This is a genomic window from Pseudomonas sp. GD04158, assembly GCF_029834875.1.
Taxonomy (GTDB): domain Bacteria; phylum Pseudomonadota; class Gammaproteobacteria; order Pseudomonadales; family Pseudomonadaceae; genus Aquipseudomonas; species Aquipseudomonas hydrolytica.
Map to the genome: position 1 here is coordinate 57672 of NZ_JAODYT010000003.1, position 57671 is coordinate 115342.

Consider the following 57671-nt stretch of genomic DNA (forward strand, 5'->3'; position numbering starts at 1 on the left):
CACTGCAGCACCTCCTTCACCTTGAATACGTTGATGCCGTAAAGCTGTGGGCCTTCCAGGCGAAATAGCAGCAACTCCAAGCGGTTCTGTCCCACCAGCTGGGTGCGCTGGTTAACCGAATCCATCAACCCGGCCATGCCCGGACTCCTTATCTTCTGGTAGCGCCTACCCGTAGCAGCTTAGCAGGCGGCACGGGGCTTGCTTTGTATTAGTCATGAAGCCAAGAACGTCATCATTCCGTCAGATACTGGCAAAGTGCCTTGCCCCTTTGTCCGTTTTACTCGCTTTGCCGATGCTCGGCTACAGCGGTACGGCGGCGGCGACTTTCACCAGTACTGACGAACTTATCGGCGCCACCGAGTCCTTTCTTGAGGAGGCGGTCGTCGATTATCTACAGCGTAGCGAAATCCAGGGCCGCCATGAGATTCGCGTGAACCGACTCGACCCGCGGCTGCGTCTGGCCCTGTGCGACGAGCCGCTGACCACCACGCTGGAAAGCCCGGCGCAGCCCCTGGGCCGGGTGACCACGCGCGTGCGCTGCAACGGCAGCGCTCCCTGGACGGTGTTCGTGCCGGCAGAAGTGCGCCTGTATCGCCAGGTAGCGGTGCTGACCCGCCCGCTCAAGCGCCTGAGCGTAGTCAAAGCCTCCGATCTGAGCATGGTCGAGCGTGACGTGGGCCAGCTTGCCCAGGGCTACCTGACGGATCCGACGCAGGCCATAGGCAAGAAATTGACGCGACAGCTGAATAGCGACCAGATCATCACCCCCGCCCACCTGCAGGTCGCAGAGGTGGTTCGCCGCGGCGACCAGGTGGTGATCAGCGCCAGCGGCGGCACGGTCAACGTACGTATGCCCGGCGAAGCCCTGACCGAAGGGGCTCCCGGCCAGCAGATCAATGTGCGCAACCTGCGTTCGCAACGGGTGATACGCGCACGAGTAGTGGGCCCCGGTCAGGTGGAAGTCGCCATGTAGGCATGTTTCTTGTAACGTATCGCCTTGGCGATCTCCTACACTGCATTCCGTGGCGCGAAAAAAATCCTAAAGTTTTCTCGGCAAGGGCCGAAAAGCTTGGCAAGCGTCCAACAATCGTCCGAGGTTTTGCATCATGGTCATCGACTTCAACCGGCTGAACAATGCCAATACGCCCGCCAATGCGGGGCGTACCGGCGCCACTCAGACTGGCAATCGCAACGAGGCGGCGCAGCCGACCAAGGCGCCTGTCACCGGTAGCGATGAACAAACCACCGCCAAGAGCGGCGAATCCGTGCAACTGAGCCGTGAGGCCCAGCAGTTACAGAAAATCGGCGAGAAGCTGCGTGACCAGCCGATCGTCGACAAAGAGCGCGTGGCCCAGCTGAAGCAGGCCATCGCCGACGGCAGCTACCAGGTCGACAGCAAGCGCGTCGCCCAGAAGCTGCTCGATTTCGAATCCCAGCGCTAGTCTCCGGGCTGCGCTGGGGGTGTTGGACGCCCGACCCCCAAGAGCCCGCCATGCACGACACAGCCCTGCTTGACCTGTTCACCACCGATATCGGCACCGCCGAGCAGTTGCTCGAGCTGATCGACACCGAATTCCAGGCCCTGACCGAGCGCGATCTTCCGCGTCTGGAAAGCCTGCTCAACGACAAACAACCCCTTCTCGCCCTGCTCCAGCAACATGCTGGCGAGCGCAGCCGCGTGCTGCAGAACGCCGGCCTGAATGCCGACCGAGACGGCCTCAAGGCGCTGGCAGCGGGCTCTGCCCTGGGCGAGCAGCTGCTGGCCCGTAGCGAGGAGCTGTCCAACCTGCTGCAGCGTTGCCAGGAGGCCAATCTGCGTAACGGCCGTCTGATTCGCGCCAACCAGGCTTCGGTCGGCAGCGTTCTCGGCATCCTGCGCGGCGGGGAGACGCCCGGCCTCTATGACAGCCGCGGCAGCGCCGCTAGAATCGCGCAGCAAAGGCCACTCAGCCAGGCCTGAGAACAGCCGCAAAAACAAGAAAGCACAGGGACATGCAGGCACTTAGCCAGTATGCTAGTGCCGTTGTAGTCTATGACTCGGAGAGTTCCGAACTGTGTCCAGCGCGTTCAACGACGAGAGCGGCCCCCAGCCGCCCAAGGTGCTCAAGACATCCGTCGAGATCATTGCCACCTTGCGTCAATTGCAACAGAACCATGATCCCCTCGTTATCCAATTCAAGGATCGTGGCCAGCGTTTTCAAAGCTACCTCGTCGAAATCGATAAAGACCGTGCGCGATTGGCACTGGACGAAATCATCCCCACCGACGGCGAACGCTTCTTCAAGCAGGGCGAAACCTTCAACGTCGAGGCCTACCGCGATGGCGTGCGAGTGGCCTGGACCTGCGAGCACGACGTGCAACTGGGCGAGTTCGAAGGCGCGCCGTGCTACTGGGCTCCGCTCCCCTCGGAAGTGATCTATCACCAGCGCCGCAGCGCCTTTCGCGCACCGCTCAAGCAGAGCGACTTGGTCAAGGTGGTGCTGGCTGGCGACAAGCTGCGCGAACCGCTGCAAGGTCATCTGCTGGATATTTCGGCCACCGGCTGCAAGCTGCGCTTTCCCGGCAACCTCAGCCAGCAGCTGAGCAACGGTCAGGTGCACGAACGACTCACCGCTCACCTGCCCTTCGGCGCGATGACCTGCGCGGTGGAACTGCGCCACGTGCAGTACGAAGAGAAGATCGACATGACCTTCGTCGGCACCCGCTTCTACCGCATCAACGGCCTGGAGCAACGCCAGGTCGAACGCTTCGTCTACCAGCTGCAGCGCGAGGCGCGCCGCACGGAGAGCGACGGCCTGTTCTGACAGCCCCTACTGACCTGCTCGCGGCGCCTCGGCATCCTCCTGGGCCGCAGCCGCGGCGGGCTCGTGCATCTGCTCATGCACCGTCTGCTCATCCACCCGGGGATCGAGCGCAGCCACCAGAGGCGAGCTGGCGACGTTGCCCGGCATGGCCATGTGGTGCAGCGGCGCATCCTCTACCTGATGCAGATGGGTGACCACTTCGGGCCGGATGCGCCACACCAGGATCAGCGCACAGACGCAGACGAACACGTAGAGCATGTTGGCGCCGTAGAAGCGCATCAGCACTCCTGCCAGCAGCGGCCCGACACAGGCTCCTACGCCAAAGGTCACCAGCAACATGGCGGTCAACGACACGCGCCGCTCCGGCTCGACGTGATCGTTGGCCAGAGCCACCGCCAGCGGATACAGGCTGAACTGCATCAGGCTGACCAGAAAGCCGATACCGATCAGCAAGCCGAGGAAGACTTCCGGCAGTACCGCCAGGGGCAACGCGGCCAGCAGCAGCAATACCGCACAACCGCGAATCAGGCGCACCCGGTCCTGCCGATCCGATAGCCAACCCAACGGCCACTGCACCAGCAGTCCCGCCAGAATGCAGCTGCCCATGAACAGACCGACCTGTTCGGTGGAAAGGCCCATGCGGGTGGCATAAAGCGGCGCCAAGCCGTAGAAGGAACCGATAAGCAACCCGGCCACGGCGATGGTGGTCAGCGACAACGGCACCCGGCTAAGGAAGAACCTCAGCTCCAGCGGCGCGGGGTGCAGGGGCGCCGGATGCAGTCGGCGGGTCAGCGCCACCGGCACCAGACACAGGGCGAAGCACAGGGCGACCAGCATCAGCAGCTCCAGGCCCAGGGTCGGATGCACCACCAGGGTCAGCTGGCCGAGAATCAGCCCCAGGTAGGAGGCCGCCATGTAACCGCTGAACACCAGGCCGCGCTGCCGCGCTTCGGCCTGCTCGTTGAGCCAGCTCTCGATCACCATGTACTGGCACATCATGCCCAGGCCCACCAGCATGCGCAGGAACAACCAGAACGGCAGCCACTCCACCAGGCCATGCCCCAGTACCGCCGCGGTAACCACCCCGGCGCAGGCGACATAGGCACGAATATGGCCGACCCGACCGATCAGCCGGTGCCCGAGCTTGCCGCCCAGCACCAGGCCGAAGTAATTGGCCGCCATCAGCGCACCGACCCACAGGCCGTCCACCGTATCGGCCAGGCGCAGCGCCAGGTAGGTGCTGAGCAGGCCGGAGCCGAGCAGCATCAGCAAGGTTGCGAAGTACAGCGAGCGGAACGACTTCCAGATAAGGCGCATGTGCGGGTAGAGCTCCTTGTACACGGCGCGAGCGGGTAGCTCGCACCGGGCGCGATGGTGTCAGGCCTGTGCGGCCAGCACGCGACGCTCCCAGGGGGTGATTTCGTCGTAGAAGCTGGTGAGCTCCATGGTCTTGCTGGCGATATATCCTTCGATGAACTCCGCACCGAACAGTTCGACCGCCAGTTCGCTGCGTTTCAGACGCTCGATGGCGGCATGCATGGTACAGGGTAGCGTCAATTGCTCGGGCACCTCGAACTCACCCTGGATCGGCGCGCTCGGCTGCAGCTCGTGCTCCAGTCCGTGCAGTCCTGCCGCCAGGCTGGCGGCCAGGGCCAGATAGGGGTTGGCGTCAGCGCCCGGCAGGCGGTTCTCCACCCGTCGTGCGGCAGGTGCACTGGCCGGAATACGCAGGCCGGCGGCGCGATTGTCAGCCGACCAGCAGGCGTTGTTCGGCGATGCGTAGGGATGGCACAGACGCTGATAGGAATTCACGTGCGGCGCGAACAGCAGAGTGAAGTCCGCCAGCGCCGCCTGCTGGCCGCCGATGAAATGGTGAAAGGCGGGCGTCGCCTCGCCGTCCTCGGCGCTGAAGATATTGCGACCACTGCCCTGCTCCACCACGCTCTGGTGGATGTGCATCGAGCTGCCCGGGGTGTGCGCCAGAGGTTTGGCCATGCACACCACGGCAAGGCCATGCTTGAGCCCCACCTCTTTCAGCAGGTGCTTGAACAGAAAGGTCTGATCGGCCAGCTGCAGCGCGTCACCGTGCAGCAGATTGATCTCGAACTGGCTGACGCCCATCTCGTGCATGAAGGTGTCGCGTGGCAGGCCGAGCGCCGCCATGCAGCGATAGACCTCGGCGAAGAAGGGCCGCAGGCCATTGCCCGAACTGACGCTGAAGGCCGAGCCGCCGTCTTCGCGGCGGCGATCCAGGCCGACCGGCGGCTGGAACGGCTGCTGCGGATCGGCATTCGGCGCAAACACGAAGAACTCCAGTTCGGTGGCCACCACCGGCTGCCAGCCGTGCTGCGCATAACGGGCCAGCACGCGCTTGAGCAGCGCCCGAGTGGACAGGCCGGAGCTGCGGCCATCCAGTTCCTCGGCGTCGCAGATCGCCAGGGCGCGCGGCGGCTCGCTCCAGGGCAGACGGTGGATCTGCTCCGGCGCCGCGACCAGCGCCAGATCACCGTCATCGCTGCCATAGAAACGCGCCGGCGGATAGCCGCCCATGATGCACTGCAGCAACACGCCGCGCGCCAGCTGCAAACGGCGCCCCTCGAGAAAACCCGCTGCGGTCATCACCTTGCCGCGCGGCACGCCATTGAGGTCAGGGGTCACGCAGTCGATTTCATCGATGCCACGCAGGAGGGTTTCCAATGCATGGCGGCTGGCGGTGCTCATGTGAGGCTGTCCTTGTATGACCCGAGAGCCGCTTCGGCGCGGCGAGACGTACAAAATACGCACCGGATGTTCGATATTTCAAGCAGGGCGCGCTTGCCGATATGCGACACCGGCTTGCACCCTGTCGCCCTGATGGCAGCGCCTGGCTCGATGCGTCAGGCGACTGTGCTAGAGTCGCGCGCTATTTTTTCCGCCAGCCTGTGACAGGGCTGGCCGGAAGTCCTCTCGCCCAGAGCGCAGCACGCCGTGTAAAGCGCCCCGCAACCAGAGACTCGACTGATGTCACAAGCCCTCCACCCTGCCCTGCAGCTGCTCAACCGCACCAGCCTGGTGATGCAGATCTTCATCGGCCTGCTGGCCGGTATCGCCCTTGCCCTGATCGCCCCACAGGCGGCGCTGTCGGTCGGCTTCGTCGGCAACGTGTTCGTCTCGGCCCTGAAGGCCGTGGCGCCGGTGCTGGTGTTCATCCTGGTGATGTCGTCCATCGCCAACCATCAGCACGGCCAGCAGACCCATATCCGCCCGATCCTGCTGATGTACCTGATCGGCACCTTCAGCGCCGCGCTGGTGGCGGTGGTTGCCAGCTTCGCCTTCCCGTCGTCGCTGGTGCTGAGCAGCCAGGCCGCCGAACTGACGCCCCCCGGCGGCATCGGCGAGGTGCTCAAGACCCTGCTGCTGAACATCGTCGACAACCCGGTCAACGCCCTGCTGCGCGGCAACTTCATCGGCATCCTGGCCTGGGCCATCGGCCTCGGCTTCGCCTTCCGCCACGCCAGCCCCGGCAGCAAGCAGCTGCTGGGCGATCTGGCCAACGGCGTGACCGCCATCGTCAAGCTGGTGATCCGCCTGGCGCCGCTGGGCATCTTCGGCCTGGTCGCCGCGACCCTGGCCGAGTCCGGCTTCGATGCCCTGCTCGGTTACCTGCACCTGCTGGTGGTGCTGGTCGGCTGCATGCTGCTGGTGGCCCTGGTGATCAACCCGGCGCTGGTGTACTGGAAGCTGCGCCGCAACCCCTACCCGCTGGTGCTGACCTGCCTGCGCGAGAGCGGCATCACCGCCTTCTTCACCCGCAGCTCGGCCGCCAACATCCCGGTCAACCTGCAGCTGTGCCAGCGCCTGGGCCTGCATGAGGAAACCTATTCGATCTCCATCCCGCTGGGCGCCACCATCAACATGGCCGGCGCGGCGATCACCATCACCGTGCTGACCATGGCCGCGGTGCATACCCTGGGCATCGCCGTCGACCTGCCCACCGCCCTGCTGCTGAGCGTGCTGGCCTCGATCAGCGCCTGCGGCGCCTCGGGCGTGGCCGGCGGCTCGCTGCTGCTGATCCCGCTGGCCTGCAGCCTGTTCGGCATCCCCAACGAGGTGGCCATGCAGGTGGTGGCCATCGGCTTCATCATCGGCATCGTGCAGGACTCGGCGGAAACCGCGCTGAACTCCTCCACCGACGCCCTGTTCACCGCTGCCGCGTGCATGGCGGAAGAGCAGCGTCAGGCCTGAACCTCCAGGGCTCGTCCCTCAGGCGAGCCCGCCATCCGCCAAGTGGTGCGCACGGCGCACCCTACGGATCGGGGACGCGACAGGACGCCACAAAATTGATAACGATTAGCGTTTGAATTAGATTGACGCCCTTCGCAACCCCACCGCGGACGGCTTCATGTTCGAATTGCAAAGCGTCAGTTTCAGCATTCCTGAACGCACCCTGCTGCATCCCCTGAACCTGCACATCGATGCCGGACGCATGGTCGGCCTGATCGGCCACAACGGTTCAGGCAAGTCCACCCTGATCAAACTGCTTGCCCGCCAGCAGTCGCCCAGCGGCGGCCATATCCTGCTCGACGGCAAACCGCTGCAGGCCTGGGGTCAGCGCGACTTCGCTCGGCAGGTGGCCTATCTGCCTCAGCAACTGCCGCAGACCGAAGGCCTGAGCGTACGCGAGCTGGTGGGCTTCGGCCGGTATCCCTGGCACGGCGCCCTTGGCCGCCTGGGCAGCGAAGACCGCGCGCACATCGAGCGCGCCATGGACCTGACCGACACCGGCATGTTTGCCGATCGCCTGGTCGACCAGCTCTCTGGCGGCGAGCGCCAGCGCGTCTGGCTGGCCATGCTGCTGGCGCAGAACACCCGCTACCTGCTGCTCGACGAACCCACCTCGGCGCTGGACATCGCCCACCAGGTGGAAGTCCTCTCACGGGTTCACGACCTCAGTCGCGAGCTGGGCCTCGGCGTGCTGGTGGTGCTGCACGACATCAACATGGCCGCGCGCTACTGCGACCACCTGCTGGCCCTGCACAGCGGTCGCCTGCTGGCACAGGGCAGCCCGGCCGAGCTGATGCACGGCGAAACCCTGGAGCGCATCTACGGCGTGCCCATGGGGGTGATGGCCAATCCGGTGGACGGCTCGCCGATCAGCTACCTGCACTGACCGGCACGCCTCAGGACGCCGAAGCGGACGCCTGCGCCGGGGGCTCGTCGAGCAGCGGGCAGTTCTCGCACAGTTCCAGTTCGGGCAGCAGATAACGAATGCAGCACACTCGCCGTTGCCGCCACGGCAGTGCAGCGCCCTGCAGCTCGACATAACGCACCGGCTGATACAGCGGGTTACGTCGCCCGTCAGGCTGCTGGGCCGCCTGCAGGAGGCTGAAACCGTCGGCCAGCAGTGGCGCCGGCAGTACCTTGCCCAGCGCCGTCAGAATCCACTCGAAATAGTTGCCGGCATTGCTCCAGAGCACCTTGGGCGCGATCTTCACCTGCGCGGTGAAGGCCTGGATCAGGGGCTGCAAGTGGTCATGCTGGAGATGGGCAAAACGCTCGAACGGATCGCCCGGAGCGAACGGCTGCCCCGCATCGCGCAGCTTGAACGCCTGTGGCAAGTGTTCCTCGTCGAGCACCACCTGGATGTCATCGAGGTTTAGCGGCAGGCGTCGGTTCAGCACCAGCGCGGCGGCCACCACTGGCGGGATCAGGCGCACGAAATAGTGCTTCGACCACTGCGACAGCAGCGCACGGCGGTCGCCGCCGGTGTACGACTCGCCGAAGCGCGCCAGCAGCACCGGCAGCCCCTCGTCGCTGAGCAGTTCGCGCAGCGGCACCGAGGGCCGTGGATCATCGTGCAGCACCAGGGTGTCCCGATAAGAGGAGAAGTCGCCAATGAACAGCGGCGCCAGTGCCTCAATCACCCCGAACGATTCCCGATGCGTTCAACACAGTACCCCGCTATCAAAAAATCGCTCGCGACCGATGGCCATCAGCGCCGCGCGCTTGTGAGGGAAATCGAACTCCTTTTCCCGGTAGTAACCCAGCGTTTGCATATAGCCGATCATCTTCGCGTTGTCGGCGCGCGGTTCGGCTACCACCAGGCGGGTGCGCGGATCGTCGAGAAAGGCGTAATGGGTCAGCGCCGCCAGCCAGCTGGCCACCTTGTGCGGCCCGCGATGCGCCTGCTCACCCACCAGCATGTGAATGCCGCGATCATAGTCGTCGGCGACATAGAAAGGCGCGATGCGGTCTTCCTTGGCCCAGTAGAGCTCGAAGTAGGCGAAGGGCTGATCGTCGAAGCAGCCGATCAGACTGCAGACATGCGGATCGGCAGCGATGGTCTCGAGATAGCTGCGGTGCTGGACCAGATCGCCACCCTCATGCCAGAAATGCAGAACGCGCGGCGTGTTCTGCCAGCGATTGAAGCGCTCCAGGTCCTGTTCGATGTCCAGCGTACGCAGGGATATCCAGGCGCCCAGGCGCGCATCGAAGCGCCGGTAGACCTCGCCCTGGGGCTTGGCGCGGCGCCGCGGATGACGCTTGCCGTCGCTCATCACCATTTGCTGCGGATAAGGCGGCAATGCCTGGCGCAGCCAGGGCTGCGGCAACTGCCAGAACAGGCTGCGCTCGACCTGCGCGCTGGTCGTGCCGGCATCGTCGCGCAGCCAGTCACCACAAGCCTGCAGCGCCTGCTGATCCAGCCCCTGCCAGACCAGACGTGGCGCCTGCGGATAAGCGGCGAGCCACCAGTAGCTGGCGCACCACAGCGCATCGGCCAGATCGGCCGTGGCCACTTCCTGCACCTGCACGGCGTTGGTTTCACAAATGCGCAGCTGTATCAGCGGCCGACCGTCGCAGGACAGCCAGATCGCAGAGTCGCGAGACTCGCCTTGCAGCACGCGCCCGTCAGGCAGCGGCAATGCATTCATTGGAAGCCCTCCTGGCCGTAGGCCTCGGCCATCGCCACCACCACCTTGCGCGGCCCCTTGAAGGGATCGCGGGCATGGGCCGTGAGCATGTTGTCGAGCATCAGAATATCGCCGTCGCGCCAGGGGAAGCGAATGGTGCAGGCGTCCAGCACGCCACGCACCTCATCCAGCAGACTCGCCTCGATGGGCGTACCGTCGCCGAAGTAGACATTACGCGGCAGCCCCTCAAGACCGACCGCATCGATCAGCACCTCCTGGGTATCGGCATCCAGGGCCGACAGATGGAACAGGTGCGCCTGGTTGAACCAGACCCAGTCACCGGTACGCGGATGCTGGGCGACGCCCTGGCAAAGCTGGCGCGTACGCAGCTCGTCATCGCCGAGCCATTCGAAGTCGATACGTCGCGCGCGGCAGTATTGCTCGACCAGCTGGCGATCCTCGGTGTTGAACACCTGTTGCCAGGGCAGATCCAGACCATTGCCGTAATTGCGCACGTAAAGCAGGCCGCGCTCGGCGAAGCGCTGGCGGATGGCCGGATCGATGCGCCGGAACACCTCGCGGCTGTCAGCAATCGGCGTCTCGCCGCCCTGCTCGGCTGCCTGGGCGCAATAGAACCAGATGCGCAGCGGCCATTCGGTGGTATAGGCCTGCTCGTTATGCAGCGGAATCGGGCGATGGGCGGGAAATTCGGTGGAGGTATATACCCCGCCTGCACTGACCCGGCTACGCGGCGTGGAGCCGAACTCATAACTCAGCAGCGGATGGCCGAAGGACGCGGCAAACTGCTGGAAGCTGGCCACATCGACATCGGCGAAGCCACTGAACAGCAGGCCACCGCTCAACTCCAGATGCTCGGCCACCAGCTGCTGCAGGGCCGGCAGATGGGCATGCAGGCCCTGCCCGGGCTGTAGCGGGCTGACGCGCATGGGCAGGCCGGTTTCGATACTCAGGGCGGCCTGCGCCAGATCGGTCACTTGATTCATCGTCGCGCTCCCCGCAGGTCGCTGTTCACGCCATGGCCTGGCGCAGGCTCAGCGGGCGCATGTCGGTCCAGACCTCTTCGATGTGGGCCAGGCAGGTGGCCTTGTCGCCGGACACGCCCACGGCCGACCAACCTTCGGGAATGGCCTTGTATTCGGGCCAGATGGAATACTGCTGCTCATGATTGATCACGACCAGAAAGCGCGCGTTTTCGTTGTCGAAGCTCATGCGATGACCTCTGTGAAAGTGACTTGCCCCTGGCCGGTAGCGATAGCCGCCAGGCTCCTCTTAAAGGACGAATGGCTAAGAGCAAAATTCAACGATTCATCGCCTCGATCGCCTCGCGCACCTGGGTCGCGATAGCAGCCGTCGAACGCGGGCCACCAAAGGTCCAGTACGGCGTGGGAAGAAAGGCGTAACGCTGCTGCTGGGCGACTGGCAGCGCCTTCCACAGGGGGCTGGCGAAGAACGGCGCCCGCTCCTGCCCACCGATGAACAGCACGCGCAGCCCCGGCTCGCTGGCGACGCTGCGCATATCGATGCGCCGGTGCAGGCTGTGGGTGGAGCGCAGCGTCCAGGGCGAGCGTACCTCCAGGCGATTCATCAGGCTGCCGATCAGCGTCTGCTGGTTGAGGGCGATGAAACTGCCCTGCTGCACCAGCGGATACAGCACGGCCACCGGCTCACCCTGCAGGTCTCGTTCAAGGATGGACTGACGCGCAGCTTCCAGCGCCTGCTGACCTTCGCGGATTACGGCAGCGGCCTGCGCCTGGCGCCCGGTCAGACGCCCCAGATGCGCCAGCATGGCCTCGCCGATGGCCACGCCGTCATAGCCTGCCGATGCCAGAGACACCTGATAGATGAGGGTCGGTGCCAGGCCATCGAGACGCTCGAACAACGGCAGGTGCAGGTAGGCCACACCCACGATCAGGTCCGGCTCGAGCCGGGCGATGGCCTCCAGATTGGGCTGCTGCGCGCTGCCCAATGCCACACTACGCTCGAGCAGGTCGTTGCCGATACCGATGTAACGGCGATAGCTGGCCAGGTTGGCCACGCCGACCGGCTCGATCCCCAGCGACACCAGCAGCTCGGTACTCAGCTCATCGAGGCTGACGATCCGCTGCGGCGCCTCTCCAACGCCGGCCGACTGCCGGGCCACCAGTTGTGCATCGATCGCCCAGGCGCCCTGCGCCAGACAGACCAGCAGCAGGCAACAGACAAGACGCATCGCCACCGCACTAGCTCCTTTTGTCACTGAAATAGACGCGGCTGAGCAGCAGCAGGAACAACGGAGCACCGATGGCGGCCGTGGCGATTCCCAGCGGGATGTCCAGCGGCGCCAGCAGCACGCGCCCGAGCAAGTCAGCCGAGGCCAACAGGGTCGCGCCCAGCAGCGGCGCCGCCAGCAGACGTTGACGGGCACGATGAAAGCCCAGCAGACGCACGCCATGCGGCACCAGCAAACCGATGAATGCCACCGGCCCGACCACCGCCACGGCCGCTGCGATCAGTGCGCTGGCCAGCACGATCAGCAACACCCGCCGGCTCGGCACCGATAAGCCGAGGCTGCCGGCCACGCCGTCGCCCAGCTGCAGCAGATCCATCCAGCGCGTGGTCGCCGCGCACAGCGCCAGCCCAATCGTCAGCCAGGGCAGCATGGCCTGCAAATCACTCCAGGTACGCCCGTAGCTGCTGCCCACCATCCAGATCAGCGCCTGGGCGATATTGCTGGTGAACTGCGCCATCAGCAGGCTCACCACGGCCAGCACCACGCCGCTGATGGCAAAGCCCGTGAGCGTCACGCGCAGCGGCTCCAGGCCGTGACGCAGGTTGAGGCCGATGACGATCACCAGCGCCAGGCCGGCACCCAGCCAGGCCAGCGGGAAGCGCCAGGCAACGGCCAGCTCGGGCATGAAGATCAGTGCCAGCAGCACCACCAGTGCCGCCATCTGGCTCACTCCGAGAATTTCCGGACCGGCCAGCGGGTTGCGCGTGACCGCCTGCAACAGCATGCCCGCGGTCGCCAGCAGCGCCCCGGCGGCCATGTCCACCAGCAGCCGCGGCAGGCGCAGATCGAGCAGCGTCATGGCCATGGGCTCGCCGCTCCACACCCGCTGCCAGAACGACCAGATGCCCGATTCGCCCTGCGCCGTGCCCGCTACCAGCAGCGCCAGGCAGATCAGCACCGCGAGCGCGACGAACGACCACAACGGCAGGCGCATGGCCCGCTTCTCGCCCGGCATGCTCGCCGTGACCGCCGCTACCGGCGCGCGGCGCCCGTAACGCAGCAGCAAGAGGATCGCCAGCGAACCGAGAACCGCCGACAGCACCCCCAGCGGCAACTGGAACCAGGGCTCCACCGCCGCCACCAGCGCGTCGGCGAGTACCGTCAGTAATGCGCCCCAGATCGCGCACAAGGGGATCAACCGAGACGGTCGCACCACGGCGAAAGCAAAGCGCAGCAGATTCGGCGTGATCAGCCCGATAAAGCCCAAGGGACCAGCCAGATGAATAGCCAGCGCCGCCAGCAGGCTACCCAGAGCGATGCTCAGCCCTTTCAGCCAGGCCGGCGAAAGCCCCAGCGAGCGCATCTGCCCGTCGCCCAGCACGGCCAGGTTCATCGGCCGCATCAGCACCAGCAGCGCCAGGGCAATCAGCGGCAACAGATACAGCGCCGGATGCATCGCGCCCCAGCCCAACTGCTGCAGCGAACCGGTATTCCACAGCGACACCACCATCGCAGCCTGGTCGTTGAGGCTGAGAAACAGCGCGATCAGCGCGGCAAAGGTCTGCGCCACCGCCACCCCGGCCAGGGTCAGGCGCAGCGGCGAGGTGTTCCAGCCGCCTGCCATGAGGAAGGTGAACAAGGCCGCCAGCAGCCCGCCGACGAAGACCAGCGGCAATCCCAGGACGCCAGGCAGAAGCATGCCGAGGATCACACCCAGTTGCGCTCCGGCGGTGATGCCGAGCAGATCCGGCGACACCAGCGGGTTGCGCGTGATCAGCTGCATGATCGCCCCGGAAACGCCCAGGCAGGCACCCACCAGCACTCCGGCAAAGGCGCGTGGCAGCTGGGTCCACCACAGCAGCAGGCCGTCAAGCGATGGCGTCGACGACAGCGGCGCCAACCAGGCCTCGACCGTTGGCCAGGGATGGCGCAACACGCCCTGCCACAGCAGCATGGCCAGCAGCAGCGCGAGCCCCAGCAGCGCCAGGCCAGCATGACCGAAACCACGGGCAGCGCCAGGCTGCCCGGGGCGACTCAAACTCGTCATCCGTTGTCCTTACCTATGCAAAAAGGCGAAGGGTTGCCCCCTCGCCTTGGTTTGCCCACTCGGTTGCCGCTTACCAGCGCAGCGACACGGTACCGAGGAAGGTGCGTTCATCGCCCCAGTAGCAGCGCCCGGCATTGTTGCAGCCTGCCACGTACTCCTGATCGAAGAGGTTCTTGGCGTTGAGATCGACCGACCAGTTCTCGTCGATGTCGTAGCCGATGGCGGCATCGACCAGGGTCACGTCGCCGGTGTCCAGCTTGCCGTAGAGACTTTCGGCGGTGTAGGCGAAGGTGCTGTCGAAGTGGCGCACGCCGCCGCCCAGACGCAGACCGCGCAGCGCACCATCGAGGAAGCGGTAGTTGGCCCAGATCGAGGCCTGGTTGCGTGGCACGCCGGTCATCTGGTTGCCCTCGAGCCGCGAGCCCGGCGCATCCTTGGTAATACGTGCATCGGTATAGGTATAAGCCGCGGTGACATTCAGGTTGGCACTGATATCGCTGTTGATCTCCAACTCGACACCTTTGGAGCGGCTTTCGCCGACCTGGCGGTAGTCATTGATGGCCGCTTCGAAATAGACGTCATTTTCCTTACGCAGATCGAATACGGCAGCAGTGAACATGGTGTTCCAGCCCTTGGGCTCGTACTTCAGACCCACCTCGTACTGCTCGGCGGTGATCGGATCCAGAGGACCGCTGGCGCTGGTGGTCTGCTGCACCGGAACGAAAGAGGTGGAGTAGCTGACGTAGGGCGACAGGCCATTCTCGAACTGGTACATCACACCGGTCTGCCAGGTGAAATCGCGGTCGGTGTAGTCCAGGTCGGAGGCGGCGTTGCTGACCGGGCTGGTCGCGTCGAATTTGTTGCGGTACTGGCTATCGACCCTGTCGAAACGACCGCCAAGCAGGAAGATCCAGTTCTCGTACTTGCTCTGCAACTGGCTGTAGAGGCCGGTCATCTGCTGATCGAGCTGCGAGTTCTGGATGGTGAACGGCGTGGTCGGCTCGCTGGTCCAGACCGGATTGAATACGTTGATCGACGGGCCGAACCCTGCACTCCAGTCCTGGTTGAAGGAAGTACGGTCGAAACTGGCGCCGACCAGCAGCGTGTGCTGCAGGGCACCGGTGTCGAACTTGCCTTCGAGTTGGTTATCCAGCGAATAGGTGATGGACTTGTTGTGTCGATCGTACGCCTGGGTACTGACGTTGGTGCCGAAGCCCGCGTTGTTCAGTGCCCCCGGCCAGATCTCGTTACGCTGGATGCGCGACTGCATGTAGCGCGAGTTCTGGCGGAACTGCCAGTCGTCGTTGAAGCGATGGGTGAACTCGTAACCCAGAGTCCAGACTTCACGCTCGAAGGTGTTCCAGTCCTTGTTACCGAGAAAGGTGTCCTTGTCGATCTTGCCATTGGGATTCTTCAGCAGCGTGCCCGCTGCCGGCAAGCCCAACTCAAGCTTGGTGCGATCCTTCTGGTAGGTCGACAGCAGCGTCAGGCTGTTGAAATCGTCGAAATTCAGCGTCAGCGACGGGGCGATATAGATGCGGTTGTCCTGCACGTGATCGACCTGGGTATCGGCCTCGCGGCCCACCATCACCACGCGCCCCAGCACATTGCCGCTGTCATTCAACGGCCCGGAGACATCCAGATTGAGCTGGCGACGGTCGTTGGAGCCATAGCTGAGCTGCACTTCGCCCTGCGGGGCGGCGGTCGGGCGTTTGCTGACCAGGTTGACCAGGCCGCCCGGCGCGTTCTCCCCATAGAGAATCGAGGTCGGCCCACGGAACACCTCTACCCGCTCCAGGCCATAGGGCTCGCTGGTGGTGTCGTAGCGGTTGCCCTGCACGCGCAAACCATCACGCAGCAGACCGTAGCCGTAGTCGGTGGCGTTGAAACCGCGGATGAAGAACAGGTCACCTGCCAGACCATCACCGGCAGCGAAGGGTGGCGCGAAGATACCCGGCACGTAGCCCAACACATCGGTGAGGCTCTGCGATTTCTGGTCTTCGATGCGTTTGCGGGTCACCACCGACACCGAACGAGGCGTCTCCGACAGCGGCGTGCTGGTCTTGCTGGCGGTCAGGCTTTTCTCGGCCTTGTAGCCGTAATCCGGGCCTTGCGGGCGGTCCAGCTCGCCGGTGACCGTCTGTGACGGCAGCGTCACCTGATCCTCTTGCGCCTGAACCATCCCGTGGCATGTGGCAGCAATCACCACGGCCAGGCACTTCAGTTGAAAACGTCCAGCACCCTGCACTGCTTTCGACATCATCTTCTCCCCCGATACCGCCAGCCAATCCGCTGGCCTGTCAAAAAACGCTGGCTAGCCTAACCAATATCAATGCAAAACTAAATAGTAATTTTTATCATTTAGATGGCAATTTGATACGACCTCGCCATTACCCGTTAAAGGGGTCCGCTCTGCTGTGGAACGATTAGGCAGCCGCTGAAATGGCCGGCATTCCTGGCGGCGGGAAGCCAGTCCGCATCGACTTGGCTCCCCTGACGGAGGATGATTCTTAGTGGTTCACTGCAGCGTCGAGCGCGCTGGCGAAGATATCCGCCACCTGATCCACCTGTGCCGCCGTGATGATCAGCGGCGGCAGCAGACGCAGAACGCTGGAATGGCGCCCGCCCACCTCCAGAATCAGGCCACGGCGCAGGCACTGCTGCTGCACGGCCGAGGCCAGCGCGCGGTTGTGCGGTGCGCGCCCCATGGCGTCCGCCCTGCCCTGTGGATCGACGATCTCCACCCCGAGCATCAATCCCCTGCCGCGTACTTCACCAATCTGCGGATAGCGCGCCTGCAAGGCCTGCAGGTGAGCGCAGAGGCGTTCGCCCATGGCGGCGGCGTGCTGATCCAGACGCTCCTCGCGGATCAGGCGCAAGGTGGCCGCGCCTGCCGCCATGGCCATCTGGTTACCGCGGAAGGTGCCGGCGTGCGCCCCCGGCTGCCAGCGGTCGAGATCCTTGTGGTAGACCACCACCGCCAGCGGCAGGCTGCCGCCGATGGCCTTCGACAGCACCAGCACGTCCGGCGTGATGCCGGCATGCTCGAAGGCGAACAGCCTGCCGGTGCGCCCAATGCCGCACTGCACCTCGTCGAGAATCAGCGGTACACCGGCCTCGCGGGTGATGCGCCGAATGCCGCGCAACCAGTCGGCGGACGGGGCGATCACCCCGCCCTCGCCCTGTACCGTTTCGAGAATCATGCCGGCCGCCGGCAGCACGCCGCTTTCCGGGTCGCCTAGCTGGTTCTCGATGTAATGCAGACCGACCCGTTCGCCCTCGGCACCGCCCAAGCCGAACGGGCAGCGGTAGCCGTAAGGGTACGGCAGCATCTGCACGCCACTGATCATGCCGTCCAGGTACTGCTTGGGCCCCAGGCTGCCCATCAGGCTCAGGGCACCGTGGGTCATGCCATGGTAGGCGCCATGAAAGGCCAGCATCTGGCTGCGCCCGGTGGCCGTGCGCACCAGCTTCAATGCCGCCTCCACCGCATCGGTGCCGGCCGGCCCACAGAACTGGATGCGCGCATCGCGGGCGAACTCGGTCGGCAGGCAGGCGAACAGCTCGTTGATGAAGTCGTCCTTGGCTTCGGTCATCAGGTCCAGGGTGTGCAGCGGTCGCTTGCCATCGAGCAGACCACGAATGGCTTGCAACACGACGGGATGGTTATGCCCCAGGGCCAAGGTGCCGGCACCGGCCAGACAATCGATGAACCAGCGCCCCTCACTATCCTGCACATGGATGCCCTCGGCGCGGCGCAGCTCCAGCGGGATGCGCCTGGGATAGCTGCGCGCATTGGACTCCACCTCGCTCTGGTGCTGCAGCCTGGTCGTGCTGGCGAAGCGGTAGTCGGCGCCACGCAACGTCGCTTCCGGGCCGAGATCGAGCGCGACAGGCATGGGCAGCGGATCGTAATGCGGTTCAATTTGCATAATCGTGACTCTCCAGGCCCAGCGGCCGTGACGATTGATCGAGCGCAGCCAGTTGCCGGCTCAGGTGTTCGATGAAGGACGGATCGCGGACGATGCCCAGGTGGTCGGCCTCAACCCAGCTCGACAAGTGCAACTCGCGGCCCAGCGCAGCCTGCAGCAGCGCCTCGCCATTGCGGTTGTTCTCCGGCGAATGCGCGGCCCACCAGGCCTGCACCGGGCTGCGCAGCGGCTGGATATGCCGGTGCTGCGCAGCCAGCGCGTGCATGTGCCGCTCCAGGGCAAGCAACTGTTGCCAGTCGTCGTCGCCTGTGGCCGAGGCCTCTACCACGTCAGCGCGTGGCGCACGGGCCAGACCGGCGCCGGGGACATAACCGTCGACCAGGCCGACCAAGGCCACCGTCTTGCCCAGGCGTTCCAGCAGCCGGGCCATGGCCAGCACCAGGGCGCCGCCCATCGACCAGCCAAGCAGGTGATACGGGCCCTGCGGCTGGGTTTCCAGCATCACCCTGACGTAATCGCGGGCCATCTGTTCGAGGCTCTGATCACGCCAGGACGGCTGCAGCAATTGTCGGTTCTGCAGGCCGAACACCTGCCAGTGCGGCGCCAGGGCGCGGGCCAAGGGGTAGTAGCCGACCAGCGTGCCACTGACCGGATGAACGCAGAACAGCGTGGGTCGCCCGGCATCCGCCTGGTTCAGGCGCAGCAACGGGCTGGGCGCGGCAGCCGTCGTAGCTTCCTGGCGAGGGGCAGAAGCGGCCGGCGTGCCGTCGATCAGGGCTTGCAGTGCATCGCCCACCGCCGCCAGCAACGCCTCGATACGCTGCACGCGATGGCGCTGCGCACTGAATCGACAACTGAGGCTCAGACGACCGGCGAATACCTGGCCGTTGATTTCCAGCTCGCGGGTCAGCGCCGTGGCCGGGTCGACCAGAGTGCCCGGCGACTCGCTGGCGGGCATGAAGTGACCATCGCCAAGCTGCGCATCGAACTGCCCCAGGTAGTTGAAGGCGATATCCGGCTCACCCAACTCGGCCAGGCGGCGCCGCTGTTCGGCGTTACCCAGGTAGCGCAGCAGGCCATAACCCAGGCCCTTGTTCGGTACGCTGCGCAGGCGCTGACGCACGTTGGACAGGGTCTGCGGCAAGGTCTCCTGCGCCTGCAGGCGCAGCGGGTAGAGGCTGGTGAACCAGCCCAACGTCCGGCCGATATCCTGCTCAGCCTGTTCGTCGAGCCATTCACGCCCATGGCCTTCCAGGGCGATCAGGCTGTCGTCCAGCCCACTCCAGCGACGCAAGCCCTCGGCCAGCGCGGCGAGCAGCACTTCGTCCATGCGCGCATCCTGCTGTTTCAGGGTCTCGCGTAGCAGACGCCGGGTCTGCGCTTCGCTCAGCTGCCAGGTGCAGGTCTGCACCTGGGCATGGCTGGCTTCGCCGGCCGGGTCATCTACGGGCACACGCTGGCTGGCGTGCTGCGCCTGCCAGTAGCCCATCTCGCTGGCCAGTTGGGCTCCCTGCGCATGGCGCCACAGGTGCTCGGCCCAGGTCTGGTAGCTGCCCGGCCTGTCACCGAGATCGACCGGCTGGCCGATCACAGCCTGCTGGTAGGCGCGGGCCAGATCATCCAGCAGGACGCGCCAGGAAACGCCATCGATGATCAGGTGATGAGCGGCGAGCAGCAGGCGTTGGCTGCCATCCGGCAAGTCCGCGAGCAGCACCCGCAGCAGCGGACCGTGCTGCAGATCCAGGCTGCGCTGTGCTGCCTCGCATTGCGCCTGCAGGGCTGCGTCCGAGTCGATGCGGCGCTGCCGGAACAGCCGCTCGGCCTGCTCCTCGTCCCGGTAGAAGGCCTGCCAGTTGCCCGTTTCATCCTGACGGAAGGCCAGACGCAGCGCATCGTGATGCTCGATCAGCCCCTGCAGCGCGCTCAGCAAATGGGCAGCGTGCAGTGGTCGGCGCACATCCAGCAGCAAGGCCTGGTTCCAGTGCGCACGGTTGGCCATGGGCAAGGAGAAGAAATGCGCCTGGATCGGCGTCAGCGGCAGCTCGCCACTGGCCCGCTGCACCGCCACGGCTTGAGTGCCGAGCGGCGTCATCACAGCAGCCAGATCGGCCAGGCGCGGGTGCTGGAACACCGCCTTGGGAGTCAGCTCCCAGCCGGCCTTGCGCAGCCGCGTGACCAGGCTCAGGGACTGGATCGAATCGCCACCCAGGGCGAAGAACTGGGCATCGCGGCTGATCTGGCCAATACCGAGCAGCTCGCTCCACAGCTCGGCCAGCAGTCGTTCCTGCTCGGTGCGCGGCGCCTGGTGCTCGCCCGCTTCCACCTGCGGCTCCGGCAGGCTCTGCCGATCCAGCTTGCCGTTAGGCAACAGCGGCAGGCGCTCCAGCGCCAGGATATGGCTCGGCACCATATGCGCCGGCAGGCGCTGTTTGAGCTGCATTTTCAGCTCACTCTCGCTCAGCGCCTGGCCGCTGACGTAGCCCACCAGGCGCTTGCCTGCGGCACTGTCCTTGACCACCACCAGCGCTTCACCCACACCGGCGCAGGCTTTCAGCGCCGCTTCGACTTCGCCGATTTCGATGCGGAAGCCGCGCAGCTTGATCTGCTGATCCAGCCGGCCGAGGTATTCCAGCTGGCCGTCGGCACCGAGGCGCACGCGGTCGCCAGTGCGGTACAGGCGCTCGCCGGAGCGATAGGGATTGGGCACGAAGCGCTCGGCGGTAGCACCCGGTCGATCCAGGTAACCGCGCGCCAGCAGCCCGCCCAGGTACAGCTCGCCGGCCGCGCCGACCGGCAACAGGTTGAGGTCGGCATCCAGCACGTAACCCTGGCGCGCCCCAACGCGGTCGCCAATCGGCGCATAGGCCGTGGTGAAGTCGGCCGTGGCTGCCGGCACTCGCCACAGAGTCGGGGTGACCACGGTTTCAGTCGGGCCGTAGCCGTTGATGATCCATTGCGGTTGCAGGCTGCGAATCACCTGCTGCAGCAGCTCACGGCTGAAGGCTTCACCGGCGAAGCAATAGGTCTTCACCCCAGGCGCTTTGCCGCATTGCTCGGCCCACTCGGCCAGCTGGCGCAGGTAACTCGGTGGCAAGGCCACCACGCTGATGCCTTCTTCGATCAGGCAGTCGTAGGTCTGCTGCACGCTCCACAGTTGCTGGTCGCGGATCACCACCCGCGCACCGTGGCTCAGTGGCGTGAGCCAGCGCTCGTGGGCGCCGTCGAAGCTGACCGAGAGAAAGTGCAGTTCGCGATCCTCGGCCGTCAGTTCGTAACGCTCGCCAATGGTCTGGCAATGCAGGGCAATCGCACCATGGGCCACCGCAACGCCCTTGGGCTTGCCGGTGGAGCCGGAGGTGTAGATCAGATAGGCCAGTTGCTCGGGGTGGATATCCACCTCGGGCGCCTCAAGCGGCTGATCATTCAGTGGCAGATGATCGAGGTCGAGCACCTCGATACCTGCCACTTCGGGCAGGCGCGGCAAGGCCGCCTGGTGGCTCAGCAGCAGTTTTACTCCGGCGTCTTCGAGCATGTAGCGCAGGCGCTCTTCGGGGTAATCCGGGTCCAGCGGCACGTAGGCACCGCCAGCCTTGAGCACCGCCAGCAGGGCGACGAACAGGTCGATACCGCGCTCCAGCGCCACACCGACGCGCACCTCGGCGCCGACGCCACGGGCGATCAGCTGGTGGGCCAGGCGATTAGCGCGGGCTTCCAACTCGGCGAAGCTCAGGCGCTGCTGGCCGTGTACCAGGGCAATGGCCGTTGGGCGCAGACGCGCCTGCTCGGCGATGCGCTCCGGCAAGAGTTGAATGCTGTTCGGAACGGGTGTTGGGTTGTTCCACGCCTCGACCTCTTCCACCTCCGACTCACTCAACAATGGCAGATCAGCCAGCGACGCCTGTGGCATACGGCACGCTCCATCGAGCAGACGTAGGAACCGGCCGGCCAGGCGCTCGACACTGGAGGCATCGAACATATCGGTGGCGTAATCCAGGTAGGCCTCGATGCGGCCATCGGCCTGTTCGAGGGTGCCCAGCACCAGGTCGAAGTGGGCGCTCTGCCCCTGGCAGTCGAGGTTTTCGCACTGCAGGCCGGGCAACGTCTGCAGGGCGCTCTGGTCCTGCCGTTGATGGTTGTACGCCACCTGGAACAGCGGGTTGTGGCTCAGACTGCGCTCCGGCTGCAGGGCATCGACCAGTTGCTCGAAAGGCACATCCTGATGGGCCTGGGCGCCGACCACCCGCGACTTGACCTGACGCAGCAGGTCGACGAACGAGTGCTGCGCATCCACTTCACTGCGAATCACCAGGGTGTTGACGAACAGGCCGATCAGCCCCTCGCTCTCGCCCTGGGTACGCCCGGCCACCGGCACGCCAATGCGCAGGTCGTGCTGGCCGGTCAGGCGATACAGCAGGCTCTGGTAGACCGCCAGGATCAGCATGAACGGCGTCACTTCGTACAGTTGCGCCTGCTCACGCAGTCGTTCGACCAGGCTGGCCGGCACGTTGAAGGCATGCCGCGCCCCCTGCCCCAGACGCACGGCCGGACGCGGCCGGTCTGCCGGCAGCTCCAGCAGCGGCTGTTCGCTACCGAGCTGCTCGCGCCACCACTGCACCTGTTCGGCCAGGCGACTGCCAGCAAGATGATCACGCTGCCACAGGGCGTAGTCGGCGTACTGGATCGGCAGTGCCGCCAGCTCAACCGGCTGCCCTTCGGCATGGCCACGATAGAGCGCAGCGAACTCGTCGAGCAGCACCTGGATCGACCAACCGTCGGCGATGATGTGATGCAGGCAGAGCACCAGCACATGCTGTCGTGGATCCAGTTCAATCAGCGCCACACGCCAGGGCGGGCTCTGTTCCAGATCGAAGGGGCGCCGATTGACGCCATCGATCTGCTGCTGCAACTTCGCCTCGTCCTGCGCCTGCAGGCGCTCGATGCCAACCGCAATCGGCTGCTGCACACATTGCAGGGGCTCACCCGCCTCGCCGCTGGCGAAAGTGGTGCGCAGGCTTTCATGACGCTGGGCCAGGGTGTCGAAGCTGCGTTGCAGCGCCGAGACGTCCAGCTCCCCCATCAAACGCACGGCGCAAGGCAGGTGGTAGGCCAGGCTGTCGGGCTCCAGTTGGGCGAGGAACCACAGGCGCTGCTGAGCGAAGGACTGCGGGCTACGGGCTGGACGCTGGCGAGCCTGCAGACCGAAGCCAGGCGCAGCGTCGGCGGCCGCCAGCTGCAAGGCCTGGGCACTGAGAGTGCTGGCCTCGAAAGCGGCGCGTAGCGGCAGCTCACGCTGCAGGTGACGGCGAATCTGCGATACCAGTTGCGTGGCCAGTAGCGAATGACCACCGAGGGCGAAGAAATCATCCTCACGCCCTACCCGATCCACATCCAGCAGCTCCTGCCAGATGCTTGCGAGCTGGCTTTCCAGTCCGGGGCGTGGCGCCTGGTAATCGCGCTGAACGCGCTGCGGTTCCGGCAGCGCCTTGCGCTCCAGCTTGCCATTGGGCGACAGCGGCAGACGTTCGAGCGGGACGAAGTAGCTCGGCAGCATGAACTCGGGCAGGCGCTGTTTCAGCCGCGCCCGCAGCTCGACCTCGTCGTAATCGCTGCCGACCACATAGGCAACCAGTTGCTGGTCGCGCACCAGCACCACCGCCTCACGCAGCGCAGGATGTTCCAGCAGTGCTGCCTCGATCTCGCCCAGTTCGATACGCAGGCCGCGCAACTTCACCTGATGGTCGATGCGGCCCAGGTATTCCAGCACGCCCTCTTCGGTCCAGCGCGCCAGGTCGCCGCTGCGGTACAGACGCTGACCATCGCCGAAGGGGCTGGCGACGAAGCGTTCGGCGGTCAGCCCCGGACGACGGTGATAACCGCGGGCCAGGCCGACGCCACCGATATACAGCTCGCCAGCCACGCCAATCGGTTGCGGGTTGAGGCGTTCGTCGAGGATATGGATCTGCAGGTTGGCGATTGGTCGGCCAATCGGCACGCTGCGCCGCTCCTGGCCGCTGCAGCGCCAGTGGGTGACGTCGATGGCCGCTTCGGTCGGGCCATAAAGGTTGTACAGTTCGGCCTGCGGCAAGAGTTGCCGCGTGCTGCTGGCCAGTTCCGCCGGCAGCGCTTCACCGCTGCAGACGATGCGGCGCAGGCTTTCGCAGCCGTGCAAGTCACCATGACCGATGAAGGCCGCCAGCATCGAGGGCACGAAGTGCAAAGTGCTGATGCTCTCGCGCCCGATAAGCTCGACCAGTTTGGCGGGATCGCGGTGATCGCCCGGCTGCGCCATCACTAGGCGCGCACCCGTGATCAGCGGCCAGAAGAATTCCCACACCGACACATCGAAACTGAACGGGGTTTTCTGCAGCACCCGATCGTCAGCCGTCAGGTTGTAGGCCTGCTGCATCCAGGCCAGGCGGTTGTACAGCGCCGCATGGCTGTTGCCGGCCCCTTTGGGCTTGCCGGTGGAACCGGAGGTGTAGATCAGGTAGGCCAGCTGCTCGGGGTGAATCGCTACGTCGGGCGAGGTATGCGGCTCGCCGCTCACATCCAGATGATCGAGATTGAGCACCTGCACGCCGCCCACCTGCGGCAGGCTGTCGATCACCGCGTCGTGGCTCAGCAGCAGGCTGACACCGGCATCCTCGAGCATGTAGCGCAGGCGTTCGGCCGGGTATTCCGGGTCCATCGGCACGTAGGCGCCGCCGGCCTTGAGGATGGCGTACAGCGCTACCACCATCTCCACCGAACGCAGCGCCGCCACGCCCACCAGGCTGTCGCGAGTCACGCCAAACTTTTGCAGATGGTGGGCCAACTGGTTGGCACGCAGGTCCAGCTCGGCATAACTCAGCCGCTGCTCGCCGCACACCAGGGCGATGGTCTCGGGCTGCGCCTGCACACGGCGTTCGAACTGACGGTGCACCGCCTCGACCACGCCGTAATCGACGCGGGTGGCGTTGAAGCTGGTCAGGGCCAGACGATCCTGATCATCGTCCAGGCGATGCTCGCCAATGGCCAGTTGCGGCTGTTCCAGCAGTTGCTCCAGCAGGCGGATAAAGCGCTGGTGAAGGCGCTCCACCGTCGCTGCCTCGAACAGGTCCAGGGCGTAGTTCCAGTTGCCGCTGAACTGACCGTAGCGATCTTCCTGGGTGTTGAGCGCCAGGTCGAACTGGCTGCCGCCATCGGCCAGGGTCAGCACCTCGGCGTGCAGATCCTGCAACTGCCCCAGCGCCTCGTGGCGCACCTGCTGATGGTCATAGGCCACCTGGAACAGCGGGTTGTGGCTGAGGCTGCGCTCGGGCTGCAACGCCTCGACCAGTTGCTCGAAGGGCAGCTCCTGGTGCGCCTGAGCCTCCAGGCTGGTGCGCCTGATCTGCTCGACCAGCGCCGTGAAGCTCTGCTGCGGAGCAACCTCGCTGCGCAGCACCTGGCTGTTGACGAACAGGCCGATCAGCCCTTCGACCTCGGCGCGCGTACGCCCGGCGATGGGCACGCCGACGCGCAAATCGCGCTGCCCGCTCAGGCGATGCAGCAACACCTTGTAGGCGCCCAGCAACACCATGAAGGGCGTCGCGTTCTGCGCCTGGGCCAAGTCGCGCAGGCGCTCGCCCAGGGCTGCGCCGAGACGGAAATGCACCCGTCCACCGCGAAAGCTTTGCCGCGCCGGTCGCGGATGGTCGCAAGGCAGCTCCAGCAGCGGCTGCTCGTCGCCCAGCTGCTCGCGCCAGTAGGCCAGTTGCCGTGCGCCTTCACCGCCTGCCAGCCACTCACGCTGCCAGGCCGCGTAATCGGCGTACTGCACGGTCAGCGCCGGCAGTACAGCCGCCACGCCAGCGCGGGCGGCGTTGTACAGGGCGGCGAATTCGGCGAGCAGAATTTGCACGGACCAGCCATCGGACAGCAGGTGATGCAAACACAACAGCAGGCGCTGCTCACCCGGCTCCAGGGTCACCAGGGCGACACGCCAGGGCGGCGACTGCTGCAGCTCGAAAGGCTTTTCCATAAATGCCCGCGCCAGGGCCTGGAAGGCGTGCTCGCCCCTGGCCTGGAGCATCTCCAGATTCACCAACGCCTGCGGCTGTATGCATTGCAGCGGCTGGCCGTCGGCGTCCTGAGTGAAGGTGGTACGCAGAATCCAGTGACGCTCGGCCAGGGCTTCGAAGGCCTGCTGCAGCGCCTGCCGGTCCACCTCACCACGCAGACGCAGCACGCCCGGCAGGTGGTAGGCACTGCTGCTCGGCTCCAGTTGCTGGAGGAACCACAGGCGCTGCTGAGCGAAAGACTGTGGCACCTGCGCCCGCTCGCCCCTGGCCTGCAGAGGCAGGTCGACGGCCTGAGCAGCCTGTTCCAGCTGCCTGGCCAGATCGCTGAGCAGCGGCGCCTCGAACACGGCGCGTAGCGGCAGATCCAGCCCGTGCGCATGGCGCAGGCGGGAGATCAGTTGCGTCGCCAGCAGCGAGTGGCCGCCCAGCTCGAAGAAGTGATCGTCACGGCCGATGCGCGGCTGCGCCAGCAGCTCGCTCCACAGCTCGGCCAGCAGCCGTTCCTGCTCGGTGCGCGGCGCCTGGTACTCGCCCGCTTCCACCTGTGGCTCCGGCAGACTCTGCCGATCCAGCTTGCCGTTGGGCAGCAGCGGCAGTCGCTCCAGCGCCAGGATATGGCTCGGCACCATATGCGCAGGCAGGCGCTGCTTGAGCTGCGCTTTCAACTCACTCTCGCTCAGACCCTGGCCGCTGACGTAACCCACCAGACGCTTGCCTGCGGCGCTGTCCTTGACCACCACCAGCGCTTCGCCCACGCCGGCGCAGGCTTTCAGCGCCGCCTCGACTTCGCCGATCTCGATACGGAAGCCGCGCAGCTTGATCTGCTGATCCAGCCGGCCCAGGTATTCCAACTGGCCATCAGCGCCGAGCCGTACACGGTCGCCGGTGCGGTACAGGCGCTCACCGGGGCGGTACGGATTGGGCACGAAGCGCTCGGCGGTGGCGCCCGGTCGATCCAGATAACCACGCGCCAACAATCCGCCCAGATACAGCTCGCCAGCCACGCCGACCGGCAACAGGTTGAGGTCGGCATCCAGCACGTAACCCTGGCGCGCGCCGACGCGATCACCAATCGGTGCGTAGGCCGTGGTGAAGTCGGCCGTGGCCGCCGGCACTCGCCACAGGGTCGGGGTGACCACGGTTTCGGTCGGCCCGTAGCCGTTGATGATCCATTGCGGCTGCAGGCTGCGAATCACCTGCTGCAACAGCTCGCGGCTGAAGGCTTCACCGGCGAAGCAGTAGGTTTTCACCCCGGGCGCTTTGCCGCATTGCTCGGCCCATTCGGCCAACTGGCGCAGGTAGCTCGGCGGCAAGGCCACCACGCTGATGCCTTCTGCGATCAGGCAATCGTAGGTCTGCTGCACGCTCCACAGCTGCTGGTCGCGGATCACCACCCGCGCGCCATGGCTCAGTGGCGTCAGCCAGCGCTCGTGGGCGCCGTCGAAACTGACCGAAAGGAAGTGCAGCTCGCGATCCTCGGCGGTCAGTTCGTAACGCTCGCCAATGGCCTGGCAATGCAGGGCAATGGCACCATGAGCCACCGCAACGCCCTTGGGCTTGCCGGTGGAGCCGGAGGTGTAGATCAGATAGGCCAGTTGCTCGGGGTGGATATCCACCTCGGGCGCCTCAAGCGGCTGATCATTCAGTGGCAGATGATCGAGGTCGAGCACCTCGATACCTGCCACTTCGGGCAGGCGCGGCAAGGCCGCCTGGTGGCTCAGCAGCAGTTTTACTCCGGCGTCTTCGAGCATGTAGCGCAGGCGCTCTTCGGGGTAATCCGGGTCCAGCGGCACATAGGCACCGCCGGCCTTGAGCACCGCCAGCAGGGCAACGAACAGCTCGATGCCACGTTCCAGCGCTACACCGACGCGCACCTCGGCGCCGACGCCACGGGCGATCAACTGATGGGCCAGACGATTGGCGCGGGCTTCCAGCTCGGCGAAGCTCAGGCGCTGCTGGCCATGCACCAGGGCAATGGCCGTCGGGCGCAGGCGCGCCTGCTCGGCGATACTCTGTGGCAATAGCTGAGGGGTATCGGGAGCTGGAGAAGCATCATTCCAGTCCTCGACCTCGGCCACCTCGCTTTCATCCAGCAAGGGCAGTTCGCCGATGCAGCACTGCGCATCGGCGCACAGGGCTTGCAGCAGTCGCTCGAACTGGCGACTCATGCCGGCGATCTGCCGGTCGCTGAAATGCGCGCGCTGATAGTGCCAGTGCACCTGCAGCTCGTTGCCAGCCATCACCGCCAGGCTCAGCGGGTAATGGGTCTGCTCGTGCGCCTGCAGATTGGTAAAGCGCAGGCCATCGCCCTGCCCCTGCAGCACCTGATCCACCGGGTAGTTCTCGAACACCAGCAGGGTATCGAACAGCTCGCGCCCGGCGTGGCCGGCCAGTTGTTGCAGGCGGAACAGCGGCACCTGCTCGTGCTCGCGCAACGTCAGGTTGTGCGCCTGCAACGCATCGAGCCAGTCGCCGACAGGCCCCTGAGGCTGCGGCGCCTGCACCACCGGCAGGGTATTGATGAACAGGCCAAGCATGTGTTCGATGCCCGCCACACTCGCCGGCCGCCCCGCTACGGTGGCACCGAAGGCCACCTGGCGGCGCCCGCAATAACGCTGCAGAAGCAGCGTCCAGGTCGCCTGGATCAGGGTATTGAGGGTGATGCGTCGAGCCCTGGCAAAGGCTTCGAGTTCAGCACGCGGCAGGTTCAGGATATGCACGCCGCTGCCGCTTGCAGAGAACTCGCTGCGCAGACTGCCAGTCAGTAACGTCGGCTCATCGAAGCCCTGCAGCTGCTCACGCCAGAACGCCTCGCTGACAGCGAGATCCTGGCGTTGCAGCCAGGCCAGGTAATCCGGGTAATGCCCGACCTCGTGCGCGCCGCCCTCGCCGCGTGTGTCCTGCAGTACCTGCGCCAGCAGCGCGGCACTGCTCCAGCCGTCGAGCAGGATATGGTGCAGGGTCCAGATCAGTTGATGACGCCCTTCCCCCAGGCGTACCAGCGCCAGGCGCATCAGCGGCGGCCGCGTCAGGTCGAATGGCGTCTCGCGCTCATCGCGCAGCAGTGCCTGAAGATCGAGGTCGCTTCCCTCCAGTTCGCGAATCATCAGATGCGTCTCGCGCTGCACCAGCTGCACCGCCTGTTGATCGGCGCCCAGGCGCAGGAAGGCTGCGCGCAGCAACGGATGGCGCTGCAGCGCAGCCGCCCAGGCCGCCTTGAAACGCGCCACCGGCAAGCCCTCGACCTCCAGGCTGAGCTGATTGACGTAGGCACCATCGGCCACCTGCAGTTCGCTGTGGAACAACAGGCCCTGCTGCATCGGTGTCAGCGGATAGATGTCTTCGATCTGCCGGGCCGGTAGCGGCAGGCTGTCGAGATCGGCCTGGCTGAGCGGCACGAAGGGGAAATCGCTGGGGGTGACAGCAGCCTGCGTGCGGCAGTGCTGCACCAGCTCGACGAGCGCGCAGTGGTACGCCTCGAGCAGCGCGATGATGCGCTCGCGCTCGAAGCGCTCATGGCTGAAGGTGCAGGTGAACTGCAGGCAGCCGCCCGTGACGCGACCGTCCAGAGCAAGGGCACAGGCCAGCGGTGCGCTGGCGTCGCGTTGCGCGCCGGACGCTTCCTCGGCCAGATCGAACAACTGCCCGCTGGTCTGCAGGCGGCCCAGGTAGTTGAACAGCAGCGCGTCGTCCAGCGCCGGCAGGTCCTCGCCCTGCAGGTATTTCAGCAGGCCGTAACCGATGCCGCCGCGCGGCACCCGGCGCAGGTTCTCCTTGGTGCCCTTGAGGGTCGCATCCCAGTCGTCACCGGCCTGCAGCAACAGCGGGTAGAGGCTGGTGAACCAGCCCAGGGTCTGGCTCAGGTCGAGCTCCTCGAACAGCGCTTCGCGGCCATGGCCTTCGAGGGCGATCAGGGTTTGCGCCTGCCCGTTCCAGTCACGCAGGGCATGGGCCAGTGCACTGAGCAGCAGGTCGTTGATCTGCGTGCGGTACGCCGCCGGAGCCTGTGTCAGCAGCGCCTCGGTGGTGGTGGGGTCGAGCTGCACCTCCAACCGTTCAGCGCAGGCCGTCAGGTTGCGCCCTTGCGGGTGGTCGCAGGGCAGCCCGCGATCAGCCGGCAGCGCCTGCCAGTAAGCACGTTCGGCGGCCACTTCGGGGCTGGACGCATAGGCCGCCAGGCGCTCGCTCCAGCTCTGCCAGGCACTACTCTTGCGCCCCAGATCGGCAGCGGCGCCCACGCCCAGCTGCGCATAGGCACGCTGCAGGTCATCGAGCAGGATGCGCCAGGAAACGCCATCGATCACCAGGTGGTGGACCACCAGCAACAGGCGCTCGCCGCCTTCGTGCAACTGCACCAGCACGGCGCGTAGCAGCGGGCCATGGCTCAGATCGAGGCTGGCCTGCACCTCGTCGCACAGCGCGCTCAGCTCGGCCAGGCTGCAGCGCTCGACGCGCAGTTCGAGCGTTTCGGCCTCGGCCGCATAGCGCTGGCGCCAGCTGTCGCCTTGCTGCTGAAAACGCAGGCGCAAGGCGTCGTGTTGCTCCAGCACGGCCTGCAGGGCAGCGTGGAGGCGCTGCGGCTGCAGCGGCTCGCGTGCACTGAGCAGCACCGACTGGTTCCAGTGCTGACGATTGTTCATCGGCTGGGCGAAGAACCAGTGTTGGATCGGCGTCAGCGGGATGTCGCGCTGACTGTCGATGATGCAGCCCGACGTCTCGGCGCTGCGGGTTGCGACCTGGGCCAGCTCGGCAATGCTCTGACGCTCGAACAGCTGCCGTGGCGTCAGCTCGATGCCCTGACGGCGGGCACGGGCAATGATCTGCAGGCTGAGAATGGAATCGCCACCCAGCTCGAAGAAGTTGTCGTCGCGCCCTACTCGTTCTACACCCAGCAGCTCCTGCCAGATGCTTGCGAGCTGGCTTTCCAGGCTGGAGCGCGGCGCCTGGTAGTCACGCTGAACGCGCTGCGGCTCCGGCAACGCCTTGCGCTCCAGTTTGCCATTGGGCGACAGCGGCAGGCACTCGAGCTGCATTACATGGCTCGGCAGCATGAACTCGGGCAGGCGCTGTTTCAGACGCGCCCGTAGCTCGACTTCGTCGTAATCGCCACCGACCACATAGGCCACCAGCTGTTGATCGCGCACCAGCACCACCGCCTCACGCAGCGCCGGATGTTCCAGCAGCGCCGCTTCGATCTCGCCCAGTTCGATACGCAGGCCGCGCAGCTTCACCTGATGGTCGATACGGCCGAGGTATTCCAGCACGCCCTCTTCGGTCCAGCGCGCCAGATCACCACTGCGATATAGGCGCTGGCAATCGCCGAAGGGGCTGGCGACGAAACGCTCGGCGGTCAGTCCCGGACGACGGTGGTAACCCCGTGCCAGGCCGATGCCGCCGATATACAGCTCCCCCGCCACGCCGATTGGCTGCGGGTTGAGGCGTTCGTCGAGGATATGGATCTGCAGGTTGGCGATTGGTCGACCAATCGGCACGCTGCGCCGTTCCTGGCCGCTGCAGCGCCAGTGGGTCACGTCGATGGCCGCCTCGGTCGGGCCATACAGGTTGTACAGCTCGGCCTGCGGCAGCAGTTGCCGCGTGCTGCTGGCCAGCTCTGCCGGCAGCGCTTCGCCGCTGCAGACGATACGTCGCAGGCTCTCGCAGCCGTGCAAGTCACCATGGCCGACAAAGGCCGCCAGCATCGAAGGCACGAAGTGCAAGGTGCTGATGCTCTCGCGCGCGATCAGCTCGACCAGCTTGGCCGGGTCGCGGTGATCGCCCGGCTGCGCCACCACCAGACGCGCGCCCGTGATCAGCGGCCAGAAGAATTCCCACACCGACACGTCGAAACTGAACGGGGTCTTCTGCAGCACCCGATCATCCGCCGTGAGCTGGTAAGCCTCCTGCATCCAGGCCAGGCGGTTGTACAGCGCCGCATGGCTGTTGCCGGCCCCTTTGGGCTTGCCGGTGGAGCCGGAGGTGTAGATCAGGTAGGCCAGTTGCTCGGGGTGAATCGCTACCTCGGGCGCGGTCTGCGGCTCTTGAGAAAGATCCAGATGATTGAGGTTGAGCACCTGCACGCTGCTCACCTGCGGCAGGCTGTCGATCACCGCATCGTGGCTCAGCAGCAGGCTGACGCCAGAGTCTTCGAGCATGTAGCGCAGACGCTCGGCCGGATATTCCGGGTCCATCGGCACGTAGGCGCTGCCCGCCTTGAGGATGGCGTACAGCGCCACCACCATCTCCACCGAACGCAGCGCCGCCACGCCCACCAGGCTGTCGCGAGTTACGCCAAGCTTTTGCAAATGGTGGGCCAGTTGGTTGGCGCGCAGGTCCAGCTCGGCGTAGCTCAGACGCTGGTCGCCGAACACCAGGGCGATGGCCTGCGGCTGCACCTGTACGCGACGTTCGAACTGACGATGCACCGGCTCCACCGCACCGTAATCCACGCGAGTGGCGTTGAAGCTGGTCAGGGCCAGGCGATCCTGATCATCGTCCAGGCGGTGCTCGCCGATGGCCAGTTGCGGCTGTTCCAGCAATTGCTCCAGCAGGCGAATGAAACGCTGATGCAGACGCTCCACCGTGGCTGTTTCGAACAGATCCAGGGCGTAGTTCCAGTTGCCGGCCAGCTCCTCACCCGGGCCTTCCCAGGTGTGCAGGGCCAGGTCGAACTGCGCGCTGCCGCTGTCCAGGCCGATCAGCTCGGCACGCAGGCCGGACGTCAGTTGCAGGCTGTCCTGCGGGCGCTGCTGGTGGTTGTACAGCACCTGGAACAGCGGGTTGTGGCTGAGACTGCGCTCGGGCTGCAACGCCTCGACCAGTTGCTCGAAGGGCAGCGCCTGATTCGCCTGGGCACCCTGCGCCGTGCGCAGCACCTGCGCCAGCAGTTGCTCGAAACTCTGCTCACCGCTCAGCTCGCTGCGCAGCACCTGGGTATTGACGAAGAAGCCGATCAGCCCCTGGCTTTCGCTCTGCATACGCCCGGCAATGGGCACGCCGACACGCAGGTCGCGCTGGCCGCTCAGGCGGTGCAGCAACACCTTGTAGGCCGCCAACAGCACGGTGAACGGCGTGCAGCCCTGTTGCCGCGCCAGCTCGCGCACGCGGGCGGCAAGCGCGGGCTCCACGCGAAAGGCCAGACGCGCGCCACGAAAGCTCTGCTGCGCCGGGCGCGAATGATCGCAAGGCAGCTCCAGCAACGGCTGCTCGTCGCCCAGTTGCTCACGCCAGTAGGCCAGCTGCCGCTCGCCTTCGCCGGCATCCAGGCAGGCGCGCTGCCACAGGGCGTGGTCGGCGTAGCTCAGCGGCAGCTCGGCGAGTGCGGCAGGCTCGCCCTGCACGCGCACGCGATAGAACTGCGCCAGCTCGGTCAACAACAGCTGGATCGACCAGCCGTCGGCGATGATGTGGTGCAGACAGACCAGCAGCACATGCCGCTGCTCGTCCTGGCGCAGCAGGCCGATGCGCCACAGCGGCGCCTGTTCGAGGTCGAACGGGCGCTGGGCGAACTCACGCGTCAGGGCGGCAAAGTCATCGCCCTGCAGCGGTTCCAGGGTCAGTGCCGGCGCCGCGTCGACGCACTGGCGCGGGTTGCCGTCGGCATCGGCGAAGAAGCGCGTGCGCAGGCTCGCATGACGTTGCGCCAGATCGCTGAAGGCGCCCAGCAAGGCAGCCTCGTCCAATGGCCCCTGCAACTGCAGGGCGCCCGGCAGGTGATAGGCGCTGTTGCCCGGCTGCAGCTGTTCGAGGAACCACAGGCGCTGCTGCGCGTAGGACAGCACACTGCCCTCGGCATCGGCCGCTCCCGGCGGAATCGGCAGTGCCGAGGCGTCGAGCCCCTGCTCGCGCAGCTTGTCGAGGAAGGCGCGGCGCTGCTGCGGCCCCAGGCCGAGAAAGCGACGCGACAGCAGCAGGGCTTTGTCATGCAACAGATTCACTGAATTTCCTCCAGAGCGCTCATCAGGTCGTCGAGCGCGTCCAGGCGTTCATCGTTGAGGGCCTGGCTTTCCAGGCTGCAGATCAGGCTGGCCATGCTGGCCACGGTGGTGGCCTCGAAGGCCTGCGCCAGCGGCACCGTAACGCCGCGCGTTTCGCGGATAAGGGCCAGCAGGCGGGTGGCCAGCAGCGAGTGGCCGCCGAGTTCGAAGAAGTGGTCGTGACGGCCGACCTGCTCCACCTTGAGCAGGTCGCGCCAGAGCTGCGCCAGATGCTGTTCCAGCTCGCCCTGTGGCGCCTCGACGCTGCGCACCTGCGCCTGTGGCGCCGGCAGTGCGCGGCGATCCAGCTTGCCGTTGGCGTTGAGCGGCAGGCGCGGCAACAGGATGATCTGCGCCGGTACCATGAAGGCTGGCAACTGCGCAGCCAGGGCCTCGCGCAGCGCCTGCACCTCGACCTGCTGGCCGGCCTCGGCCACGCCATAGGCGATCAGCTGCGTACCGGCTGCCCCTTCGTGGGCAACCACCACGGCCTGGCGCAAGGGCGCGCTGGCCAGCAGGCAGGCTTCGATCTCGCCCAGCTCGATGCGTTGGCCACGGATCTTCACCTGGAAGTCCACCCGGCCGACGTATTCGAGCTGTCCCTCGGCATTCCAGCGCGCCAGGTCGCCACTGCGGTACAGGCGCTCGCCCGGTGCGCCGAAAGGGTCGGGCACGAAGCGTTCGGCCGTCAGCCCCGGGCGCGCGGCATAGCCACGGCCCACACCGGTGCCACCGATATACAGCTCGCCGACCACACCGCTGGGCAACAACTCGAGGTCGCCGCTCAGCACGTACAGACCGTTGTTGTCGGTCGGCTGGCCAATGGCGATGGGCTGTCGCCGTGGCGGCGCCGCATCCAGGCGGTACAGCGCCACGTCATCGGCGCATTCGGCCGGACCGTAGGCGTTGATCATCGGCACCTGCGGGTAGCGGGCGAACCAGCGCGTGGCCAGCTCATGACTCAGCGCCTCGCCGGTGGGCAACAGCCAGCGCAGTGCCGGCAGCGCCACGGCCGACGCTTCGAGCATGCCGTCGATCACCGCCGGCACCGCCTCCAGCACGCTCACCCCGGTATCAGCGACGCACGCGAGCAGGGCCTGCGGATCGTGGGTGATGGCATCGGGGATGATCTCCAGCGCACCACCGAACAGCGGCGCGGTGAGCAGTTGCCAGACCGAGATATCGAAGCCGGTGGCAGCGGTCTGGGCGATCACGTCCGCTTCACCGAGTTGCAGGTAAGGCACCTTGGCCAACTGGTTGTTGAGCATGCCGCGCTGGTTGACCATCACCCCTTTTGGCTCGCCGGTGGAACCGGAGGTGTAGATCAGGTAAGCCAGGTGCTCGGGGCCGGCGTAGCGCCCGGGATTGTCACGGCGGCCGTGCTCCAGCATGTCTTCATAGACCAGCACGCGCGGCGGCTGCGGCAGTTCGGCGAGCATCGCCTGAACGTGCGCCAGCTGCTCGCGCAGTGTAATCAGCACCGGCGCAGCGCTGCTGGCCAGCATGCGCGCGCTGCGCGCCGGCGGATGACGCTCGTCCAGCGCCAGGTAGGCAGCACCGGCCTTGAAGGCGCCGATGATCAGGCTCAGCAGTGGCAGACCACGGGGCGCAAACAGCGCCACCACGTCATCGAACTGCACACCGCATTCGATCAGGCCATGACCGATACGGTTGGCCCGCTCGTTGAGTTCGAAATAAGACAGCGTCTGCCCCTGGCAGCGGGCGACGGTACGGGCGCCCTGCTGCTCGACCTGCGCCTCGAAACGCGCCAGGTAGCTCTGCGCATACCATTGCGGCTGACTCTGGCCCTGGCCGAGCTGGCACAGGGCTTCGCGCTCGCTGTCATCGAGCAGGCGCAGCTCGCTCAAGGGACGCTGCGGCGCCTCGCTCAGCTGCAGCAGCAGACGACGGAAATGCTCGACCACTACCTGCATGTCGGCCACGGCGAACTGCTGGGTATCGAAGCTCAGTTGCAGCGTCAGACTGGCCCCCGGCAGCAGCACCACGGTCAACGGATAGTTGGTGTGGGTGCGATTGGCCAGCGGCGTGATGCGGTAGGTGTCGACGGCCTCCTGCACCTCGCCACCGAGCGGCACGTTCTCGAACACGAACAGGCTGTCGAACAGCGGCTGGCCGCGCGGGGTGTCGGCGAGGTTCTGCACCTCGGCCAGGGACAACTGCTCATGCTGACGCATGCCGGCATTCTGCGCCTGCAGCGCTTGCAGCAATTGCAGCCCGGTCGCGCCCGCGCCCGGCACTCGGACGCGCAGCGGCAGGGTATTGATGAACAGCCCCAGCGCCTCTTCGATGCCCTCAAGCTCGGTGGGGCGCCCCGCCACAGTGACGCCGAAGAGCACGTCGTCGCGCCCGCTGTAGCGCATCAGCAGCAGCGCCCAGGCCGCCTGGACGAAGGTGTTGACGGTCAGCTGATGACGCCGCGCCTGCTCGGCCAGGGCGCGGGTCTGCTCGGCATCGAGCGCGAGGCTGACGTCATGCATGCCCGCCTCGCCCTGCTGGCGGCGATAAGGCAGTGGCGTGACCGTGTCGAAGCCGGCCAGCTCGTCGCGCCAGTAGCGGCGACTGGCCGCCTCGTCCTGGCGTGCGAGCCAGGCGATGAAGTCGCGATAGGGTCGCGCCGGCGGCAGTTGCAGGCTGCGCCCAAGCAGCCGAGCGCGGTACTGGGCGAAGAACTCGGCCAGCATCAGGCCGCGGCACCAGGCGTCGATCAGGACATGGTGATGGCTCTGCACGATGCGCCAATCGGCGTCGGCGAACTTCACCAGGCGCAGGCGCAGCAAAGGCGCCTGGGTGAAATCGAAGCCGTGCTGACGCTCCTCGCGCAGAATCGCCTGCAACCTGGCCTCGGCTTCATCGCGCGGCAGCTCGCTGAAGTCGAGGAACTGCACGGGCGAAGGCACCTGGCGCAGCACCAGCTGATGCGGCGTCCCTTCGAGGTTGCAGAAGGCCGTGCGCAACGCCGGGTGACGATGCACCACCTGCTGCCAGGCATGGGTAAAGGCCTCCACATCCAGCGCACTGGCCACGGCGTACTGATCCTGCATCAGGTAGATGCCACTGCCCTGCTCCAGCTGGCTGTGCAGGAGGATGCCCTGCTGCATCGGCGCCAGCGGGAACAGATCCTCGATCTGCTGCGGCGCATAAGGCAAGGCGTCGAGTTGCGCCTGGCCGAGCGTTGCCAGAGGGAAATCGGAAGGTGTCAGGCCACCGGCTCCGGGCGCGCAGCAATGCTCGATCAACTGCCGCAGCGCCTGCTCGTACAGATCCAGCAGCCGCTCGACTGTGCTCGTCTCGAAGCGCGCGCGGCTGTAGGTCAGCATCAGTTGCAGGCGACCGCCACGCACCTGGCCGTCGATGGCCAGGGCATTGGCCAGCGGGCCGCTGCCGTCGCGTGGCGCGCCGCTCGCTTCGTCAGCCAGACGCCAGCGTGCACCGGCCTGGTCATAACGGCCCAGGTAGTTGAAGGTCAGCCCCTGGCCCGTCAGCTCCTCCAGCGGAGCCTTGGCCAGGTACTTGAGCACGCCGTAGCCGATGCCCTTGTCCGGCACCTGACGCAGCCCTTCCTTGACCTGCTTGAGGGTCGTACCCAGGTCATCGCCGGCCTGCAGCGCCACGGGGTACAGACTGGTGAACCAGCCCAGCGTGCGGCTCAGGTCGAGCTGATCGCCTTCGCGGCCATGGCCCTCCAGGCTGATCACCGTACGCCGGCGCCCACTCCACTGCCACAAGGCCTGGGCCAGCGCCGCCAGCAGCACGTCGTTGATCTGCGTGCGGTAGGCCGCCGGCACTTCGCCAAGCAGGCGCGCAGTGGTGGCAGCATCGAGCTGCAGCTGCAATTGGCCGGCATCGGCGACCTTGGCGCTGCCTTCGGGCCGTTCGCAGGGCAGGCAGGCTTCGGCGGCGCTGAAACCCTGCCAGTACGCCAGCTGCGTCGCCAGCTGCGGGCTGCTGGCCAAAGTCTGCAGATGCGCCGACCATTGCTGGAAGCTGGTCGCAACGGCGGCGAGGCTGATCGACTGCCCGGCCAGTCGCTGCGCGTAGGCCTGCTGCAGATCCTCGAGCAGCACACGCCAGGACACGCCATCGACCGCCAGGTGGTGAATGACCAATAACAGACGATTACGCCCGCCCGGCAACTGCGCCAGTACCGCGCGCAGCATTGGCCCGCGCTCGATATCGAGGCTGCGCTGGGCTTCGTCGCACAGCGCCGGCAGGTCTTCGTTGGCGGCCACCTGGCATACCCACAAAAGCTCCTGCGTCGGCTGCACGTCACGATAGCGCTGCTGCCAGTTGCCCTGCGCATCGCGCTGGAAACTCAGGCGCAGGCTGGCGTGATGACGCACCACGGCCTGCAGCGCCTGCTCCAGTGCACGGGCGTCGAGCGGCTCGTCCGCTGCCAGTAGCAGGGACTGGTTCCAGTGGCCGATGCGCGCCGGAGGCTGGGCGAAGAAGCGCGCCTGGATCGGCGTCAGGGCAAAGGCGTGCGTCACCTCCGTGCTGGCACTTGCGGGCGCTGCCAGCGTCTCTGCCACGACGGCGACCTGCGCCAGTTCGGCGATGCTCTGCTTCTCGAACAGCTGCTTGGGCGTCAGGCGAATGCCCTGGCGGCGCGCACGGGCAATGATCTGCAGGCTGAGGATGGAGTCGCCGCCAAGGGCGAAGAAGTTGTCGTGACGGCCGACGCGCTCGACCTTCAGCACCTGCTGCCAGAGCGCCGCCAGTTGCGTCTCGACGCCCTCGTGCGGCGCCTCGAAGCCCTGCTCTGCCGCTTGCGGCTGCGGCAGCGCGTGACGGTCGAGCTTGCCATTGGCGGTCAACGGGAAGCGTTCGAGCAGCAGCACATGGCTCGGCAGCATGTAGTCCGGCAGGCGCTCGGCCAGTTGCGCCTGCACCTGCGCGAGGTCGAGAGAAGACTCCTGCGCGACCACGTAGGCAAGCAACTGGCCACGTTCGTCCAGTTGCACATGGGCATCGGCGACGCCCGCCAGGCCGCGCAGCTGCGCCACGATCTCGCCAAGAGCGACACGGTAGCCGCGCACCTTGACCTGGTCGTCACCACGCCCGAGAAATTCGATACGCCCGTCGGCCAACAGGCGCGCACGGTCGCCGGTGCGATACAGACGCTCACCCTTGGCGAAGGGATCGGGCAGAAAGCTCACCGCCGTCAGCCCCGGACGATCGAGATAGCCGCGCGCCAGGCCAGGCCCGCCCAGGTACAGCTCGCCAACCGCACCTTGCGGCAGCGGCGTCAGGGCCGCGTCCAGTACCAGGGCGCGGACGTTGGGCAAAGGCCGGCCAATCGGCACCACGCCGCTCAACGCTGCCAGCTCGGCGTCCGTGACCTCGTGAGTCAGCACACCGACCGTGGTCTCACTGGGGCCGTAGTGGTTGATCACCCGGCACTGCGGGCGCAGGCGCTTGACCTCCTTCACCAGCTCGGCCGGCAGCGCTTCGCCGCCAAAGATCAGGGCATGCGCAGGTATCGCACGATCACCTGTGCCGGCCTGCAGCAGGCCAGCCAGGTGAGTCGGCACGATCTTGAGGATGCCGACCTGCTGCGTGCTCAGGTAGTCCGCCAGGCTATCGGCATCGGCCACGGTTTCCGCGCTCAGCAGGTGCAGGGTACGCCCGGACAACAGCGCGCCGAACAGAACGGTATGGCCCAGGTCGGCCGCAACGGTGGACACCATCGCCATGCTCGCCTCGGGCGCCAGTGCCAGTTGTTCCAGCAGGCCCTGCACGTAGTCGGCCAGGGCCGCATGGCTGATCACCGCGCCCTTGGGCTGGCCGGTGGTGCCGGAGGTGTAGATCAGATAGGCCGCCTGCTGCGGGTGCACCGGCACGCTCGGCGCGGCGCTGGTCCGCTGACGCCACGGCGCATCGGCGCTGAAGTCCAATTGCGGGCCATTGAAGCCTTGCACCGACGCGGACTCACAGAGCAATACCACACAGGCACTGTCGGCTAGGACGAACGCCTGACGCTGCGCCGGCCAGGCCGGATCGAGCGGCACAAAGGCGGCGCCGACCTTGAGCACCGCCAACAGGCCGATGACAAAAGCCGGCGAACGCTGCAGGCACAGGCCGATGCGCTGCTCCGGTACCACGCCCAGGGCAAGCAGGTGCTGCGCCAGTTGATTGGACTGGGCTTCCAGCGCCGCGAAGCTGTAAGGCACACCGTCGTGCATCAATGCCACGGCCTCGCCGTGCACCTGCGGCTGCCACAGACCGAGCACCGCCGCAGCGGCGAACTTGCGCTCGACGCCCGCGACCTGCGCAGGCTGTGCCGCGAGTTGCAGGTTGGCCAGCGGCGCTTGTGGCTGCGCCAGCAATTGCTCCAGCAGATGTTCGAAATCGGCGGCGAAACCAGCGATGCGCGGTGCTTCGAACAGATCCTGCGCATAGGTGAAGGCGGCCTCGATGCCCTCGGGCAGGTCGGTGATATCCAGCCCCAGATCGAAGTGCGCAGCCTGCTCGTCCAGCTGACTCGCGCTGAGGGTCACGCCAGGCAGCGCCAGATCCTGAGCCAGGGCGAACTGCTGGGTGAACTTCACCTGAAACAGCGGGTTGTGGCTCAGGCTGCGCTGCGGCGCCAGCGCATCGACCAGCTGCTCGAACGGCAGCAACTGGTGATCCTGCGCGCCGAGGGCCGCCGCCCGCACCTGTGCCACGACATCGGCGAAGCGGTGCTCGCCGCCGAACTCGCTGCGCAGCACCTGGGTGTTGACGAAGAAGCCGATCAGCGCCTCGGTTTCCCGGCACACGCGCCCGGCACTGGGCACGCCGACGCGGATATCGCGCTGGCCGCTGTAACGCTGCAGCTGCACCTTGAAGGCGGCCAGCAGCAGCATGAACAAGGTGACGCCCTGATCGGCAGCGTGCGCGCGCAGACGCTGGCTCAGCGCCTCATCGAGACGGATGGCATGGCGCGCGCCCCGATGGCTCTGCCGCGCCGGGCGCGGGTGGTCGGCGGGCAGTTGCAGCAACGGCTGCTCATCACCCAGCTGCTGCTTCCAGTAATCCAGCTGACGCGCGCCCTCGCCCGCCTGCAGCCAGCGCCGCTGCCAGATGGCGTAGTCGGCGTACTGCACCGGCAGTGCCGGCAGGTTCGGCGCCTGGCCGAGGACATGGGCGGCGTAGAGCTCGGCGAACTCGCGGATCAGTACCTGAATCGACCAGCCGTCGCAGATGATGTGGTGCATCACCAGCAGCAGACGCTGATCGTCCTCGCTCACCCGCACCAGGGCGAGATGCCACAAGGGACCTTGCTGCAGATCCAGCGGCAGGTTCATCCGTTCCTCGCGCAGGCGCGCCAGTGCCGCCTCGCCATCTGCCTCGCCACGCAGATCGAAATGCGCCAGGTCGACCGTAAAGGGCGGATCGATGCGCTGCAGCGGCACGCCGTCCTCTTCGCCAGCGGCGAAGCGCGTGCGCAGGCTCTCGTGGCGACTGACCAGATCATCGAAGCTGCGCTGCAGCGCCGCCTCGTCGAGCCGCCCCTGAAACCGCAGCTCACCGCCCAGCCGGTAGGCGCTGGCGTCACCCTGCAGACGCTCGAGAAACCACAGGCGCTGCTGCGCATAGGATTGCGCGCACTGCGCGTCACGCACCTCGGCCTGCAGGGGTGGCACCTGCCGGGCCGTGCGCGGCTGCGCCGCGACCCAGGCGCTGAAATCCCCCAGACGCGGGCGTTCGAACAGGCTGTCGGCCTGCAGCTCCAGCCCCAGCTCGGCGTTGAGACGCGCCAGCACCTGCATCACGCCCACCGAATCCCCGCCGCGTGCGAAGAAGTGATCGCCCTCCTCCAGGTCCGTGCAGTCCAATACTTCCTGCCAGGCCTGCAGCACCTGCGGCAACACGGCGCCGGCTTGCGGCGCGTGGCTCGCCACATCGGCGCCCTGCAGGCGCCCCTTGTACCACTGCGCGAAGGTGGCCAGGCTGCCGTTCTGCCAGCCGCTGCGGCAGGCCGAGCGCTGCAGCTTGCCGCTGGTGGTGCGCGGCAAGGTGCCCGGCTCGAGCAGCAGGATCAGTTGCGGCGCCAGCTGGAAGCGCTCGCCCATGCCATCGGCGATGCGCTGGCAGATCATCTCGGCGCTGATCAGCTTGCGCACGTTGCGGCTGATCTCCAGCGCCAGGCCGACACCCTCCAGCCCCTGTTCGTCGGTGATGGCGAACGCGGCGATACGCCCCTGGCGCAGCAACTCGATGTCCTGCTCCAGCGCCTGCTCGATGTCCTGCGGGTAATGGTTCTGACCATTGAGGATGATCAGATCCTTCAGACGCCCGGCGATGAACAGCTGACGCTCGCGTACCACGCCCAGATCGCCGGTGCGCAGCCAGCGCTGGCCATCACGCTCGACGAAGGCCTCGGCGGTCGCTTCGGGGTTACGCCAGTAGCCCTGGGCGATGCTCGGCCCGGCGATCCAGATCTCGCCGACCTGATCGTCCCCCAGCACCTGAAGCGTCTGCGGCTCGACGATGCGCAGCGGGTGCTCGGCATCGCTCCAGCCACAGGCCGGCAAACGGCTGTCCGCCTGGCCCGCTGTTGTGCTGGCGAACGTCTCCACCTGCGGCTCGCGCTCGGCAGCGTCGACGCACACATACAGCGTCGCTTCGGCCAGGCCATAGCTCGGCGCCAGCGCCCGGGCACTGAAACCCGCCGCCGCGAAGCGCTGACCGAAGGCCTGCAGGGTATCCAGGCGGATCGGCTCGGAACCGGAAAACGCCAGGCGCCAGCTGCTCAGATCGAGCGCCTCCAGGCTGCTTTGCGGCACACGCTCGGCGCACAGGCGATAGGCGAAATCCGGCCCGCCGGAGAAGGTACCGCCGTATTGGCTGATGGCCTGCAACCAGCGCGCCGGCCTGGCGAGGAAGAAGTTCGGCGCCATCAACGTCAGGGTGCCGCCATGCAGGATCGGCAGCAGCAGCCCGGCCATCAGCCCCATGTCGTGATACAGCGGCAGCCAGCTGACCCAGGACTCCTCGCGACTGGCGCTGAAGCCGCGGCTCATGCTGCGCTCGTTGGCCAGCAGGTTGGCGTGGCTGACCATCACGCCCTTGGGCGCACGAGTGGAACCCGAGGTGTATTGCAGGAAGGCCAGCGCATCGCTGGTGATCAGCCGTGGCTGGTAGCCGGCGCAGTCGTGGGCATCGACATCCTCGATGGCGATCATCTGCGCCTCGGGCGCGAGCAGCGGCTGCAGGTCGGCCTGGCAACGCCGGATCACCTCGCACGGCGCCAGCACCACCATGGGCTGCGCATCGAGCAGAATGCCGGTGAGGCGCTCGATGTGCATCTGCCGGTTGTTCTCCGGCGGAAAGGCCGGCACCGCGATCACGCCGGCGTACAGACACCCGAAGAAGGCGGCGGCATAATCTGCGCCGCTGGGCAGCATCAGCACGCAACGCTCGCCGGCCTGACAGCCCAGACGCTGCAGCAGGCCAGCCACGGCCAGTGCCTGCTCGCGCAGCTCGGCATAGGTCGTCAGCAGCGGCTCGCCCTGATCCGCCACGATATGCCGGATGGCCACACGGCCCGGCACGCGCTCGGCGTGATAATCCAGAATGTCGGCAAAGTGCTGCGCCTGATCCACCATCGATCTCATCTCGTCACCCGTGAAAACTCGTGCCTGCACAGCGGCCCGGCAGTGGCTGCCGACCGCTTGCGGAAGAAGGAAAACTGCGTCTGTCGATCAGCTGAGCGAAGCCGCGGCCAGACGCAGCGAATCGCGCACCTGCGTGCCGGCGGGTTCGACGAACATCGAAGCGACCAACTCCTCGGAGCGCATGGCCAGCACCGACAGCAGGGTATCGCTGAGGCCGTGGCTACCCTCGCAGCCGCCTTGCAGGAAGATCTGCGCCTGGCAGTCCGCCCGCAGCGGCAGGCGATATTGGCGGTCGACCGCATCGCCCTCGATGTAGTCGGCGAAGCCCGCCAGCAGGGTGCGGTGATAGTCGCGGCGATAGCCGGTGGCGAGGATCACCGCATCGAATCGCTCGCTATGCAGTTCGCCATCCAGGGCGTGGCGTAGCCTCAGCTCCACACCACTGTCATCGGCGGCCACGGTTATGACTTCGCGATGGGTGAGCAAGCGGTGAGGATGCTGACCGCGCACCTTCTGCTGATAGAACAGGTGGTAGATCTTCTCGATCAGCTCCAGGTCGACCACCGAATAGTTGGTATTGCGGTACTCGTTGAGCATCTGTGCGCGCTGCGCGGGATCCTGGGCGAAGATGCGGTCGGTGAAGTCGGCATTGAAGATCTCGTTGACGAACGGGCTGTCGTCCGACGGCTTGAGGCTGCCGCCACGCACCAGCAGGCTGGCCTCGACCTGCGGGAAGCGGCATGCCAGGTCATGGAAGATTTCTGCGGCGCTCTGCCCGCCACCGATCACGGCGACACGGCGCGGACTAGCGCCATCGCCCAGCATGGCATCGAGCGCGCCCAGATAACGCGAGGAATGCACGATGCGCGGGTCAGTCATGCCGGTGAAGGCCGCCGGAATCTGCGCCACGCCGCCGATACCCAGCACCAGGTTGCGCGCGCGACGCCGCGTGCTCTGCCCGTCCGCACCGCGCGAAACCACCTCGACGCCGGCACAGGTGCCGGCGCTGTAGAACGGCTCGATGCTGGTCACCTCTTCGCCGTAATGCACCTGCCCGGCGAACGCATCGGCAGCCCAGCCGAGGTAGTCGTTGAACTCTTCACGGCTGGGATAGAAGGTCTTCAGGTTGATGAAATCCTCCAGGCGCCCGCATGCCTTGAGGTAGCTGATGAAGGTGAAGCGGCTGGCGGGGTTGCGCAGCGTGGCGAGATCCTTGAGGAAGGAGATCTGCATGCTCGAGCCGTCGATCAGCATGCCTTCATGCCAGCTGAAGGCAGGCTTGCGCTCGATGAAACAGACGTTGGGCTCTCGCCCGCTGCGCTGGGCGAACTCTTCGGTGGCGATGGCCAGAGCCAGGTTCGAGGGCCCGAAGCCAACCCCGATATAGTCATAAACGAGCCCCATAAATCCTCCCGATATCTGCGTGCTGAATGGGCGGTTCGCCAGCCGGAATGAACTGGAAAACATTCTCATTAACACTGACGAACGAGGGGAAGGAATGTTTAGGGCGATTGCCTGCGGAATGTGAAATCACTTCGGCAAAAACGACTGCGCCCGCATGATGCGGGCGCAGCGAGGGCAATCGGCATTCAGGAACGGGCGGCGCCACCGATCTCCAGCAGCGCGTTGCGACTGGCCCGGGCGCGATGTTCGCCCTGTAGTTCGTGGAGCTGCCCACCATCCATCTTCAGCAGGCGGTCGGCCTGGTCGAAGTAGTGATCGTCGTGGCTGATGGCGAATACGGTCTTGCCGGCGGCCTTCAACTGCGGCAGCAGCTCGCGATAGAACACCTGTCGGAACAGCGGATCCTGATCGGCGGCCCACTCGTCGAGCAGCAGCACGTCGCGCGCTTCGAGCAGTGCCAGCAGCAGCGCCAGACGCTTGCGCTGACCGGCGGACATACGTGTGTCCCGCAGGCGCCCCGCCGCCACCTGCACCTTGTGGCGCATGTGCAAACTGCCCAGCCAGTGCTCGAGTTCTTCATCCGATGCCGCCACGCCGCGCGGACCAAGCAGCTGCGAGAACAGGTGATAGTCGGTGAACACCGATGCGAACAGCTGACGGTACGCCGGCCACTCCTGCGGCCCGAGCACCCGGCCATCGATACGGATCTCGCCGCGTTGCGGGATGTACAGGCCCGTCAGCAGACGTGCCAGAGTCGACTTGCCGCTGCCGTTGCCGCCGACCAGAAACACCGTCTCGCCGCGCTCAAGGCGCAGACTGACCGGCCCCACGTCGAAGCCGGGCTCACCGTCCTGTGCCGGATAGCGATACTCCACCTCATGCAGTTCCAGCACCTGCCACTGTCCGCTCAAGGGGTCGGCTGGATGCTCGAAGGTCTCCACATGAGGCGCCAGCGCCAGCGACTCGACCTTGTCCAGCGCCACGCGTCCTGCGATCTGCGTCGGGATCGCCGCCACCGCCGACACCAGCGGTGTACGCATGAACAGAATGGTCAGCGCGTAGGTCGAGGCCACCGCCGTGGAGGCCCAACCCAGGCCGTTGGCCAGGTAGAACACCAGGCCGATGGTGCCCAGCACCATGATGTTGGCCCAGTTGCTGGCCAGGCCGTGGTAACGGTCGGCCAGGGTCACGTGATCGCGATAGGCGCGCGCGCTGAGGTCGAACTCGTCCTCGTACAGGCGCTGCGCGCGGTCGCGGTTTAGGGTCAGCTCCTTGCGCCCGTCGATCACCGCCTGGTAGTCGCCGTACAGACGATCCTCGGACTCACGCAGCATGCGCAGGTGATGATTGAGGCGCCCGACCAGCAGCCAGCCCACGCCGAGGGTGAAGCTCATCCACAGCAATGTGGTGACGAACAGACCCGGCGACAGCCAGGCCAGATAGGCGAACGCCGCCAGCGTCAGCACGCTGCCGTAGATCAGTTCGGGCAGATGCACGAAGGCCAGGGTGATATTGCGGATGTCGCTGGAAAGACTCGCAATGATGTTGGAGCCACCAATGATCTCCAGACGCTCAATGCTGGTGTCCAGCACCCGCTTCACCAACGCGCGGCGCATGCGATAGACGAAGCGATGGCCCAGCGCCGTCAGCGACAGTTGCGCCGCCGAGGCCAGCACCAGCAGCAAGGCCAGCAAGGCGACGAACTGCCCCAGCGCCACCCCCGGATTGCTCGCCGGGTTAAGCATGCGCTGATTGATGAAGGCAATCACCGCCACGCTGAGCAATGCGCTGCCCAGGCTGAGCCCCAGCACCAGCGCGATGGACCAGCGATATTCGTGGAAAACCAGACGCAGCAGTTTCATTCAGAACCTCTTGGCCAGGGGACAGTTGCGCGAGCACTGCCCGTCGAGTCGGACACGGCAATGCCCCAGGGTATCGCGCAGGATCAGGCTGATGAGCGCTGGCGAAGCGCCCAGTTGAGTCGCCACCTCGCGCTGGGTGAGGCCGTCCAGCTGACTGAGGGTGAAAACCCGGCGCATCCGCGGCGTCAGCTCCGCCAGCGCATCGAGCAACTGGCGCACGGCCTGCTGTCCGCCTACGGCCTGTTCTGGCGAGATTTCCGAAGGCTGCAGATCCGCCAGTTCGCCGGCGGCACCGTAGCGCTGCTCCAGCTGCAGGCGCCGCAAGTGGTCGATGGACAGGTTGCGTACCAGGCGAGTCAAGTAGCGCTCGGGCGCATCCACCCGGGAGAGATTGAGGCTGCCCTCCCACAGCTTGAGAAAGGCATCCTGCAGGACATCCTCGGCTCTGCTGCGACATCCCAGAACTCGCGTCGCCAGATTGAGCAATGCATGACGCTGAGCCTGATAGGCCGCCAGCAAAGCCTTGCGGTCAAGGACCGCAGCAGAGTGGTCATAGGCAGGCGCATTCGCTGCAAAAGACCGCCGGGAACCTCTCCGGCCTGGCGCCGGCAATGACTGTCGAGAACATTCCATGTGAGGTCACGCTCATTGGCAAGGAGCGCCAATCGTGCATGCAAACAGTTCTCATTACAATAATGGCGAGACGCCTTGATTTGGCGAGGCCCTGCCGACAATTGAAATGGCCGCACGGCATCACGCCGCCGTGGCATCAGCGGATGACCAACATGGCTGCAGGTGATCGAGGAATACGTGTGGAACAGCGCGTTGCGACGAGCGCTCGCTGAACGCGAAGGAAAGCAATCAGGATGGCCCCTGCTGGAATCGAACAAACCCATTGTAGGCCTTTAAATACCTGACACAGTGATCTGAAAAGCAGAGCCGTATACCTAAACGTATACCTAAAACCGAAAATACCCCCTGCTCGCCCTGCCCAATCGATCACTTTTTGACCACCCTTTTTTAGCGTTCGTGGTCACCGTGAAAGCGCCTCTAATTCCATATCGCCATCCCTGTGCGCACGCTGCTAATCTCCAGGCCACGCTGGCCGCTGACAAATCATGAAGCCGACTATGAGTCATAACACTCTCCCCCCAATTACTCGCCTAGCGGTTACTGCCGACTTTGGTCTCAGGGCAGATCCGTGGGAGGACCCAGAGTTGGACCTCGTCAGGACTTACCGTATAGCGGTAATGGCCGGACCAAATGGCTGCTATGACGATGATGAGGAAGTCCAGGTAGGAACTATTCACATTGACTTCATGCGCTTCGACGTTGCGCTCAATCTAGGATTTGATCCTGAAGAGATTGCGGACAATGCGAGCCACGACGCCATTACGATCTACGAAGCGCTTCAAGAAGACTTGGGTAGGATGAGTTTAGGTATGAACCAAGACTGCCTAATGGTCTCGCACTTCTCTTTCGAGCCGCCATACAGAGGCACTACGGCTGAGCTGGGCGCTCTGCGAGCAGCGTTGATTGGGCTGAGCTCTGGCGTCTCTCGCGCGTTCCTTCCCATGGGCGTTGTCATCCCCGATATCAGCCTTTCGACTGCCAAGGATTTGAATGCCACTGCCTTGTACTTCGACAAGATCGGCTTCAAACCGCTGAAGCTAGGTAGCGATATCCTTTGGCTGGACATGGAGGCGAGCAGTTTCTGGAGACGGCAGCCGACTCAGCCTTAATTTCATAACAACCATGGTGCAAGGAAGCCCAATGCGCAGACTCATTTCCCTTCTAGCTCTCCTGCCCTGCCTGACGCTAGCCGGCGAGCAGTCCCTATCCTGCAAGGTCACAGCGATTGCCGACGGCGACACCCTGAGCTGCTTCGACCCGGAGCGCCGCAAGGCCGAGAAAATCCGCCTGCGCGGCATCGACGCACCCGAGGCCAAGCAACCATTCGGCCAGCGCAGTAAGCAGAGCCTTTCCCAACTCGCGCACGGTCAACCGGCGACGGTGAAATGGAGTAAGCGCGACCGCTGGGGCCGGATCATCGGTGCCGTATGGGTTGAGCCGGTCGACTGCCCAGGTTGCGGCCATACCCTTGATGTCGGCCGAGCACAGCTGTCTGTCGGAATGGCCTGGTGGTTCCGGCGCTACGCGAATGAGCAGCCTGAAGAAGAGCGCGTGCAGTACAAATTCGAGGAACGGGAAGCGAAAGCCCGTAGCATAGGCCTGTGGCAGGACAAGGAGCCAGTTGCGCCTTGGGAGTGGCGTAGAAAGTAGCCTTTCGGAATCTGTCAGAACCCTGACGGACGGTAGTGGTCAAAAAAACAGCATTGCCGATGTACAGTATATTGGCTATACCTGACCACAGCTGAGTAGATAAGGGCATTTTGCCTTCACGTAAAAGCCCCAGGACTAGCTATGAAAAAGCTCACGAACAGCCCAACCGCAGCAGATCGCAACAAGGACGAAGCCAACTTCAACCTTTCGCGCATCCGCCAATCATTGCAGAGCGGCCACAAGGCCGTTCCAGCCGGCCTGAGCACAGAGCAGCTTATCGAATGGATGTGCGGACGGTCTCAAGAGAATGTCGCTGATCGTTGAACGAAGTGATCTTTTTGCGCAGCACTTTCCCAATTTCCCGCGTGACGACCAAGTCAAAATCGCGGAGTTCATCATTCACTGCCAGACTCACGGCTTGAATGGCCTGCCAGGCAAAATTCGCGCATCTGACAATGTTCCTGGCACAGATCCTGACTATTACGAAAAGCTCAGATATGCCAGAGACAACTACCTTTGGCATTATCACATCGGCATTCCTAGGTATGAGCAACCCACCCCATGGTTGCCTTATTTCACTTCAGAGTATGTGCTGCACTTTCAGCGCTTTCCTGGGAACAAAGTCATTAGGATCATTGACTTAGGTGACCACAATCCAATGGTATTGCCGCAGAAAAGCTACATGATTCGATCTTGAGATACCCCGCCCTCGCGGGGCTTTTCGTTAAGACGCAATCGTTTGTACTGACTTCAGAAGGCGAGCCTCAGCGGCACACTGCTTGCGGTCCTGACCTGCCTCAAGCATCCGTACCTCACAGCATCTGCGCCATGGTCAGGACCAGAGCTATCCACGTCCTCGATGCGCTTCTGATCGCGTGCGAGGGTCGGCAACGTCTCCCAGAGGTAGCTGCAGGATCGGCTGATGTAGAGACCCGGCTTATCGATCTGGCCAGCATCGGCGAGCAGCCGGCGCATGATGTTCCAGCCGGTGATACGGTCGGCCTTCTTGGCCGGATCGAAGCGCACACCGCAGCGCGAGAACTCATCCGCAATCGAGCCGGCCGCATGTCCTCCCTTCGCGAAGATCGCATCATCGGCAACGCCGGTGGGCTTGATCTGCCAACGTTTGCACATCGAAATGATTTCCTCGGCCAGGATGGGCACGGTCCAGTTCAAGCCGGCATTCGGGTTGTCTCGCTTGCAAGTAGCCAGCTCGTCGACAAGCACCAAGCTGTCGCGAGGGTAGAACTTGTCATCAGGCCCAACACCACCTGGCGACTTGGCAACCACATAGGTGGCGCTGGGCGCGCTGCTGCCGAAGTCGTGCGTGAGGTAAGTCGTCCACCCATGTGGAATGTGATCCCACGGGTCTACCGCGTTCCGGCTTTCGTCCAGGACACTCGCAAAGTAAGCGCCTCGGTTCACCGCCCAATCACCGGTTGACCATGCCCGTAGCAGCTCCGGGTCATCCGGGCATGCTGACTCCAGCTGATCCTTGTACTGCTCGGTATCGATGAAACGGTTGCTGTCGAAGGTCGATGGCGCATACACCCATTGGCGCTTGCTCTTCGGCTCGAGGAAGGGTTTCCAGGGCGCTGTGGTGAAGACGTAGCGCTTGGCCAGCCAGTAGTGCCCTGGGCCGCCCGGGTTGGCTGCGATGATCATGCGAATCGGCATGTCCTTCGGGCCGCGCAGGTTCGAGCGCATCAGATCCAGCAAGTCAGGGGTCGGGTACTGGCCGGCCTCGTCCACCAGCAGCAGTGTGAATGATCGGCCCTGGTACTTGGTGTAATCGGCGTGGCTTTCGAGCTGACCAAGCTCCAGGTAGCCGCCATTCGGGAAGCGCCAGACGTGCTCGGCGGCGTTGTAGCGGGCCGCAGTGCTGTAGACCGTCCCGAACAGCTCACGACAGACCAGCTCGAAGTCGGCCAGGCCCTTGTAGGTGCGGCGCAAGTAAAGGATCCGCGCCTTTTCACCGTACTGCTCGACATGGCGTAAACACAGCAGCGCCAGCCCATAGGACTTGCCACCTCCCCGGCCGCCGCCACAGAAGACGTCGAGCTCCTCGGGCAGCAACATCAAGCGCTCTTGGAAGCCATTGAACTCAATCATGCCCAAGCTCCCCACCGCGAGGCGTTACGTCTTTCGTAAAGTCTTCCAGTTTCATCGCACCGGGCATCTCGAAGACCACGCTGACGCGGTTAGCGATTTCCGCTTGGTCGCCCTCGCGATAGCCGTGACGGGCCTTCAGCAGGAATATCGCCGCAGCGACATTTCCGCCCTTGGTGGCACTGTCGAACAAAGCAGTGAAGAGCGCGTTGTGCTCGCGCTCCCTCCCCTCGTCCAGGGCCTGCTGCAGTTCAGGATAGAGCTCTAGCCATTTGTTCAGGGTTTCAACCGTGGTGCCCAGCCGATAGGCCAGGCCCTTCTTGTTGTACCCGGCTGCGGCCAGCTCAAGCAGCTTTTCAGCAGCATCGCGCGGCGGTTTCTTACGGGTGCCTGTGTACCCGCGAAGATCTTTCTTCTCGCTCATCAGCCCACCTTTTCAGGTCGCGACGGGAACTTGAAAGCCTGTTCTATGCGGATGCTGTTTCGTCTGGCCTCCGCGATGAAGAAGCGGCCACCGGCAGCCTGGTCTGGCTCGATATCAAGGCGGGCCAGTTGGTCTTGGGTTACCTCTGGCCCCATGAACTGTGGAAAGCCATATTCGTGTTTTACAGAGGTGCCATCAGGCCATCTGAAATAAGCGTGGCCAACCATTTTTCGTTCGCTTTCTGAATAGCCGGCTATTACCAAGTTAAAGGCCAAGTCCTCATTGGTGAACCCAAACTGTTCACGGCAGAAGGCCTCGGCAACTGCAATGTTTCCTGGCATAGCCTGCGCTAGCTCATCAAACGCGCCCTTGAAAGCAATAATCGCAGGGCAAACGGTGGCAAAAAGCATGTCTACGCCACGAAACCCAGCCCCTAAGCCAAGGTGTGGAACAGTGACCAGCTTACACACCTGATGCGTAGTTCCGTCTGGCAGCATTGCTTCTGTGTCTACCCCGATTAGTGCGCGATCAGGCGCAATGAAGACGTTGAGGATGCTCAAGTTTCACCTCCTGGGTTACCGCAAAAGCGGTACTGGACTGCCCATGCCTGGGGGTGATCAGCTCCCCAACTTGGAATGGTGTTTTAGCTGAAATGGATGCGCCTACCGGGCCGAAGAACGAACCTATGGCAGCTCCTGCCACCCCCAAAGCTACTTGCGCCATACGGCCTCCTAATTCCAGTTATTGATGTGCTTTTGCACCAGCAGCCGAAGAATCACGCCAAAGGCGCTCATAAAAGGCACGGTCACTTGGGAACGGACATCTTCAACGACTCGATTGAATTCCTTCAGGATCGTGTCGTGCTGCTCCTGGGTGAATCCATCCGGGATGCTGAACGAGGTGTTCAGATCAGAGGCGCACTCGATCAGATACCCCTTCATCTCATCGAGGATGGATTTGATTTGCTGATCTGCGATGCCGCAGCGCTTGAGCACTTTCCGATACTCCGGCTCCAGCATTCGCCAACTGCGGCGGTGATCGGTAGGCAGCTCTAGAACCTGGCCCATTAAATCAACCTCCAAGCCTAGCTTGAGCGACGCGCAACTCGCGGTTGGTGGCAGAAGCGATTTGCGTCGCCGTTCGGTTATCCGGCTGCTTGAAATGATTGTTCTGGTAGACGATAACGCCACCCGCCGTGCGGCTCGGGAAAGGTGTCTCCCTCGATGGCTTGGTATGATCGAAAACCGTTTCTTGCGGGTGCAGAATGGCGAGGAAGCCTCCTTTCCCGTCGATGCCGCCAGAGCGTGGAGCGTTGCCGGTATAACCGCCGCCGTCGAAGCCGAAAGCGCCTGTGTATCCGCCTCCAGCGCTGAGCAGAGAAAGAAGGCCGCCAGCGCCACCGGAAGCTCCAGTGACAGACGATCCAGCGCTAGCCGCTGCGAGGCTTGCGGCAGCAGCCTGGATTGCAGCGGCGCCCGTGACGAGAGTGGCACCGGCTGCCGATAACGTCGCCGCCGAAGCGGAGACGGCTGCAGCTCCGGTTGTCAGGTTGGCTGACTGGTCAGCACCGGGCAGGAAGCTCATTAGCCCCTCGGCTAAGTTCGCAGTGAGCTGGCGGGCCCCCATGCGCGCGATGTCAGCCACGAAGGAGTCGACCAGATCCTTTACAGACGCCTTGCCAGTCAGAGCGAACTGAACAAAGGCATCTTCGGTGCTGGCCAAGGCATTCGAGAAGAGGTCGTAGGTTTGACCTGCAACATCCTGCGCGCTGGTCAGGTAGTCAGCGAATGCCGCACTGGCGCCGTTGCTCCACTCGCCGCGAGCGTCATCCATCGCCCGGAAGCTTTCACGCAGCAGGGCCTGACGCTCTTCCAAGGCACGTTGTAGCGCCTCGGTCTCTGCGTCGTACAAGCGCTGGCTGATGTCTCCGCGGTTGAATTGCTCCTGTAGGCGAGACTGCTGGCGGGAGTATTGATTCTGCAGCCGCAGGCTTTCCTGTAGCCGCTCGGCCTGCTGACGCCCCAAGCCCAGCGTGGCTAGTTGCAGTTGGTAGGCTTCTCGAGCGTTGGCGATCTGGTCGGCCAGCGTCTGCTGAAAAGCCGTCAGCTTCTTGGCCTCGTCGGCTATCTGCGCCCGAATGCGGACTTCTTCACTCAACGCTACGTTCTGATCAAGCTGGGCCTTAATCGCCTCCTGATTCACCAACAGCGACTTCTGATCGGCGGTCAGGATTGCCTTGCCCTTCAGATCGGCAATGAGTGATTCGAACTCGGCGCGTTTCTTCTGCGCGTCGGTCAGTTTGGTTTCGCTGAGCAGCTGGGCCTGGTACTCGGCGGACTGTTGGCGTAGCGATAGCAGCATGCGGGTTGCGGCATCGTCCCGGGCTGCCGGCGCGCGGGCAGTTCTTGGCTGGCGGGCGGCGCGCTCCTCTGCGTCTGCAATCTGCTTGTTCAACGCCGCCGCGCTCTTCTCGAATTGCGCTTGCGCCTCTGGAGTAAGCGAGCGGTTGGCAATGTTGAAATCCCTAGCCTCGTTCAGCTCTTTCAGGCGCTCGCGCAGCTTCTCGACGTTTGACCTGGCGGACTCCGCCTCTTTACCGATCAGCTCCAGCCCCTGGATGGCGCGCTTCTGGTTCTCGGCGCGCAGCCCTTCGGTGGCTGCGTCCAGGCCTTCGCTCTGGATACCCAGTAGGAGGCGCTGCTCTTCAGCGTTAAAGCGGCTTGCCTGTGAGTCCGTCAGCGATGGGAATGCTCGATCTCCGCGGGGGCCATAAGATGCCTCGGTTCTGGCTCGCCGCAGTTGCTCAAGCTGATCCTGGAGGGTCATTTCGCGGCCGATGCCAAGCATCTCGTCCCAGGCCTCTGCAGCGACGTTCTTGATGCCTTTCCATGCCGATTCGATCAGGCCCAGGTTGCCCTCGATCTGATTGGCGCGGCGCTCCATGGCGTCGCCAAAGGTCTCGATGGCTAGTTCCTGGGCGCCAACAGCGTCGCCCTGCGCCTCAAGGGCTGCGATTTGGGCATACACCGAGGCAGTCAGGTAGTTGTATTGCTCGTTCAGCTTTGCGGACGCCGCGGCCGGCTCGTCTGCCAGCTTCTTGAACTCGGCGATTGTCTCGGAGACCGCTTTGCCGGTGGCCTCCTCCATCGCAACCGCAGCAGTGGCCACGGCCTGGATCTGATCGGCAGCAAACTTCCCTGTGCCAGCGACCTCAGCCAAGGCGGCGGCAGCCTGGCGCTGCGTGCCCACGGTGCCGTCGATGGCCTTGGCCATATCGCCAAGGCGGCCGGCCGTGGTTCCGGCTGCGTTGCCAGTGAGGATCAGCGAGCGCTGATAAGCGGTGATTTCATCGCTGCCCTGCTTGTAAGCGAACGCAGCGGCACCCACAGCTGCGGCGGCCAGAGTGAAGGGGTTCACCAGCCCCAAGGCATAGCGCGCCGTTTCGCGCAGCGCAGGGCCAGCACCGCCGAAGGAATCCTTGATCTGGGCGCCCTGCTGCAGGAACACAGTGAGCGGGCTCTGGCCAGCCTGAAGGGAAATGAAAATGTCGGAGAACTGGGCGGGGAGCTGCCGCATTGCCTGGGCGGTCTGCTTCGATGTGTTGCCAGTGCGGAACAAAATGTCGTCGAACGCGGTAAGGCTTCTGCGCGAGAAGTCGATCTTGTTTTGGTACTCGTTGAACGACTCAAGCTCAATGACACCGGCCAACTTAAAGTTGCGGAGCTCCTTTTCCATGGCGTCGAGGTCGCCGAGCTTCTTGATTACCGGATCAATGCGGCCGAGCAGGTTGGTCAGTGCGTCCTGCTGCTGCCGTATGGCATCGGTTCCTCTTTCAAACTCACCGGCCGAGCCTGAAGCCTTCTTAGCCGCCCCGCTCCAGGCAGTGCCGACGCCTTTAGCTGCGGCCTCTGTCTTGGCGCCTGCGTTGTTCAGGCCGTCAAGCGCAGCCTCTGCGCGTGATACGTCGCTGGTGTCTATCGAGAAGCCCAAAGAGGCAATATCTACCATCGCAGCAGCCTCCTTATCGTCTTTGCTCTTTCGCCATGCGGTCGCGCATCAGCGCCACCTGCTTGGAGTCAAAGCCGAAAATATCGAAGCCATGGGCGACGGGCTCAAAGGGCGACTTGATGAGGTTTCGCAGTATCGTTTCGGCCTTCCAGCCAGACACGCGCCCAGCGATAGCGGCAACATGCGTCAGGCCGCTACGCGACGTTTCGACCAAGCGCCTGTCGTTTTCGATGGTGTACGCAGTGACAGGATCTGCAGCGCGCTTTGCCTCTTTCCATGTCTCGGCAACGAACTTGGTTTGCCAGTCGAGCAGAGACAGCGGCGCGGGCGCGCGCATTAGGGCGATCATCAGGCGCTCATGCTTGCCAGGATCGGCCTTGACCTCTTCCAGCAGCTTGGCTTGCTCGCTGGCCTTCATGGATCGCCACCAGTCGCGAACCTCGCGATCTTCGATGGCTGCAACGGCGTTTCCGGGGTCGATGGTAGGGAAGGCATAAAGCCTGGCCTCCATATTCGCGATGTTGCCCTCGAACATCCGCACCTGACCGGCCGCCGCTGCGATGCGGCTAACCATCTCTGCTTTCACAGGCTCCGATTTTTGATCAATACCCAGTGCGGAAAGAGTTCCGTCTTGGCTGATGGTGCTCAGCTTGCTGAAGTTCTCAGCAGCTAGAGAAATGGAGTTATTGAGGATCTGAATCGGGTAGGACGCAAAGTCATCATCAGATATGGCTGGCAGACCAAAGCGGTGGCCACCCTCGAATGCGACCTCGGTACCGTTGTCGTTTCGAACAATCTCAAAGCTCATGCGTAGACTCCTGCAGGTGCGGGGAATAGCGGTTTGTTTTCGGCGAGCGCCACCAGCAAGGCCGTGGCCTGGATATCGCCTTGATCAGCAGCGGTACGGAGGCGTACCCAGGCTGCTTCCAGTTCGCGACGAGTAGGCCGGCATTGGCGCCCGCGTTGCGGTTTGTTCATCGTCGAAATCTCCACTCGTGAAGATGGTATTTCTGCCAGATTTGGCCAAATTAGCCTTAATTAAGGCTAATATGTATATCCATACAGTATTTGTCACTACCGTACGTCGGAATCAGGCCAGCGCCACTGAGCAGCCTCCAAGGCCTCTTGGCGTGTCATGGGTTCGCCGATCATCACGCAGATAACCTTGCCCTCCAGAAGCACGCGCCAGTTACTCGAGCGCATCTGGCCGTCGTTGGCGGCCAGCTCTGCGAGCAGCTCCAGGCGATGCAACTTGATGTATTGGCGGTCGTCTTCAGTCAGCTTGCTGGCCGGTGAAACGACCAAGCGCTTCCCGGATACGCGGGCGGAAAATCCGTGTTCGATGAGGTAATCGATAGCAGCCATCACACTGCCTCCGAGTCGGATTCGTCGAAGACCGCCACTTCACCCCGAAGACCGCCATTCAAAACCGTGGCGGTCTTCGATGATTCTTGGCGGTCTTCGACCCCGAGTTGCCATACCCAGCCCTCTTTCATGCCGACCTTGACGGCATCAACCCCCAGGGACTTCTTGGCTCGCTCGATGGTGCGCCAGGCATACCCAGCACCATTTGCATCGGCTCTAACCTGTTTCACCGGCACAGGCCCACCAGCGAGAAGGTCGAGCAAGAAATGCTCAGCATCTTCATGCTCGCTACGCTGCTCATCGCCGGCGCTCTCGACCTCGGCCAGGATCTCTCGCGCGCTACCTTCGATCCTGTCGCCCCACAGCACGCGGGTCGTCTCGATGCCGTCGCCGACGGTGCAAGGTTCGATCACATACCCCACACCGCCCTGGTCGTCGGCGATGTTGGATTTCGCCCGGGCCAGGACGCGAACGTCAGAGTCCTCCTGCTTGGCGGCCACAAGCACTGCGCGAGCCAGGGCGCCAAACGCCTGGCTACCGATCACCCGATCGGCCGGTGACGAGGCGCCGCTGCCCTTGCTGAAGTGACTGATGCCCAGCACGGCGCACTGATGCGCTTCGGCGAAGTCGACCACCGATTGCAGGGAGCGGCGAACCTCATTGGCGCGGTGCATGTCG

The 57671-nt window shown here is 64.7% G+C and carries 34 protein-coding genes (2 of these 34 cut by a window edge); 10 read left to right on the forward strand and 24 right to left on the reverse strand.

What is annotated here, in order from left to right:
- Positions 1-137 carry the 5' end (the start) of a chemotaxis protein CheV gene (locus N7333_RS02195; protein WP_003247060.1) on the reverse strand. The gene continues 796 nt to the left of window position 1, outside the view, so the window shows 137 of its 933 coding nt (coding positions 1-137); its start codon is at positions 135-137; its stop codon lies beyond the left edge, outside the window.
- Between the two features lie 155 nt (positions 138-292).
- On the opposite strand from N7333_RS02195, the gene flgA reads away from it, so the two are divergent.
- From flgA to N7333_RS02215, 4 genes are all read left to right on the forward strand, one after another.
- Positions 293-973: a flagellar basal body P-ring formation chaperone FlgA gene (flgA, locus tag N7333_RS02200; RefSeq protein WP_252576787.1), complete on the forward strand. Its 681-nt coding sequence runs from the start codon at positions 293-295 to the stop codon at positions 971-973.
- Between the two features lie 133 nt (positions 974-1106).
- Positions 1107-1442: a flagellar biosynthesis anti-sigma factor FlgM gene (flgM, locus tag N7333_RS02205; protein WP_003247058.1), complete on the forward strand. Its 336-nt coding sequence runs from the start codon at positions 1107-1109 to the stop codon at positions 1440-1442.
- Between the two features lie 50 nt (positions 1443-1492).
- A complete protein-coding gene (locus N7333_RS02210; RefSeq protein ID WP_279858329.1) occupies positions 1493-1960 on the forward strand; it encodes a flagellar protein FlgN in 468 nt (155 codons plus the stop codon).
- Positions 1961-2054: 94 nt separating this feature from the next.
- Positions 2055-2804: a flagellar brake protein gene (locus N7333_RS02215; protein WP_012019046.1), complete on the forward strand. Its 750-nt coding sequence runs from the start codon at positions 2055-2057 to the stop codon at positions 2802-2804.
- Positions 2805-2810: 6 nt separating this feature from the next.
- Here N7333_RS02215 and N7333_RS02220 read toward each other — a convergent pair whose 3' ends face one another.
- Positions 2811-4121 (reverse strand): MFS transporter, encoded by a 1311-nt coding sequence (locus N7333_RS02220; RefSeq protein ID WP_129482172.1) that lies wholly within the window; start codon positions 4119-4121, stop codon positions 2811-2813.
- Between the two features lie 60 nt (positions 4122-4181).
- A complete protein-coding gene (locus tag N7333_RS02225) occupies positions 4182-5423 on the reverse strand; it encodes a glutamine synthetase family protein (RefSeq protein WP_177491092.1) in 1242 nt (413 codons plus the stop codon).
- A gap of 381 nt (positions 5424-5804) precedes the next feature.
- Here N7333_RS02225 and sstT point away from each other — a divergent pair, with 381 nt between their 5' ends.
- Together sstT and N7333_RS02235 are read left to right on the forward strand one after the other, a co-directional pair.
- Complete coding sequence (gene sstT / locus N7333_RS02230; protein ID WP_012019048.1) at positions 5805-7028, forward strand: serine/threonine transporter SstT; 1224 nt, start codon at positions 5805-5807, stop codon at positions 7026-7028.
- A gap of 157 nt (positions 7029-7185) precedes the next feature.
- Positions 7186-7953, forward strand: coding sequence for an ATP-binding cassette domain-containing protein (locus tag N7333_RS02235; RefSeq protein WP_096826193.1), 768 nt, complete (start codon positions 7186-7188; stop codon positions 7951-7953).
- A 10-nt stretch (positions 7954-7963) separates the two neighbouring features.
- On the opposite strand, the gene fhuF is transcribed toward N7333_RS02235, so the two are convergent.
- The 13 genes from fhuF to N7333_RS02300 form a co-directional block, all read right to left on the reverse strand.
- A complete protein-coding gene (gene fhuF / locus N7333_RS02240) occupies positions 7964-8707 on the reverse strand; it encodes a siderophore-iron reductase FhuF (protein ID WP_129482170.1) in 744 nt (247 codons plus the stop codon).
- A gap of 21 nt (positions 8708-8728) precedes the next feature.
- The gene (locus N7333_RS02245; RefSeq protein ID WP_279858331.1) at positions 8729-9715 is read right to left on the reverse strand and encodes a GNAT family N-acetyltransferase; all 987 of its coding nucleotides are present in this window, start codon (positions 9713-9715) and stop codon (positions 8729-8731) included.
- Positions 9712-10641 (reverse strand): TauD/TfdA family dioxygenase, encoded by a 930-nt coding sequence (locus tag N7333_RS02250; RefSeq protein ID WP_279858385.1) that lies wholly within the window; start codon positions 10639-10641, stop codon positions 9712-9714. The genes N7333_RS02245 and N7333_RS02250 overlap by 4 nt, the downstream gene beginning before the upstream one ends.
- An 82-nt stretch (positions 10642-10723) precedes the next feature.
- Positions 10724-10924, reverse strand: coding sequence for an MbtH family NRPS accessory protein (locus N7333_RS02255; RefSeq protein WP_003247048.1), 201 nt, complete (start codon positions 10922-10924; stop codon positions 10724-10726).
- A gap of 88 nt (positions 10925-11012) precedes the next feature.
- Complete coding sequence (locus N7333_RS02260) at positions 11013-11924, reverse strand: iron-siderophore ABC transporter substrate-binding protein (RefSeq protein ID WP_279858387.1); 912 nt, start codon at positions 11922-11924, stop codon at positions 11013-11015.
- A gap of 10 nt (positions 11925-11934) precedes the next feature.
- Entirely contained in the window at positions 11935-13971 is a 2037-nt protein-coding gene (gene fhuB, locus N7333_RS02265) for a Fe(3+)-hydroxamate ABC transporter permease FhuB (protein WP_279858332.1), read from the reverse strand.
- Positions 13972-14041: 70 nt separating this feature from the next.
- Positions 14042-16153: a TonB-dependent siderophore receptor gene (locus N7333_RS02270; protein ID WP_279858389.1), complete on the reverse strand. Its 2112-nt coding sequence runs from the start codon at positions 16151-16153 to the stop codon at positions 14042-14044.
- A gap of 328 nt (positions 16154-16481) precedes the next feature.
- Positions 16482-17903 (reverse strand): aspartate aminotransferase family protein, encoded by a 1422-nt coding sequence (locus N7333_RS02275; RefSeq protein ID WP_279858333.1) that lies wholly within the window; start codon positions 17901-17903, stop codon positions 16482-16484.
- The gene (locus tag N7333_RS02280) at positions 17893-33879 is read right to left on the reverse strand and encodes a non-ribosomal peptide synthase/polyketide synthase (protein ID WP_279858334.1); all 15987 of its coding nucleotides are present in this window, start codon (positions 33877-33879) and stop codon (positions 17893-17895) included. The genes N7333_RS02275 and N7333_RS02280 overlap by 11 nt, the downstream gene beginning before the upstream one ends.
- Positions 33876-43529: a non-ribosomal peptide synthetase gene (locus N7333_RS02285; RefSeq protein WP_279858390.1), complete on the reverse strand. Its 9654-nt coding sequence runs from the start codon at positions 43527-43529 to the stop codon at positions 33876-33878. Before N7333_RS02285 ends, N7333_RS02280 begins: the two co-directional genes overlap by 4 nt.
- A 96-nt stretch (positions 43530-43625) precedes the next feature.
- Positions 43626-44942: a lysine N(6)-hydroxylase/L-ornithine N(5)-oxygenase family protein gene (locus N7333_RS02290; protein WP_279858335.1), complete on the reverse strand. Its 1317-nt coding sequence runs from the start codon at positions 44940-44942 to the stop codon at positions 43626-43628.
- A 185-nt stretch (positions 44943-45127) separates the two neighbouring features.
- Positions 45128-46804, reverse strand: a complete 1677-nt coding sequence (locus tag N7333_RS02295) for a multidrug ABC transporter permease/ATP-binding protein (protein ID WP_279858336.1) — start codon at positions 46802-46804, stop codon at positions 45128-45130.
- Positions 46805-47323 (reverse strand): sigma-70 family RNA polymerase sigma factor, encoded by a 519-nt coding sequence (locus N7333_RS02300; protein WP_230089971.1) that lies wholly within the window; start codon positions 47321-47323, stop codon positions 46805-46807. It lies immediately after the preceding gene.
- Positions 47324-47934: 611 nt separating this feature from the next.
- Here N7333_RS02300 and N7333_RS02305 point away from each other — a divergent pair.
- The 4 genes from N7333_RS02305 (at position 47935) to N7333_RS02320 (ending at position 49784) form a co-directional block, all read left to right on the forward strand.
- Entirely contained in the window at positions 47935-48546 is a 612-nt protein-coding gene (locus tag N7333_RS02305; protein WP_279858337.1) for a hypothetical protein, read from the forward strand.
- A 31-nt stretch (positions 48547-48577) separates the two neighbouring features.
- Entirely contained in the window at positions 48578-49087 is a 510-nt protein-coding gene (locus N7333_RS02310; RefSeq protein WP_279858339.1) for a thermonuclease family protein, read from the forward strand.
- 141 nt (positions 49088-49228) lie between these two features.
- Positions 49229-49411 (forward strand): hypothetical protein, encoded by a 183-nt coding sequence (locus tag N7333_RS02315; protein WP_279858340.1) that lies wholly within the window; start codon positions 49229-49231, stop codon positions 49409-49411.
- Positions 49395-49784 (forward strand): hypothetical protein, encoded by a 390-nt coding sequence (locus N7333_RS02320; protein ID WP_279858341.1) that lies wholly within the window; start codon positions 49395-49397, stop codon positions 49782-49784. Before N7333_RS02315 ends, N7333_RS02320 begins: the two co-directional genes overlap by 17 nt.
- 53 nt (positions 49785-49837) lie before the next feature.
- On the opposite strand, the gene N7333_RS02325 is transcribed toward N7333_RS02320, so the two are convergent.
- The 8 genes from N7333_RS02325 to N7333_RS02360 all read right to left on the reverse strand — a co-directional run.
- The gene (locus tag N7333_RS02325; protein ID WP_279858343.1) at positions 49838-51199 is read right to left on the reverse strand and encodes a phage terminase large subunit; all 1362 of its coding nucleotides are present in this window, start codon (positions 51197-51199) and stop codon (positions 49838-49840) included.
- Entirely contained in the window at positions 51192-51620 is a 429-nt protein-coding gene (locus N7333_RS02330; RefSeq protein ID WP_279858344.1) for a hypothetical protein, read from the reverse strand. Before N7333_RS02330 ends, N7333_RS02325 begins: the two co-directional genes overlap by 8 nt.
- Positions 51620-52180, reverse strand: coding sequence for a hypothetical protein (locus N7333_RS02335; protein WP_279858345.1), 561 nt, complete (start codon positions 52178-52180; stop codon positions 51620-51622). Before N7333_RS02335 ends, N7333_RS02330 begins: the two co-directional genes overlap by 1 nt.
- A gap of 171 nt (positions 52181-52351) precedes the next feature.
- Positions 52352-52687: a hypothetical protein gene (locus N7333_RS02340; protein ID WP_279858347.1), complete on the reverse strand. Its 336-nt coding sequence runs from the start codon at positions 52685-52687 to the stop codon at positions 52352-52354.
- 4 nt (positions 52688-52691) lie between these two features.
- Positions 52692-55628, reverse strand: a complete 2937-nt coding sequence (locus tag N7333_RS02345; protein WP_279858349.1) for a phage tail tape measure protein — start codon at positions 55626-55628, stop codon at positions 52692-52694.
- 13 nt (positions 55629-55641) lie between these two features.
- On the reverse strand, positions 55642-56436 hold the full coding sequence (locus N7333_RS02350) for a hypothetical protein (protein WP_279858350.1): 795 nt from the start codon (positions 56434-56436) through the stop codon (positions 55642-55644).
- A gap of 266 nt (positions 56437-56702) precedes the next feature.
- Positions 56703-56993: a hypothetical protein gene (locus N7333_RS02355; protein ID WP_096826542.1), complete on the reverse strand. Its 291-nt coding sequence runs from the start codon at positions 56991-56993 to the stop codon at positions 56703-56705.
- Positions 56993-57671 carry the 3' portion of an AAA family ATPase gene (locus N7333_RS02360; protein WP_279858352.1) on the reverse strand. Its footprint extends 512 nt past the window's final position, so only the last 679 of its 1191 coding nucleotides appear in the window; its start codon lies beyond the right edge, outside the window — the gene reads right to left on this strand; the stop codon is at positions 56993-56995. Before N7333_RS02360 ends, N7333_RS02355 begins: the two co-directional genes overlap by 1 nt.

Excerpts from the sequence above, each read along its gene's own strand:
- N7333_RS02250 (WP_279858385.1), bottom strand. The coding sequence starts at position 10,641 with ATGCGCGTCAGCCCGCTACAGCCCGGGCAGGGCCTGCATGCCCATCTG.
- flgM (WP_003247058.1), top strand. The coding sequence starts at position 1,107 with ATGGTCATCGACTTCAACCGGCTGAACAATGCCAATACGCCCGCCAAT.
- N7333_RS02340 (WP_279858347.1), bottom strand. The coding sequence starts at position 52,687 with ATGGGCCAGGTTCTAGAGCTGCCTACCGATCACCGCCGCAGTTGGCGA.
- N7333_RS02245 (WP_279858331.1), bottom strand. The coding sequence starts at position 9,715 with ATGAATGCATTGCCGCTGCCTGACGGGCGCGTGCTGCAAGGCGAGTCT.
- N7333_RS02355 (WP_096826542.1), bottom strand. The coding sequence starts at position 56,993 with ATGGCTGCTATCGATTACCTCATCGAACACGGATTTTCCGCCCGCGTA.
- N7333_RS02330 (WP_279858344.1), bottom strand. The coding sequence starts at position 51,620 with ATGAGCGAGAAGAAAGATCTTCGCGGGTACACAGGCACCCGTAAGAAA.
- N7333_RS02220 (WP_129482172.1), bottom strand. The coding sequence starts at position 4,121 with ATGCGCCTTATCTGGAAGTCGTTCCGCTCGCTGTACTTCGCAACCTTG.
- sstT (WP_012019048.1), top strand. The coding sequence starts at position 5,805 with ATGTCACAAGCCCTCCACCCTGCCCTGCAGCTGCTCAACCGCACCAGC.
- N7333_RS02285 (WP_279858390.1), bottom strand. The coding sequence starts at position 43,529 with ATGGTGGATCAGGCGCAGCACTTTGCCGACATTCTGGATTATCACGCC.
- fhuB (WP_279858332.1), bottom strand. The coding sequence starts at position 13,971 with ATGACGAGTTTGAGTCGCCCCGGGCAGCCTGGCGCTGCCCGTGGTTTC.
- N7333_RS02235 (WP_096826193.1), top strand. The coding sequence starts at position 7,186 with ATGTTCGAATTGCAAAGCGTCAGTTTCAGCATTCCTGAACGCACCCTG.
- N7333_RS02315 (WP_279858340.1), top strand. The coding sequence starts at position 49,229 with ATGAAAAAGCTCACGAACAGCCCAACCGCAGCAGATCGCAACAAGGAC.
- N7333_RS02320 (WP_279858341.1), top strand. The coding sequence starts at position 49,395 with ATGTCGCTGATCGTTGAACGAAGTGATCTTTTTGCGCAGCACTTTCCC.
- N7333_RS02310 (WP_279858339.1), top strand. The coding sequence starts at position 48,578 with ATGCGCAGACTCATTTCCCTTCTAGCTCTCCTGCCCTGCCTGACGCTA.
- N7333_RS02255 (WP_003247048.1), bottom strand. The coding sequence starts at position 10,924 with ATGAGCTTCGACAACGAAAACGCGCGCTTTCTGGTCGTGATCAATCAT.
- N7333_RS02325 (WP_279858343.1), bottom strand. The coding sequence starts at position 51,199 with ATGATTGAGTTCAATGGCTTCCAAGAGCGCTTGATGTTGCTGCCCGAG.
- N7333_RS02350 (WP_279858350.1), bottom strand. The coding sequence starts at position 56,436 with ATGAGCTTTGAGATTGTTCGAAACGACAACGGTACCGAGGTCGCATTC.
- N7333_RS02290 (WP_279858335.1), bottom strand. The coding sequence starts at position 44,942 with ATGGGGCTCGTTTATGACTATATCGGGGTTGGCTTCGGGCCCTCGAAC.
- N7333_RS02210 (WP_279858329.1), top strand. The coding sequence starts at position 1,493 with ATGCACGACACAGCCCTGCTTGACCTGTTCACCACCGATATCGGCACC.
- N7333_RS02345 (WP_279858349.1), bottom strand. The coding sequence starts at position 55,628 with ATGGTAGATATTGCCTCTTTGGGCTTCTCGATAGACACCAGCGACGTA.
- N7333_RS02225 (WP_177491092.1), bottom strand. The coding sequence starts at position 5,423 with ATGACCGCAGCGGGTTTTCTCGAGGGGCGCCGTTTGCAGCTGGCGCGC.
- N7333_RS02305 (WP_279858337.1), top strand. The coding sequence starts at position 47,935 with ATGAGTCATAACACTCTCCCCCCAATTACTCGCCTAGCGGTTACTGCC.
- N7333_RS02295 (WP_279858336.1), bottom strand. The coding sequence starts at position 46,804 with ATGAAACTGCTGCGTCTGGTTTTCCACGAATATCGCTGGTCCATCGCG.
- N7333_RS02270 (WP_279858389.1), bottom strand. The coding sequence starts at position 16,153 with ATGGTTCAGGCGCAAGAGGATCAGGTGACGCTGCCGTCACAGACGGTC.
- flgA (WP_252576787.1), top strand. The coding sequence starts at position 293 with ATGCTCGGCTACAGCGGTACGGCGGCGGCGACTTTCACCAGTACTGAC.
- N7333_RS02275 (WP_279858333.1), bottom strand. The coding sequence starts at position 17,903 with ATGCAAATTGAACCGCATTACGATCCGCTGCCCATGCCTGTCGCGCTC.
- N7333_RS02260 (WP_279858387.1), bottom strand. The coding sequence starts at position 11,924 with ATGCGTCTTGTCTGTTGCCTGCTGCTGGTCTGTCTGGCGCAGGGCGCC.